Annotated in this window: 53 protein-coding genes and 1 pseudogene (1 of these 54 only partly in view); 36 read left to right on the forward strand and 18 right to left on the reverse strand. The window is 64.4% G+C overall.

Features of this window, described 5'->3' with window-relative positions:
- Positions 1–228 precede the first annotated feature (228 nt).
- Positions 229–552, forward strand: coding sequence for a 2Fe-2S iron-sulfur cluster-binding protein (locus NV1_RS30865; RefSeq protein ID WP_067899430.1), 324 nt, complete (start codon positions 229–231; stop codon positions 550–552).
- Here NV1_RS30865 and NV1_RS30870 read toward each other — a convergent pair.
- Both NV1_RS30870 and NV1_RS30875 read right to left on the reverse strand, forming a co-directional pair.
- Positions 518–1,402 (reverse strand): helix-turn-helix transcriptional regulator, encoded by an 885-nt coding sequence (locus NV1_RS30870; RefSeq protein ID WP_169813446.1) that lies wholly within the window; start codon positions 1,400–1,402, stop codon positions 518–520. The two genes, NV1_RS30865 and NV1_RS30870, sit on opposite strands and share 35 nt — an antisense overlap.
- 44 nt (positions 1,403–1,446) lie before the next feature.
- Positions 1,447–2,784, reverse strand: a complete 1,338-nt coding sequence (locus NV1_RS30875) for a LuxR C-terminal-related transcriptional regulator (protein ID WP_245714005.1) — start codon at positions 2,782–2,784, stop codon at positions 1,447–1,449.
- 48 nt (positions 2,785–2,832) lie between these two features.
- Between NV1_RS30875 and NV1_RS30880 the strand changes: the two genes are divergently transcribed.
- From NV1_RS30880 to NV1_RS30900, 5 genes are all read left to right on the forward strand, one after another.
- Positions 2,833–3,285 (forward strand): MaoC family dehydratase, encoded by a 453-nt coding sequence (locus NV1_RS30880; protein ID WP_067899434.1) that lies wholly within the window; start codon positions 2,833–2,835, stop codon positions 3,283–3,285.
- A complete protein-coding gene (locus NV1_RS30885) occupies positions 3,282–4,175 on the forward strand; it encodes an HpcH/HpaI aldolase/citrate lyase family protein (RefSeq protein ID WP_067899661.1) in 894 nt (297 codons plus the stop codon). The genes NV1_RS30880 and NV1_RS30885 overlap by 4 nt, the downstream gene beginning before the upstream one ends.
- A 386-nt stretch (positions 4,176–4,561) precedes the next feature.
- Positions 4,562–6,256 (forward strand): AMP-binding protein, encoded by a 1,695-nt coding sequence (locus tag NV1_RS30890; RefSeq protein WP_067899664.1) that lies wholly within the window; start codon positions 4,562–4,564, stop codon positions 6,254–6,256.
- An 11-nt stretch (positions 6,257–6,267) separates the two neighbouring features.
- Complete coding sequence (locus NV1_RS30895) at positions 6,268–7,056, forward strand: PaaI family thioesterase (RefSeq protein WP_307630556.1); 789 nt, start codon at positions 6,268–6,270, stop codon at positions 7,054–7,056.
- The gene (locus NV1_RS30900) at positions 7,053–8,030 is read left to right on the forward strand and encodes a zinc-binding dehydrogenase (RefSeq protein WP_067899438.1); all 978 of its coding nucleotides are present in this window, start codon (positions 7,053–7,055) and stop codon (positions 8,028–8,030) included. Before NV1_RS30895 ends, NV1_RS30900 begins: the two co-directional genes overlap by 4 nt.
- A 106-nt stretch (positions 8,031–8,136) precedes the next feature.
- Here NV1_RS30900 and NV1_RS30905 read toward each other — a convergent pair whose 3' ends face one another.
- Positions 8,137–8,553 carry a MaoC/PaaZ C-terminal domain-containing protein gene (locus NV1_RS30905; protein WP_067899439.1) on the reverse strand — a complete coding sequence of 139 codons (417 nt, stop codon included), beginning with the start codon at positions 8,551–8,553 and terminating at the stop codon, positions 8,137–8,139.
- Positions 8,553–9,014, reverse strand: a complete 462-nt coding sequence (locus NV1_RS30910; RefSeq protein ID WP_067899441.1) for an FAS1-like dehydratase domain-containing protein — start codon at positions 9,012–9,014, stop codon at positions 8,553–8,555. Before NV1_RS30910 ends, NV1_RS30905 begins: the two co-directional genes overlap by 1 nt.
- Positions 9,015–9,081: 67 nt before the next feature.
- Here NV1_RS30910 and NV1_RS30915 point away from each other — a divergent pair, with 67 nt between their 5' ends.
- The 10 genes from NV1_RS30915 (at position 9,082) to NV1_RS30960 (ending at position 20,482) form a co-directional block, all read left to right on the forward strand.
- Entirely contained in the window at positions 9,082–10,260 is a 1,179-nt protein-coding gene (locus tag NV1_RS30915) for an acyl-CoA dehydrogenase family protein (RefSeq protein ID WP_067899666.1), read from the forward strand.
- Between the two features lie 13 nt (positions 10,261–10,273).
- Positions 10,274–12,226: an AMP-binding protein gene (locus NV1_RS30920; RefSeq protein ID WP_067899443.1), complete on the forward strand. Its 1,953-nt coding sequence runs from the start codon at positions 10,274–10,276 to the stop codon at positions 12,224–12,226.
- Positions 12,227–12,235: 9 nt separating this feature from the next.
- Positions 12,236–13,303, forward strand: a complete 1,068-nt coding sequence (locus NV1_RS30925) for an acyl-CoA dehydrogenase family protein (RefSeq protein WP_067899445.1) — start codon at positions 12,236–12,238, stop codon at positions 13,301–13,303.
- A gap of 64 nt (positions 13,304–13,367) precedes the next feature.
- Positions 13,368–14,534, forward strand: coding sequence for an acyl-CoA dehydrogenase family protein (locus NV1_RS30930; protein ID WP_067899448.1), 1,167 nt, complete (start codon positions 13,368–13,370; stop codon positions 14,532–14,534).
- On the forward strand, positions 14,534–15,322 hold the full coding sequence (locus NV1_RS30935) for an SDR family NAD(P)-dependent oxidoreductase (protein ID WP_067899451.1): 789 nt from the start codon (positions 14,534–14,536) through the stop codon (positions 15,320–15,322). The genes NV1_RS30930 and NV1_RS30935 overlap by 1 nt, the downstream gene beginning before the upstream one ends.
- Entirely contained in the window at positions 15,322–16,521 is a 1,200-nt protein-coding gene (locus NV1_RS30940) for a thiolase family protein (RefSeq protein ID WP_067899453.1), read from the forward strand. Before NV1_RS30935 ends, NV1_RS30940 begins: the two co-directional genes overlap by 1 nt.
- Positions 16,521–17,750 (forward strand): acetyl-CoA hydrolase/transferase family protein, encoded by a 1,230-nt coding sequence (locus NV1_RS30945; protein WP_067899455.1) that lies wholly within the window; start codon positions 16,521–16,523, stop codon positions 17,748–17,750. The genes NV1_RS30940 and NV1_RS30945 overlap by 1 nt, the downstream gene beginning before the upstream one ends.
- Before the next feature lie 37 nt (positions 17,751–17,787).
- On the forward strand, positions 17,788–18,546 hold the full coding sequence (locus tag NV1_RS30950) for an SDR family NAD(P)-dependent oxidoreductase (protein ID WP_067899457.1): 759 nt from the start codon (positions 17,788–17,790) through the stop codon (positions 18,544–18,546).
- Between the two features lie 35 nt (positions 18,547–18,581).
- Positions 18,582–19,412 carry a 1,4-dihydroxy-2-naphthoyl-CoA synthase gene (gene menB, locus NV1_RS30955; protein WP_067899668.1) on the forward strand — a complete coding sequence of 277 codons (831 nt, stop codon included), beginning with the start codon at positions 18,582–18,584 and terminating at the stop codon, positions 19,410–19,412.
- Between the two features lie 20 nt (positions 19,413–19,432).
- Positions 19,433–20,482 carry an LLM class flavin-dependent oxidoreductase gene (locus NV1_RS30960; protein ID WP_067899460.1) on the forward strand — a complete coding sequence of 350 codons (1,050 nt, stop codon included), beginning with the start codon at positions 19,433–19,435 and terminating at the stop codon, positions 20,480–20,482.
- A 9-nt stretch (positions 20,483–20,491) separates the two neighbouring features.
- Here NV1_RS30960 and NV1_RS30965 read toward each other — a convergent pair whose 3' ends face one another.
- Positions 20,492–21,208 (reverse strand): FadR/GntR family transcriptional regulator, encoded by a 717-nt coding sequence (locus NV1_RS30965; RefSeq protein ID WP_067899462.1) that lies wholly within the window; start codon positions 21,206–21,208, stop codon positions 20,492–20,494.
- Positions 21,209–21,466: 258 nt separating this feature from the next.
- Between NV1_RS30965 and NV1_RS30970 the strand changes: the two genes are divergently transcribed.
- From NV1_RS30970 to NV1_RS30990, 5 genes are read left to right on the forward strand one after another with little or no spacing between them, the layout of a single operon-like run.
- Positions 21,467–22,249 carry an enoyl-CoA hydratase/isomerase family protein gene (locus NV1_RS30970; protein ID WP_067899465.1) on the forward strand — a complete coding sequence of 261 codons (783 nt, stop codon included), beginning with the start codon at positions 21,467–21,469 and terminating at the stop codon, positions 22,247–22,249.
- A gap of 45 nt (positions 22,250–22,294) precedes the next feature.
- Positions 22,295–23,104, forward strand: coding sequence for an enoyl-CoA hydratase/isomerase family protein (locus NV1_RS30975; protein WP_067899467.1), 810 nt, complete (start codon positions 22,295–22,297; stop codon positions 23,102–23,104).
- 37 nt (positions 23,105–23,141) lie between these two features.
- The gene (locus tag NV1_RS30980) at positions 23,142–23,954 is read left to right on the forward strand and encodes an enoyl-CoA hydratase/isomerase family protein (RefSeq protein ID WP_067899468.1); all 813 of its coding nucleotides are present in this window, start codon (positions 23,142–23,144) and stop codon (positions 23,952–23,954) included.
- 7 nt (positions 23,955–23,961) lie between these two features.
- Complete coding sequence (locus NV1_RS30985) at positions 23,962–25,005, forward strand: phosphotransferase family protein (RefSeq protein ID WP_067899470.1); 1,044 nt, start codon at positions 23,962–23,964, stop codon at positions 25,003–25,005.
- Between the two features lie 45 nt (positions 25,006–25,050).
- Positions 25,051–26,073 (forward strand): Rv3169 family protein, encoded by a 1,023-nt coding sequence (locus NV1_RS30990; RefSeq protein WP_067899473.1) that lies wholly within the window; start codon positions 25,051–25,053, stop codon positions 26,071–26,073.
- A gap of 121 nt (positions 26,074–26,194) precedes the next feature.
- Here the strand turns inward: NV1_RS30990 and NV1_RS30995 are convergent, their stop codons facing one another.
- From NV1_RS30995 to NV1_RS31010, 4 genes are all read right to left on the reverse strand, one after another.
- Complete coding sequence (locus tag NV1_RS30995; protein WP_067899475.1) at positions 26,195–27,091, reverse strand: SDR family oxidoreductase; 897 nt, start codon at positions 27,089–27,091, stop codon at positions 26,195–26,197.
- 40 nt (positions 27,092–27,131) lie between these two features.
- Complete coding sequence (locus NV1_RS31000; protein ID WP_067899477.1) at positions 27,132–28,268, reverse strand: acyl-CoA dehydrogenase family protein; 1,137 nt, start codon at positions 28,266–28,268, stop codon at positions 27,132–27,134.
- Position 28,269: 1 nt separating this feature from the next.
- On the reverse strand, positions 28,270–29,064 hold the full coding sequence (locus tag NV1_RS31005) for an enoyl-CoA hydratase-related protein (RefSeq protein WP_067899480.1): 795 nt from the start codon (positions 29,062–29,064) through the stop codon (positions 28,270–28,272).
- 335 nt (positions 29,065–29,399) lie between these two features.
- Positions 29,400–30,239: a PaaX family transcriptional regulator gene (locus tag NV1_RS31010; protein ID WP_067899483.1), complete on the reverse strand. Its 840-nt coding sequence runs from the start codon at positions 30,237–30,239 to the stop codon at positions 29,400–29,402.
- Between the two features lie 270 nt (positions 30,240–30,509).
- On the opposite strand from NV1_RS31010, the gene NV1_RS31015 reads away from it, so the two are divergent.
- The 5 genes from NV1_RS31015 to NV1_RS31035 all read left to right on the forward strand — a co-directional run bounded on the left by NV1_RS31015 (position 30,510) and on the right by NV1_RS31035 (position 35,423).
- Positions 30,510–31,682 (forward strand): 2-hydroxyacyl-CoA dehydratase subunit D, encoded by a 1,173-nt coding sequence (locus NV1_RS31015; RefSeq protein WP_067899486.1) that lies wholly within the window; start codon positions 30,510–30,512, stop codon positions 31,680–31,682.
- A 94-nt stretch (positions 31,683–31,776) separates the two neighbouring features.
- Positions 31,777–33,051: a 2-hydroxyacyl-CoA dehydratase subunit D gene (locus NV1_RS31020; RefSeq protein WP_245714014.1), complete on the forward strand. Its 1,275-nt coding sequence runs from the start codon at positions 31,777–31,779 to the stop codon at positions 33,049–33,051.
- A gap of 3 nt (positions 33,052–33,054) precedes the next feature.
- On the forward strand, positions 33,055–34,002 hold the full coding sequence (locus NV1_RS31025) for an acyl-CoA dehydratase activase (protein ID WP_067899491.1): 948 nt from the start codon (positions 33,055–33,057) through the stop codon (positions 34,000–34,002).
- A complete protein-coding gene (locus tag NV1_RS31030) occupies positions 33,999–34,796 on the forward strand; it encodes an SDR family NAD(P)-dependent oxidoreductase (RefSeq protein ID WP_067899494.1) in 798 nt (265 codons plus the stop codon). Before NV1_RS31025 ends, NV1_RS31030 begins: the two co-directional genes overlap by 4 nt.
- Before the next feature lie 201 nt (positions 34,797–34,997).
- Positions 34,998–35,423 carry a transposase family protein gene (locus tag NV1_RS31035; protein WP_157117475.1) on the forward strand — a complete coding sequence of 142 codons (426 nt, stop codon included), beginning with the start codon at positions 34,998–35,000 and terminating at the stop codon, positions 35,421–35,423.
- 159 nt (positions 35,424–35,582) lie between these two features.
- Here the strand turns inward: NV1_RS31035 and NV1_RS31040 are convergent, their stop codons facing one another.
- Together NV1_RS31040 and NV1_RS31045 are read right to left on the reverse strand one after the other, a co-directional pair.
- Positions 35,583–37,352 carry a 1-acyl-sn-glycerol-3-phosphate acyltransferase gene (locus tag NV1_RS31040; protein ID WP_067899500.1) on the reverse strand — a complete coding sequence of 590 codons (1,770 nt, stop codon included), beginning with the start codon at positions 37,350–37,352 and terminating at the stop codon, positions 35,583–35,585.
- Positions 37,349–38,815 (reverse strand): HAD-IB family hydrolase, encoded by a 1,467-nt coding sequence (locus NV1_RS31045; RefSeq protein WP_067899503.1) that lies wholly within the window; start codon positions 38,813–38,815, stop codon positions 37,349–37,351. Before NV1_RS31045 ends, NV1_RS31040 begins: the two co-directional genes overlap by 4 nt.
- Before the next feature lie 82 nt (positions 38,816–38,897).
- Here NV1_RS31045 and NV1_RS31050 point away from each other — a divergent pair, with 82 nt between their 5' ends.
- The 9 genes from NV1_RS31050 to NV1_RS46990 all read left to right on the forward strand — a co-directional run bounded on the left by NV1_RS31050 (position 38,898) and on the right by NV1_RS46990 (position 49,910).
- The gene (locus NV1_RS31050) at positions 38,898–40,325 is read left to right on the forward strand and encodes a wax ester/triacylglycerol synthase domain-containing protein (protein ID WP_084526019.1); all 1,428 of its coding nucleotides are present in this window, start codon (positions 38,898–38,900) and stop codon (positions 40,323–40,325) included.
- A gap of 143 nt (positions 40,326–40,468) precedes the next feature.
- Positions 40,469–41,284: an alpha/beta fold hydrolase gene (locus NV1_RS31055; protein ID WP_169813447.1), complete on the forward strand. Its 816-nt coding sequence runs from the start codon at positions 40,469–40,471 to the stop codon at positions 41,282–41,284.
- 279 nt (positions 41,285–41,563) lie between these two features.
- On the forward strand, positions 41,564–42,580 hold the full coding sequence (locus NV1_RS31060) for an NAD(P)H-dependent glycerol-3-phosphate dehydrogenase (protein ID WP_067899510.1): 1,017 nt from the start codon (positions 41,564–41,566) through the stop codon (positions 42,578–42,580).
- 167 nt (positions 42,581–42,747) lie between these two features.
- Complete coding sequence (locus NV1_RS31065) at positions 42,748–43,620, forward strand: alpha/beta fold hydrolase (protein WP_067899513.1); 873 nt, start codon at positions 42,748–42,750, stop codon at positions 43,618–43,620.
- A gap of 941 nt (positions 43,621–44,561) precedes the next feature.
- Entirely contained in the window at positions 44,562–46,130 is a 1,569-nt protein-coding gene (locus NV1_RS45230; protein ID WP_218027247.1) for a PucR family transcriptional regulator, read from the forward strand.
- Between the two features lie 73 nt (positions 46,131–46,203).
- On the forward strand, positions 46,204–47,319 hold the full coding sequence (locus NV1_RS31075) for a DUF7064 domain-containing protein (protein WP_245714006.1): 1,116 nt from the start codon (positions 46,204–46,206) through the stop codon (positions 47,317–47,319).
- Positions 47,316–48,548 (forward strand): phosphotransferase family protein, encoded by a 1,233-nt coding sequence (locus NV1_RS31080; RefSeq protein WP_067899525.1) that lies wholly within the window; start codon positions 47,316–47,318, stop codon positions 48,546–48,548. The genes NV1_RS31075 and NV1_RS31080 overlap by 4 nt, the downstream gene beginning before the upstream one ends.
- A 65-nt stretch (positions 48,549–48,613) precedes the next feature.
- Positions 48,614–49,090, forward strand: a complete 477-nt coding sequence (locus tag NV1_RS31085; protein WP_157117476.1) for a hypothetical protein — start codon at positions 48,614–48,616, stop codon at positions 49,088–49,090.
- Between the two features lie 34 nt (positions 49,091–49,124).
- Positions 49,125–49,910 carry a 5'/3'-nucleotidase SurE gene (locus NV1_RS46990; RefSeq protein ID WP_169813448.1) on the forward strand — a complete coding sequence of 262 codons (786 nt, stop codon included), beginning with the start codon at positions 49,125–49,127 and terminating at the stop codon, positions 49,908–49,910.
- On the opposite strand, the gene NV1_RS45235 is transcribed toward NV1_RS46990, so the two are convergent.
- The 6 genes and pseudogenes from NV1_RS45235 to NV1_RS31120 form a co-directional block, all read right to left on the reverse strand.
- Positions 49,849–50,895 carry a response regulator transcription factor gene (locus NV1_RS45235; RefSeq protein ID WP_067899532.1) on the reverse strand — a complete coding sequence of 349 codons (1,047 nt, stop codon included), beginning with the start codon at positions 50,893–50,895 and terminating at the stop codon, positions 49,849–49,851. The genes NV1_RS46990 and NV1_RS45235 overlap by 62 nt on opposite strands.
- Positions 50,892–51,926: a response regulator transcription factor gene (locus NV1_RS31100; protein WP_067899533.1), complete on the reverse strand. Its 1,035-nt coding sequence runs from the start codon at positions 51,924–51,926 to the stop codon at positions 50,892–50,894. The genes NV1_RS45235 and NV1_RS31100 overlap by 4 nt, the downstream gene beginning before the upstream one ends.
- Positions 51,927–52,070: 144 nt before the next feature.
- Positions 52,071–52,613, reverse strand: coding sequence for a hypothetical protein (locus NV1_RS31105; protein WP_067899535.1), 543 nt, complete (start codon positions 52,611–52,613; stop codon positions 52,071–52,073).
- Positions 52,613–53,854: a phosphotransferase family protein gene (locus tag NV1_RS31110; protein ID WP_067899537.1), complete on the reverse strand. Its 1,242-nt coding sequence runs from the start codon at positions 53,852–53,854 to the stop codon at positions 52,613–52,615. The genes NV1_RS31105 and NV1_RS31110 overlap by 1 nt, the downstream gene beginning before the upstream one ends.
- 1 nt (position 53,855) lies before the next feature.
- On the reverse strand, positions 53,856–54,848 hold the full coding sequence (locus NV1_RS31115) for a DUF7064 domain-containing protein (RefSeq protein ID WP_067899539.1): 993 nt from the start codon (positions 54,846–54,848) through the stop codon (positions 53,856–53,858).
- A gap of 246 nt (positions 54,849–55,094) precedes the next feature.
- A pseudogene (locus tag NV1_RS31120) lies at positions 55,095–56,085 on the reverse strand (IS481 family transposase).
- 48 nt (positions 56,086–56,133) lie between these two features.
- Between NV1_RS31120 and NV1_RS31125 the strand changes: the two are divergent.
- On the forward strand, positions 56,134–56,694 hold the full coding sequence (locus tag NV1_RS31125; RefSeq protein WP_067899542.1) for a TetR/AcrR family transcriptional regulator: 561 nt from the start codon (positions 56,134–56,136) through the stop codon (positions 56,692–56,694).
- Between the two features lie 48 nt (positions 56,695–56,742).
- Here NV1_RS31125 and NV1_RS31130 read toward each other — a convergent pair whose 3' ends face one another.
- A protein-coding gene (locus NV1_RS31130; RefSeq protein ID WP_067899671.1) for a class I SAM-dependent methyltransferase crosses the window boundary here: on the reverse strand, positions 56,743–57,168 show its final stretch. Its footprint extends 438 nt past the window's final position; only the last 426 of its 864 coding nucleotides appear in the window; the start codon falls outside the window, past its right edge; its stop codon occupies positions 56,743–56,745.

Consider the following 57,168-nt stretch of genomic DNA (forward strand, 5'->3'; position numbering starts at 1 on the left):
GGTCTTTTCCTCGTTCGACGATCGGGAAGTGGTTCCCAGCGTGTCAGCGCGGTGGGTGAGTCACATCACACCGGCGCCGGAAGAGTGTCGGCAGAAAGGGTGATTTGCCGGGTGGGGATCATCCTGATGACCGGTAGTAATCGGCCGTCGTGGGGACGTCGGGGCCCTCGGTGCTTCGCAGACTGGATTCGCTGTTAGTCAGCGCTTCATCTGTCGAAGGAGGAACCCATGCCCACCGTTGTTTATCGATTGCCCGATGGCTCGGCTAGTTCGGTCGATGTCCCGGCGGGGCAGACAGTGATGGACGGATCCGTACGCAACAACCTGCCCGGGATAGTCGCCGAGTGTGGTGGTAGCTGCTCGTGCGCTACCTGTCATGTGTATGTCGAAGCCGAATCCGCCGAGGCGTTCGACGAGGCGTCGATGGAGGAACAGGATCTGCTCGAATTCCTCGATGCAGCGCGGCCTTGCTCACGGTTGTCATGTCAGTTGGTGCTGCGGGCGGACATGGAGACAATCACGGTGACGGTGGCGGAAGCGAACGGTTTGTGAGAGCGGCATGGCGGGCGATCAACTCCCTTCGGTTCGTCGCCCCCAGCTTCCGTAGGATCCGTTTGACATGAGATTTCACTGTATCGACAGTGATGACCAGTTCGGTGGCGACGGCTGTGTTGGATGCGCCCTCGAGTATCAGGCGCAGAACCTCGCTCTCCCGCTCGGTCAGCGGTTCCCCCCACGGGGTAGGGGGAGCAGATTCCGTTTCGCTCTGTGAGACCTTGTTTTGATGTTCGCGTGCGATCCCACTGGAGCGCAATAATTCGAGCTGCCTTGCCCGGCGGGCCGACAAGCCCAGTCGACGCAGGCAGTTACCGAGCATCTCCAGCAACAGAGTAGCTGAATCATGCTGTGCAGCTGCGAGTTTCCCGGTTATGTGCACGAGAACCACCGGGATCTCGTCGACCGAAACGGCGATGACCGTGCAGCCCTGAGGAAACAGGTCCCTCAGCTCGGGTGCAGGTTGGTAGTCGAACGAGCTGTTTCCCGAAACAACCGCACGCGACTCCGCCGAATCCGGATGCCAACGATAGCTCGCCGGAATCGTGCTCGCGCCGCCGGATTCGTAGCTCGCGATGGGTCGTGCTCGACCGGATTCGATACTGGAGGCGAGAACGAGCCTCGCGGAGCAAATACCGGCCAGTGCCGCGCAGGTGCGGCGCAACAGTTCGGCACTGGAAGTGGCTGTCACGAGGTCTGTAACCGCTTGCTGCAGGCGTCCGACAGCGCAACGATGCACGTCGATCTCCCTTTCTCGCAGCGCTTGTTCGTGTTCGAGGAGATCGGCGAGTTGACGACCGAGCCCGGCCAGCCGGGGGCCGGAAGCGGTACGCATCGCGGCGATCACATCCTCGGTTGTCGGGTGATCGCAGTGGTCGCCCGGTGGCGAGCTCATGCCGAAGGATCCGGCTGCATTCGGCGGCCGGCGTACAGTGCCGCGGCTTCCGCCCTGGTCGCGACGCCGATCTTTCGGAATATGCGCTGCACATGTGATTTCACCGTGCCGTCGGAAATGCACAACCTGTGCGATATCGCCGCATTGGTGGCGCCGGTGGCGATCAGTGCCAGCACCTCCCTTTCGCGCGCCGTCAGCGACGTCACGTAATCCGTTGTGTGCGAGGTATATTCGCGATAGTCGGAAAGATCGGCGGTCGGCCCCCCCAGGTTGTCCAGGGTTACGTCGGTGTTTTCGAGTTCACGTAACGCGCGGCCGAGTTTGTCCAGCTCGGCGGCGGTGCGTCGATTCTGTTCAGCGATCGCCGTCCGCAATCGCGACGACTCCATCGATAACGCGCATGCCTGTGCCAGGCTGGTGATCAGGTGGAAGTCGGCCTCGTTCAGGTCGTTGTAGTGCCGGTCGACATGAACGATCGCGACCGCACGGTCCGCCACGACGATCGGTACGGCGAGATACCCCGCAGGGCGGCTCAGATCCAACAGTGGACGATAGGTGTGGCGGTTGATTTCGGAAGGTCCTACCGCGTAGGAGCGGCGGCGTCGAACCAGTTCCGCTTCCCGCGGCGCGTCGCGCAGGGGAATCGCCCTGCCGTCGACGGCGGCGACCAGAGGAGCGAAAGTGGCGCCGAGCTCGGGGTTTACCGAGACCGTCACCGGCGACCAGCACGATCCGGAGACCACCGAATACATGGCCTTGCCATAGCCGAGCGCGGTACACAGCTCGCGGGTCAACACCCGCGACAGCGTGGCTCCGGGTGCGTTGTCGATTTCGCGCACAACCCGCGCCAAGCCGCCGAACTGTTTGCTGTGCACGCGCATACGTCGCGCGATATCCGCCCGTATGGCCTGGTCGACGGTGGTGAGGATGGTCGCGACCTCCAGGGTGATCTCCCGCGACGGAAGTCCGGCGCGCAACGCGTTGCTGGCGTAGTCGCGTACCAGGGATAGGCTCGGGTTGAACTCCTGGAGTCGCAGCAGTTCCGGCTCCGGGCCGATCGCCTGCAGTAACTGTGCGAATGCTCGCTCTGCGACATTGGCGTCGTCCGCAGGGCGAATCGGCATCGTCGCTGATTGCACAGCCACTGTCCACTCCTCGAGCAAGTCGTCACCGACGCGCGGCGGTGGATCGTCGGCGACGACGTCATGTGACTCAACCCACACCTTATCAGGTATATGGTATGTCCATAAACACCCGATCGACATGCAGTCCTGCGGTGGCGATGGACCGCCGGCTCTGAGTCCGGCAGCGGCGGCATTGACCCTTCTGGTCAATTGGTCGTACCATATGACAATTAATTGGTCGACTTGGAGGTAGACAACGTGGCTGGTGTGTGGTTCGACGAGCTATCGGTCGGGCAGAGGTTCGAGCATGCGATTCGGCGTACGGTCACCGAGACGGACAACGTCCTCTTCACTGCGATGACGCACAATCCGGCGCTTCTGCATCTCGACGAGGAGTACATGAAGGGCACGCAGTTCGGGCAGCGAATTGTGAACAGTGCCTTCACGCTGGGGCTGATGGTGGGCATCTCGGTCGGTGACACCACGCTGGGAACGGCGGTAGCGAACCTCGGCTGGGATGAGGTGCGCTTTCCCAGGCCGCTGTTCCACGGCGACACCATCCATGTGGTGACCGAGGTCCTCGAATTGCGCGATTCCAAGTCGCGGCCGGACCAGGGCATCGTGGTGTTCCTGCACCAGGCGTTCAATCAGCACGACGTGCTGGTCGCCTCATGCAAGCGGTCTGGCCTGCAGCGGAGGAGGCCGCGATGACCGCCCCGATCCGCTCGTTTCTGTTCGTACCGGGCGACAGCGAGAAGAAGATCGCCAAGGTCCCCGACTCGTCGGCGGATGCGGTGATCTTGGATCTGGAAGATGCCGTGAGCGCCGGACGGAAATCCGTGGCGAGGCGCATGGTGTCGGACTTCATCGCCGCCGGTTCGGTCGCCGAGCGAGGTCCGCAACTGTGGGTGCGGATCAATCCGATCGAATCCGAGTACGCGTTATCGGATCTGGTTGCGGTGGTCGGTTCGCGACCGGCCGGCATCATGATTCCCAAGATCGACGAACCGGTCGACGTTCTGCGCGTGCACCACTATCTCGAGGCGCTGGAGTCCGCGCACGGTCTGCCCTTGGGGGGTATTCGAGTGCTGCCAGTGGCGACGGAGACGCCGATCGCGCCTTTCCGCCTCGGCGATTTCGCCGCTGCCGGGATTGCTCGTTTGTATGGAATGACTTGGGGTGCGGAAGATCTCAGTGCGGCCCTCGGTGCTTCGACGAATCTCGGGCCCGACGGCACCTGGGCCACCACTTATCGGCTGGTGCGATCGCTGCTGCTGATGGGTGCTCGGGCCGCGGGCGTCGAGGCCGTCGAGACGCTGTATGTGGACATCCGTGACAACGACGGCCTGGCCGAATCCTCTCGCCGTGCCCGCGCCGAGGGATTCAGCGGGCGAATCGCCATTCATCCCGGCCAGGTCGATACGATCAATACCGCCTTCACGCCTTCACTCGAGGAGGTCGAGTTCGCGCAGCGCGTCGTCGAAGCATTCTCGTCCGATGTGGGAACCATCGCACTCGATGGGAAGATGCTCGATCTGCCACATTTGAAGCAAGCGGAGCGGATCCTGGCTCTGGCGGGTCGTGTTACGGCTGGCCGGTAATCGATCGTCGTCCTATCGGGGTGCTGTATCGAGGTTGCTTGGAGCAAGTCGTATTGCGGCAGTTGTTCTCTTGCTGCCGGGCCCGGTTCGAATGCGCGCACTGCCGTCGTTCTCGGCAGGGTCCGGAGGGTGCGCCCGCACGTTCGGTGAGAGAGGCGTCACGCATATGTCGGCGAACTGAACGGTCTGTGATTTGACGAACCTTCCTGCCGAACTTGTGGCGACACTCGCGACAATCTTGCTTGAGTGCCTGTTCATGAGCCATTTCGGCGGTCGCGCGCATGTTCTGCGTCAGCGAGGTCGAGGCGACGAAGGGTTGCGAGTTTAGGTCTAACCATTCTAATCTTTGGGCATAGCGTGCGACGCACTGATAGAGGATGGGCACCATGAGCAGCGAGCGGAATCGCGGCAGATACACCTGGGCGCAGATCGATGAGTTCTATGCGAGCGGTCAGTGGGCCGACGTCAACTTCACCGAACTGTTGCGATCACAGGCCGAGGCCAAGCCGGACAAGGTGTTCGTGACCGACGGTACCTATGCTCTGACGTTCGCAGAGCTCTACGACTCTGCCGAACGGCTCGCGCTGGGGCTGCACCGGCGCGGGTTGCGTGCTGGCGATCGCGTGGCTGTGCAGTTGCCGAACTGGACCGCCTTCGTGGTGGCCGCGGCCGCGCTGGCGCGGATCGGTGCGGTGACCGTCCCGGTCATGCCGATTTATCGGAAAGACGAAGTGTCCCATGTAGTTTCGGACGCCTTGGTCCGAATGGCCATCGTTCCGTTCGAGTTCAAGGGCTTCGACTACCTGTCGATGTACGAGCGGATTCGTCAGGACAGCGACACCCTCGAGGCGATCGTGGCGGTGCGCGCATCGGACGATGCCCGTGAATCACTGGCCGAACGGCGGATCGAGGTACTCGAGGATCTCATCATCGGCGCCGTCGATCCCGCACAGGTCGAGGCCGAGCTCGATGTCCGGGCGCACCCGGACGACCCGTTCGTCATCGTCTACACGTCCGGAACGACGTCGCGTCCTAAAGGGTGTGTGCACACCTTCAACACCTATGCCTCGGGAGCGCGGGCGCTGGTGGAGGCTTTCGAGCACGGTGAGGCCGACGTCCAGTTCGGTCCCTCGCCGATCACGCATACGACCGGTCTGGTGACCAGCGTGCTGATTCCTTTGATCGCGGGTGCATCGACACACCTGATGGCGGAGTGGAATCCGGTGCGCGGCTTGGCCGAGATCCAGCGCTTCGGATGTACTGCCGCGGTCACGGCGACGACTTTTCTGCAGACTCTGGTAGTAGCCGCCGAGGAACATCCGGAGTTCGACCTGTCGACTCTTCGGGTTTGGGTCTGTGCGGGAGCGCCGATCCCGGCCGCGGTCGTGGAGCACGCGAAGGCCGAACTCCCCACTACCACTGTGCTGTCGCTCTATGGGCGCAGCGAAAATCTGTCGACAACCACCTGCCGCATCAACGGAGATCCGCGGCGCGCGATCACCTCCGACGGCGCCGCATTGCCGGGGGCCGAGGTCAAGATCGTCGGGTCGGAGGGTGCGGAGTTGCCCCGAGGCGCCGAGGGCGACATCGCCTACCGCGGGCCGTCGCACATGATCGAGTATCTGAATCGCCCCGAGGAGACCGCCGAACTGTTCACCCCGGACGGCTTCTCGCGTTCAGGTGATCTCGGCGTCATGGACGACACCGGATACGTGCGGGTCACCGGCCGCACCAAGGACATCGTGATCCGTGGCGGGATGAATATCAGTGTTCGCGAGGTCGAGGACAAACTGGCCGATCATCCGGATCTGGTCGCACTCGCCGTAGTAGGTATGCCCGATGCGAGGCTGGGAGAGAAAGTGTGCTGTTATGTGGTTGCGAAGGAGGGGCACACCGCGCCGACGGTGGAGGAACTGCGTGCATACCTGACGGATCGGGGTGTCGCCGTCCAGAAGACCCCGGAGCGTGTCATCGCAATCGATGAACTGCCGATGACTGCGACCGGGAAGATTCAGAAGCACCTGCTGCGCATGCGGATCGCAGCGGAACTCAACCAGCCCACAGCGGCGGGCGCTCGTTGAGCGTGACGCCCGTGCCCACTCCAGATTTTCTGGTCAGCGGAGCCGAGGCGCTGGTTCGCGTTGGTGCGGTGAGCCTGTCCCCACAGTGGGCGGAGCTGACCGTGGAATCGGGCCCGTGGTTGCTGGATCCGGTGGCGGGCTTCAGCCGGGGCGCTCTGGGAGTTCCGCTCGACGATGTCACCGGTTATATCGTCGCGGCCGGCTCGCCGCGGGACCGGTGGCCGGTCAGTCTCGGTATTCGGCTCGACTTCCTTGCGGATCCGCCGGTCGACGGATCACGGCTGGCCGTCACGGGTGAGCTGGTCGCCAGGAACGATCGGGGTGGCCTGACTCGCGGCGTGCTAGCCGACGCGACAGGCGCCGCCATCGCGTTGATCACCCAGCGATCGCATCTCGTATCGGTAAGCGGACCGCCGACTGCCCCCGCGGTGCCGTTCACCGCACCCCCGAACACCACGACAATCCGCGAATCCTTGGGCATTCGCGATGCCGGGCGCGGCGTCGTCGAGATGCCCGCTACGGCATTGGCGGCCAACGGAATCGGCAATGTGCACGGCGGAATCCTCATCTGCGCATCGGAATTCGCCGCTCTTTCGGTGCTCGGCGCGAAAGGCGACTACCGCAGCACGAGTATCGATATCGTCTTCGTGCGGCCGGGTCATGCCGAGGATGTGACGACATTCTGTGCCGAGGTCGTGCACAGCGCGCGTTCGCTCGCGGTGGTACGTGTCACCGCCTCGAACTCGTCGGACAAGGCGTGCGCCGTTGCGACCGTAACCGCGCAGCGGGTGAATCCATGAGAGCGATCGTCATGTCGGCGTTCGGCGGACCGGAAGTCCTGCGCTGCTGCTGGGCCGAAGAGCCGGCTCCCCGTCCCGGCTGGGTGACGGTCGAATTGCGAGCGAGTGCGTTGAACTGGCACGACGTCCTGGTGCGTCGTGGCCGATATCTGTCTCCGCTGCCACACACGCCCGGTGCGGACGGCGCGGGCGTGCGCACCGATACCGGTGAAGAGGTGGTGATTGCGCCCTCGCTGTTCTGGGGTGATCACATCGACGCTCCCGCAGCGAGTTTCGAGATACTGGGCGACCGGACGCCGGGGACCTATGCCGAGCGCATCGCCGTGCCGGAGGAATGCCTGGCGCCCAAGCCGGCCGCCTTTTCGTGGGAAGAGGCGGCGGCGCTACCACTGGTCGGTGTCACCTCTTATCGCGCGCTCGTGACTCGCGCTGGGCTCGGTGCGGGCGAATCACTGCTCATCATCGGTGCGGGCGGCGGTGTTTCCACCATGGCGTTGTCGCTCGCGACCGCCCTCGGAGCACAGACCTTCGTTACCGCATCGACGGAGGAGAAGCTGGCCAGGGCTCGCAACAGTGGTGCCGCCGGGGGCGTTCTGCATGTTCGCGACGACTGGCCGGCGCAGGCGAGAGCGTTGTCCCCGAACGGCGACGGTTTCGATGTGATCCTGGATCCGGTTGGACTGTGGGAACGGTCCATTCAGGCATTGCGGCCCGGCGGGCGCCTGGTCGTCCTGGGTGCCAATGTTGCCGAACAGGCCACTATGGACGTTCGCAGCTTCTTCTTCGGCCAGTACAGCTTGCTGGGTACCACGATGGGCGGTCCGGGCGATTTCCGTAGTCTGCTCAATCTCGTCTCGACTGGCGTGGTCGCCCCGCCGACCATCGCGGATGTCTATCCGCTCGGCGATGCCGCCGAGGCGCATCGCAGGCTGGAGGCCGGCGGCGAATTCGGCAAGATCGTTCTGGTTCCCTAGACAGCGCGACGCTCGAGCGGGTGATGGCAGGTCGCGCCGGGCGGCACAGCCTGCGGTCTTCCTGACATCACCCGCTTCGGCCGGCGGAACTCATCCGCCCGAAACGTCAGTCCGGCAGGGAAACTCGTACCTGCGCGGCACCGCTGATCACAACGCGATCGGCGGATTTCGCGTGCACGGACAACGTAGCGGTAGCGGTGACCGGGTCGACCGATTCGACCCGGCCGCCGAGTTCGAGTGTCTCGCCGATGCGCAGTGGTGAGGCGAAACGCACCGAGTACGAGACCATGTGTTCGACGTGAACCAGGTCGGCGACCCAGGCGGCGAGCATGCCGGCCTGCATCTGGCCCATCGAGATGACACCGGGTAGTCCGGCGCGGACAGCATAGTCGGCATCGTGATGCAGCGGATTGAAATCGCCACCCGCACCGGCGAATCGGACGATGTCGGTCTGGGTGACCGGCCCGATTCGTCGCGGCTCGAGCTCTTGTTCGGCTGTCAGTGTGACAGGGGTGCGAGACATCATGCGCCTCTCTCGATCAGGACTTCGCGTTGTGTCACAACCGTGTCACCCGCCTCGTCGATCCAGTCCGTCTCGAGGGTGACCAGGCGCATCACGCCGCCGCGCTTACCTGCCTTCGTGGTATCGCCGGCGACTCGCCGGGTTCCGGTGAGGCGGTCGCCAACGACCGGCGGGCGCGTGTAGTGCCACTCCATCGAGCCCAACACCACCCGCTCGATGGCCAATCCGAGTGCCTGCACGAACTGTTGCTGATTTCGATGATGGCCAGCGACCACCACATGGGTCGGGGTTGCCGGGATGCTCGCGAATCCCGCGGTCGTGGCGGCTTCTTCGCTGGTGTGTATCGCGTCGGCCGCGTGTGTTGCGGTGGTGAATTCTTGCACCTTACCGGCCTCCACCTCGAACGATACGACGTCGAGGACGGTGCCGGCGGGCAACGCCCGAGCCGGGGGGCTCGTCATGGGGTACCTCCCTGGATTTTTTGGTCTGACCTATTGTAACGTTGGTCCTTAGCATGTGGAGGTGCCGATGGAACTGAGCGATTCGCCGGAGGAAGCGCGATTCCGCTCGCGCATTCGTGACTGGCTGAGCGAGACCCTGCCGACGCTGCCGTGGCCGGAACCGGCGCGGCTCGAGGACAAGCGCGGTTTCTGGTCGGTGTGGCAGCGGAAACTGTTCGAGGCCGGCTTCGCCGGTCTGTCATGGCCCCCCGAATACGGTGGTGCCGGTGCCGACGCGAAGATCAAGGCCATCTTCAACGAGGAGATGGATCGCGCGGGCGCCCCGGAGCGGCTCAATATCATCGGCGAGGACTTCGCGGGACCCACGATCGTCGCCTTCGGCAATATCGAGCAGAAGCAGCGGTACCTGCAGCCGATCCTGGAGGGCAAGGAGATCTGGTGCCAGCTGTTCTCCGAACCGGAATCCGGGTCCGATCTCGCGTCGTTGCGGACTAAAGCGACCAGGGTCGACGATGGCTGGAAAATTCAGGGACAGAAGATCTGGACCTCCCGGGCGCAGGTTGCCGACAACGCGATCCTGCTGGCCCGCACCGGCGGCGGTGATCGCCACAGGGGCATCACATACTTCCTGCTGCCGATGTCGGCGGAAGGGGTGACTGTACGCCCGCTCGCGCACATGCTGGGCGAGGCGGAATTCAACGAGGTGTTCCTCGATGACGTCTTTCTGCCTGACGATGCCGTGGTGGGCGAGGTCGACGGCGGCTGGAAAGTCGCGATGGGGACCCTGGCCTTCGAACGCGTCGGGATCGCAACGGGGCGGGTCAACACCACCAGGGCGGTCGCCGATCTGATCGAACAGGTCAAACGCATGATCGACGACGACGGCAAACCTCTGAGCGCCACACCCGAGATCCGACACCGCATCGCCGACCTCTACGGTCGCGCGCTGATCCACTACCTCATCGGGCAGCGAGTCATTACAGGTGCGGCATCCGGGCAGCCGCCGGGCCCGGTCACCTCCATCGGCAAGTTGTATTTCTGTCCCTTGGTCGAGGACATCGCCGATTTCGGGCTCGAACTGACTGAATTCGGCGGACAGTTCGGTCTCGCCGAGGATGCCGACGCCGATCAGCAGCGCTGGCTGCGGCTCGCGTATCAGGCACGTGGAACCGCCATCGCCGGCGGGTCGACTTTCATTCAACGCAACATCGCTGCCGAGCGTGTGCTCGGAATGCCTCGCAGCTGAGAAAGGCGGCGTGATGAGCACCTACGTGTGGAATCCAACTCCTGAATACGTCGAGAACGCGAACGTGATGCGGCTGGCGCGAGCCCAGGGCATCGACTCGATCGACGAACTTCGTCGGCGGTCGACGGCGGATGTGTCCTGGTATTGGGATGCGGCCGTGACCGACCTGAGTATCCCGTTCGCGACACCGTACGAATCGGTCCTCGACCTCTCGGCGGGCGTCGAGTTCCCGGAGTGGTTCGTGGGCGGCACTTTCAATGCGGTCGACGCCTGCCTCATCCGCTGGCTCGAAACGGCTGCCGATCGTGCTGCGATCGTGCACGAGGCGGAGGACGGCTCGGTCCACACGCTTACCTACGGCGAACTCGCTGAGCAGGTCGGGCGGGTCGCCGCAGGGCTGGTCGAACTCGGGGTGGGTGAGGGCGACGCGGTGGCCATCTATTTGCCGATGATCCCCGAGGCGGTGATCGCCTGCTACGCCGCAGCGGGGATCGGCGCGATACTCGTGCCGTTGTTCTCCGGCTTCGCCGCTGCCGCCATCGCCTCCAGGCTCAACGACGCGCAGGTCAAGGCTGTCGTCGTCGCGGACGGGACGATTCGGCGCGGGCGCAAGGTCGGCATGGCGGGCGAGCTGGCCAAGGCGCTGGCGCAGACACCCTCGGTGCGCTCGGTTGTCGCTGTCGAAAATATCGGTGACCCGGTCGATTTCGCTGGCCTGAATGTCACCGTCACGGCGTGGGGATCCCTGGTCGACGAGGCCGTCGAACCCTACGCTTTCCGCCCCTTCCCGGCCATGCAGACATTGATGCTCGGCTACACCTCCGGCACGACCGGGAAACCGAAGGGCGCGGTCCACACCCACGCCGGTTTCACGATCAAGGTCGCGACCGAGGTCGCCTACTCCTTCGATATCAACGAGGACGACATCTTCTGCTGGATCACCGATATGGGCTGGGTCATGGGTCCGCTGTCGGCGTTCGGCACCCACGCCAACGGCGCCACCCTGCTGCTCTACGAAGGTTCTCCCGACGTTCCCGATACCTGTCGGCTGTGGGATCTGGTGCAGCGGCACGAGATCACCATGCTGGGTGTCTCCCCGACGCTCATCCGTGCGCTGAAGTCGACGCCCCTCGCCGACATCGCCGCGCGGGAGCTGGGTTCGGTGTATGTGCTCGGATCGACCGGTGAGCCGTGGGATCCCGATTCCTACGACTGGCTCGCGGAGCAGGTCCTCGGTGGCCGGGTTCCGGTGATCAACTTCTCCGGCGGTACCGAGGTAGGCGGCTCGTTCCTGGCGCCCTACCCCGTGGAACCGATTCCGAGCTGCTCACTGGGCGGACCGTCGCTGGGCATGGATGTCGACGTGGTCGACGATGCCGGAAAGTCGTTGCGCGGCAGTATCGGTGAGCTCGTCTGCCGCCAGCCCTGGCCGGCGATGACCCGAGGGGTCTGGCGAGACCGGGAGCGCTACCTCGAGTCCTACTGGTCCACCTTCCCCGGAATCTGGTGCCACGGTGATTACGCCCGCGTCGACGAGGACGGGCAGTGGTACATCCTGGGCCGGTCCGACGACGTCATGAATGTCGCGGGTAAACGTTTGGCGCCTGCCGAGGTCGAATCCGTTCTGACCACCCATCCGGCGGTCGCGGAAGCCGCCGCCGTCGGGGTGCCGGATCCGAAGAAGGGCGAAAGTGTCTGGGCCTTCTGGGTTCCGCGACCGGGAGCCGCGGTCGAGGGCGTCTCCGAGGAATTGCGCCGACTGGTGGCGACCGGTGTCGGAAAGCCGTTCGCACCGGCGAAGGTCTGGGTCGTGGAGGCACTGCCGAGGACGCGGTCCGCCAAAATTCTGCGGCGCGCGGTTCGCGCTGCCGCCATCGACGCTGATCCCGGCGATCTGTCGGGTGCGGAGAATCCCGAGGCCGTGGCCGCCATCCGAGATGTCGTGCATCGCACGAGTACGAGCTGAGGAGAAGCGATGCATTGGGAACTGTCCGAGGAGCAGGAACTGTTCGCCGCATCCCTGCGCGAGTGGATTGCCGCGAAATTCCCCACCGAGACCATCCGAAAGTTGCAGTCCGACGGCGAAACGAGCCGATTCACCGACGAGCTGATCAAGGACGGCTGGTGGGGTGTCGGCTATCCGGAGGAGAACTCCGGCGAGGGGGGTGGTGTGCTCGAATTGGCGCTGGCCGCACGGGAATTCGGGCGGTCCGGGGTGCCCGACTCGCGGTGGTTGGCGGCCGCGCTGGTCGCACCCCTGCTGACCGAGCGGGAACTGGGGGAGCAGCTTGCCGGCCACCGGCGATTCGTTGCGGCGATTCGTGCCGACCGGCACCCTGCGTGGGCGCCGCTGGTCACCGCGGACGATCGCCTGACCGGCACGGTCCCCCACGTTCTCGGTGCCGGCGAAGCGGATGTCTTCGTCGTTCCGGTGACCGGTCCTGACGGGCCGGGCCTGGCGCGAGTGTCGGCATCGGACGCCGTCGTCGGGCGCGACGATCTGCTCGACCGCTCGCGCGCCGCCGGGACCGTCGAGTTCGTGAAGGCTCCGATCATCGAGATCGTCGCGGATGACGAATCATTGCTGACTCGGACCGCGAACCGTGCGGCCGTACTGGTAGCCGCCGATGCGCTCGGTAGCGCCGAGCGCATGCTCGAACTCGCCGTCGATTACAGCAAGCAGCGCAAGCAATTCGGCCGGTTCATCGGGTCGTTTCAGGCGGTCAAGCACGCGGCCGCGCAGATGCTGGTGACGGTCGAGGCCTCCTATTCGACAGCGCTGTACGCCGCTGCCGCCATCGACGCCGAAGTCGACCAAGCCCCGACGATCGCGGCCGTCGCCAAGGCTCAAGTGACCAGCACGGTGGCCGAGCTTGCGGAATCTGCGCTAACCGTCCACGGCGCGATCGGCTACACGTGGGAACACGACCTGCACCGGTACTACAAGCGCGCCAAACTCGACCGCGTTCTCTACGGCGGGCCGCGAGCCTGGAACGAGCAGATCGCGGCCGCGCTGCTCGACAAGCCGGTTGCCGCGGGCTGACATCGTTGCAATATTTGGTCAGTCCATTGTTATAGTTGTCTTAGTTGATGGATGGAGTACGGGCGTGGATTTCCAACTGACAGAGGACCAGCTCACGATTCGTGACGCGGTCGCGGAGCTGGCCGCCAAATTCGACGATCGGTACTGGCAGGACAAGGACGAGAAGCACGAATTCCCGACGGAGTTCTACAACGCCTTCGCCCAGGGTGGGTGGCTGGGCATCACCACTCCAGAGGAGTACGGCGGGTACGGCTACGGGATAACCGAGGCATCGATCCTGCTCGAGCAGGTGGCGGCGTCCGGTGCCGGCATGAACGGCGCCAGCTCGATGCACCTGTCGATCTTCGGCATGCACCCGGTGATCGTGCACGGCAGTGAAGAACTCAAGCAGCGAACCCTGCCCCGCATCGTCAGCGGTGATCTGCACGTCTGCTTCGGTGTCACCGAGCCGGGCGCCGGTCTCGACACCACCAAGATCACCACCTTCGCCAAGCGCGAGGGGGACAAGTACATCGTCAACGGGCGCAAGGTCTGGATCTCCAAGGCGGTGGAGTCGGAGAAGATTCTGCTGCTGACCCGCACGCAGAAGTTCGAGGATTCCCCGCGCAAGACCGACGGTATGACATTGTTCCTCACCGATCTGGACCGCGACAAGGTCGACATCCGGCCCATCAAGAAGATGGGCCGCAACGCGGTGACCTCCAACGAGCTGTTCATCGACAACCTGGAGATTCCCGTCGAGGACCGGGTCGGCGAGGAGGGCAAGGGCTTCACCTACATCCTCGACGGCCTCAACCCCGAGCGGATGCTGGTGGCCGCCGAAGCGCTCGGAATCGGCCGCGCCGCCCTGCGTGCTGGTGTCCGGTACGGCAACGACCGCGAGGTGTTCGGTCGCCAGATCGGCAAGAACCAGGGCATTCAATTTCCCCTCGCGGATTCGCTGGCCCGTCTCGATGCCGCGGAACTGATGCTGCGCAAGGCCACCTGGCTTTACGACAACGGCAAACCCTGTGGGCGCGAGGCGAATACGGCCAAATATCTGTGCGCCGACGCCGGCTTCGAGGCCGCCGACCGCGCGCTGCAGACCCACGGCGGCATGGGCTACTCCGAGGAGTACAACGTGTCCCGATACTTCCGGGAAGCGCGCCTGACCCGCATCGCGCCGATCAGTCAGGAAATGATCCTGAACTATCTCGGCTCCCACGTACTCGGCCTCCCGAGGAGCTACTGATGACCGATCAGACAGCCAAGAGTCCCTCCGGCGTCGAAGCCTTCCGCCTGGACGGCCGGACCGCGTTGGTCACCGGCGCCGGTGGTGGCGTCGGCGCAGCGGTCGCGGAGGCTTTCGCCGCAGCCGGCGCGGCCGTGCTGGTAACCGACATCGACAAGGACGCGGCCGTGGCCGTCAGCCAGCGAATCACCGCAGCCGGCGGTGTCGCCGAACCGTTCACCCTCGATGTGTGCGAGGGCGACAACGCCCGCCACGCGGTTGCCGCCGCCGCCCGGCTCGGTGACGGAAAGCTCAACATCCTCGTGAACAACGCGGGTGTGATCGCTCCTGCGATGTTCCCGAAGATGGACGAGGCCAAATTCCGCAAGGTTCTCGACACTCATCTCATGGGCAGCTACCACTGCAGCCACGCCGCCCTGGACTACCTGCCCGCCGACGGAACCGGTCGCATCATCAACGTGACCTCCGCTGCCGGGCTTACCGGCACGATCGGCCAAGCCAATTACGGCGCAGCCAAGGCTGCGATCATCGGTTTGACCAAATCGCTCGCGCGTGAGCTGGCCAAGCAGTCGGTGACCGTGAACGCGGTAGCACCGCTGGCCGCCACCGCGATGACCGAGAACATTCGCAGCAACGAAAAGCTCGCGACGAAGACGCTGGCGCGAATCCCGTTGGGACGCTGGGCATATCCCGACGAGATCGCTCCCACCTTCGTGTTCTTGGCCTCTGCGGCCGCCGGCTACATCACCGGCCAGGTGCTGCCCGTCGACGGCGGGACGGTGATCTGATGAGCGCACAAGTGTCGGGCCCGTTCGCGACCGCCGGTCGCGAGGTCGTCATAGCCGAGGCGGTGCGCACCCCGATCGGCAAATCCCATCCCGAGAAGGGGTGGTTCCGCGACATCCATCCCAATGCGATGCTGGCGTCGTGCTACCAGGATCTGGTCGGGCGCACTGGAATCGACCCTGCCATGGTGGAGGACCTGATCATCGGGTGTACCGCACCCTTCGGTGAGCAATCGCGAAACATCGGGCGCAATGCCTGGCTGCAGGCCGGATATCCGGCGGAGGTTCCCGCGACGACGCTGGATCGCCGGTGCGGATCGGCGCAAACCGCGGTGAATTTTGCTGCCGCGCTGGTGGCTTCAGGTGTGCACGATGTCGTCATCGCTGGTGGCGTCGAGCATATGGGGCATGTGCCGATGAATTCTCCCGCCAAGATCAGCGAGCTCTACGGGGATCCGTGGCCCGCCGCTTTGCGCGAGCGGTACGACTTCGTCACTCAGGGTGAGAGCGCGGAACTGATCGCGGAGCGCTGGGATATTTCACGAACGGAGATGGACGAGTTCGCGGTGCGGTCGCATGCGCTCGCGACCGAGGCCATCGCCGCAGGCCGCTTCGACGCCGAGATGGTGAAGATGGAACTCGACGGCGAGACCCGTACCGGAGACCAAACGGTCCGGCCGGGCACCTCGCTCGAGACGCTGGCGAACCTCGCCCCCGTCTTCCGCCGCGAGAACGGCCGGATCACCGCGGGCACCTCGAGCCCGATCTGCGACAGCGCCGCGGCGGTACTGCTGTGCACACGTGCGGCTGCCGAACGCCACGGTCTGCGCATCCGCGCGCGAATCGCCGATCAGACCACTGTTGGTGTCGATCCGATCATCATGCTCACAGGACCGATCCCCGCCACACACAAATTGCTGGAGCGCAACGGTCTCGGCGTCGCCGACATCGACCTCTTCGAGGTCAACGAGGCGTTCTCGTCGGTTGTGCTCGCATGGCAGCGGGAGTTGAAGCCCGATATGGACCGAGTCAACGTGAACGGCGGTGCGATCGCACTCGGCCACGCCGTCGGCGCCACCGGCTCGCGGCTGATCGCGACGATCCTCGCCGAGTTGGAGCGGCGCGACAGCCACCTCGGCCTGGTGACCATGTGCTGCGGCGGCGGACTGGGCACCGGGACCCTTATCGAGCGGGTGGACTGATGCTCGACTTCGGCGAGTTGCTGCGGCCGGGAATGGGGGTCTGGTGGAGCCAGGCCGCCGCGGAGCCGCGCCCATTGGTCGATCGACTGCTCGAGCAGGCGTCCGAACTCGGTCCGCTGCGCCTGTTCACCGGCCTCAGCTGGAATGATCAACTGGCGCAATCGATGTCGCCCACCGACACGATGGTTTCCTACGGCGGCCTGGGCGCGTTGCGCGAGCTCGGCGCGACCGACCGGCTCGAGGTCGTCCCCTGCCATTACTCGGCGCTGCCGCGGATGTTCGCCGAGCACCGGCTGCCGTGCGACGCCGGTCTGCTCCAAGTGTCGCCGCCGGACCGGGACGGCACGTGCTCACTGGGGATCGGCGTCGACTACATGGCCGACGCCATTGCGCATACCTCGCTGTTGTTCGCCGAGATCAACAAGCAGATGCCCGCGGTCCCCGGATCACCGCGAATTCCGTTGCGCCGCTTCGCGGCCACCCTCGAGACCGATCGGCCGCTGCAACAGGAGGAGCGTCGGCCCACCGGCGATCTCGACCGGGTGATCGCGGGTCGTATCGCCGAACTGATCGACGACGGCGACACCCTGCAGGTCGGCATCGGCTCCATGGGGGCGGCGGTTTTCGCCGCGCTGGCCGGACACCGCGATCTCGGCGTGCATACCGGAATGATTACCGATGGAGTGCTCGCGCTCATCGACAAGGGCGTCATCACCGGTGACCGCAAACAGATTGACATCGGGCTCTCTGTCGCCGGGACGGCATTGGGATCGGCCGACATGTACTCCCGAATCGGCGACCTTCCGGTGCTGTTCCGACCTACCAGTTATACCCATGCGCCGCAAGTGCTTTCGACGCTCAGCTCGCTGGTCGCGGTCAATTTCGCGATCGAGGTGGACCTCACTGGGCAAGTCGGCGCGGAGATGAGCCGGGGCACCTATCTCGGCGCGGTCGGCGGCCAGGTGGACTTCGCCCGCGCCGCCGCGCTGACCGGCAAACGATCGATCATCGCGCTCCGGTCGACGATGCGTGGACGTTCGTCGATCAAGTTCGGCCTCGACGAAGGTGTGGTTACCACCGCGCGCGCCGACGTCGACTGCGTGGTCACCGAGCACGGTGTCGCGCACCTGCGCGGCCAACCGCTGGCGGAGCGCCGCCGCCGTCTGATCGACATCGCGGCGCCGGAATTCCGGGACGAACTAGCGAGCGCAGCCCGCCTCGCATCCTGAACCCATCGAACCACTGTCTCGAAAGGAATTGACACCCGTGAGTAATCGCGTAGCGCTCGTCACCGGCGGCGCACAGGGAATTGGCGAGGGCATCTCGCGCAGACTCGGCGCGGCCGGCTTCCGCGTCGCGGTCGCCGACCTGAATTACGAAGTGGCACAGCAGACGGCGAAGGAGATCGTCGCGGCCGGCGGTCAGGCGATCGCGGTGCCGATCGACGTCACCGACACCGCCTCGGTGCAGGAGGCCGTCCAGCAGGTCACCGAGACCCTCGGCCCGGTCGAAATCGCGGTCAACAACGCCGGCTGGGACGACTTCATGAAGTTCCTCGACACCGACGAAGCGTTCTGGGACAAGATCCTCGACATCAACTTCAAGGGCGCGCTGCGCGTCAACCACACGGTGGTGCCGGGCATGATCGAGCGCGGCTTCGGGCGCGTGATCAACATCGGCTCGGATGCGGGACGAGTCGGATCCTCGCTCGAGGCCGTGTACTCGGGTGCCAAGGGCGGCATTATCGCCTTCACCAAGACCCTCGCCCGCGAGGTTGCCACCAAGGGGGTCACCGTCAACACCGTATGCCCCGGCCCCACCGACACCCCTGCGCTGCGCAAGTTCGCTGACAACTCGGGTCAGGATGCCGACAAGGTGCTGGGCGGTATGACCCGCGCAGTACCGATGAAGCGGCTGGCGCTGCCGTCCGATATCGCCGCTGCCGTAGCGTTTTTCGCCTCCGACGAGACCGGCTACATCACCGGCCAGACACTGTCGGTCAGTGGCGGCCTGACCATGGCGTGAGCGCACCTGTGGGTGACGACACGGTGGGTGGCGGCATGGGGGAGTGGTCGACGGTCCGGCGCTACGAGGACGTCGACTACTCCCGCACAGCTGACGGCATTGCCAAGATCACAATCTGTAGACCCGAGGTCCACAATGCCTTCCGGCCGCAGACATTGGTGGAGATCTCCGATGCGCTCACTCATGCCCGGGAGGATCCATCGATCGGTGTGATCATCTTGACGGGCGAAGGTGACAAGGCGTTCTGCTCCGGAGGCGACCAGCGCGTCCGCGGCGACACCGGCTACCTCACCGATCCGGGAAATCCGGCTGCGGTCGGCCGCTTTCACGTCACGGACCTGCAGGTGCAGATCCGCCGGCTACCGAAGCCGGTCGTGGCGATGGTGGCCGGATACGCCGTCGGCGGCGGGCATGTGCTACAGATCGTTTGCGACCTAACCATCGCCGCCGACAACGCACGCCTGGGACAGGTGGGTCCCAAGGTCGGCTCGTTCGACGGCGGCTTCGGCGCCGGCCTGCTGGCCGATATGGTCGGCGTACGCAAGGCCAAGGAGATCTGGTTCCTCTGCCGGCAATACGATGCCGCCGAGGCCCTCGAGATGGGACTGGTCAACACCGTCGTGCCGCTCGCCGGCCTCGAGTCGGAAACGCTCACGTGGTGCCGCCGGATGATGGAATTGTCACCGATGGCGCTTCGGCTGATGAAGGCCAGCTTCCACGCGGCCGAGGACGGCCTGGCCGGAATTCAGCAGCTCGCGCACGATACGAATCTGCTGTTCTACGCGACCGAGGAGGCCAAAGAAGGTCGCGAGGCATTCAAAGCGAAACGACGACCGGAGTTCGACCGTTTTCCGCGGCGAGCCTGACACATCGGAGGATCACCGGGATGACGACATTCGGGGTCAACGCGTTCGGCGTCGGCCGCGGGCCGCGGCGGTTCGCGACCATGACCGAATTGGCGCGCGAGGCCGAGGAAATCGGGTGTGCTGCAGTGTGGACGAGCGAGCTCTACAGCCGCTCGGCTACCGTACCGATGGCGGCGCTCGCGGCCGGGACCAGCACGATCCGGATCGGATCGAATATCGCCTACGGCGTCGGTCGCAGCCCGTTGATGTGGGCGGCGGAAGCACGTGACCTCGACGAATTGTCCGGCGGCCGAATCATTCTCGGCATCGGCAACGGCACCCCGAAGATGATGGAGGCTTGGCACGGGGTGCCCGGCGAGGCACCGGCCGCGCGAATGGCCGAACTGCTCACCGTCCTCAAGGCGCTGTGGCGCCTGCACGAGGGGCCGGTTCATCACGACGGGCGCTTCTACCATGTGCACATCTCGCCCACGTCGGATGTACCGGAACCGATCCGGGCCGAGATCCCGATCTGGATAGCCGGCGTCAACAAGCTGATGCTGCGCACCGCCGGCGAACTCGCCGACGGGCTCGTTGGCCATCCGATGTTCACGACCGACTATGTTCGAGGGCCGGTCGCGGACGAAATCGCTGCCGGCGCAGCGATTTCGGGCCGCGATCCGGCCGAGGTGACGATCATGGGTATCCGGATGTGCGCGATCGACGACGATGTGGATCTGGCGCGGCGCCAAGCTGCTTATGCCATCGGGCAGTACGCTGCGTCCCGGGTCTACGATCGGCTGTTCGCCCTGCACGGATGGAGTGCGGAGCAGGAAAAGATCCGCCGGGCAGCCCGGGATCGCGACACCGAGGCGCTGATCGGAGCCGTCACCGACGACATGATCGACACCATTGCCATCGCCTGCCGCCCCGCGGAGTTCCCAGCGGCCCTCGCGCGAATTCCCGCGGGCTTCGACCACCTCGACCTGATTGCCCCGCCGTGGGGCTTGAGCGATCAGGAGACGCGTGCGATCAACTCCGAGATCCTCGCCGGTCTACGTGTCCACCTCGCGGATACGGTGCCGGTGTGAGTTGTGGCCTCAGGCATCGTGCAGTTCGATTTCGGTCCGTTCCTCGACCTGGACGACGGCCTCGGCATAGCCGTGGACGTGTTTGGTCATGCGTCGCGTCGCTGCGGTGGAGTCGCCCGCACGGATGGCGTCGGTGATCGTCTTGTGTGCCCGGCAGGTGGTCTGGCGCACCGCCTCGTCGACGAACGCGGTGTTCTCGGTCGAGCTGTAGATGGCTGTCGACAACGCGGTCATGAAGCCGGTCAGCAGTTCGTTGTGACTGGCGGTGGCCACCGCGAGGTGCCAGTCGACGTTCGCCTGCAAAAATTCCTCGAGCGGGATGGCGAGGTCGCCCAGCTTCTTGTTGGCCGCTTCCAGGGCGGCGATGTCGTCGTCGGTGCGATATTTGGCCGCCAGTGCCGCGCAGGCCGGTTCGATCGCCTCACGGGTTTCCAGCAGGTCGGACAATTTCAGTTGCTGTCCGCGGATGAGCAGGTTCACCGACGAGGCCACCGAGGCGCCCCCGGGCTGCTGGACGAAGGCGCCGCCGGACCGGCCGGTCTTGATGACGACCAGACCCTGTACTTCGAGGATGCGGAGAGCTTCGCGGACAGTTGTCCGACTCATCTGCGTCTGAGTGACCAATTCGCGTTCGGGCGGCAACGCGGTGCCCGATGGGAATTCCCCGCGCAGGATGCGCTCGCGAAGGTCGTTCGCCAGCACATCGGACGCTTTGGGCACCTGCATCGGCTGCAATTGAACCGGGTGTCGCGCAACCGTGCTCGACGAGGGCGACTCGGGCATCGTTACCTGCTTTCTATGTATTTGGTCGTACCTAATCTATCAGTAAAGAGTCTCGCCATGCGAGTTCGCCGGAGCCGGTAGCAATGCAGGTCTTTGGTCATACCAAAATAATGGTTGACTTATTGCTGTGGGCTGGATAGTTTCCAATGAGAGAAAGTCGGCCGCAGCGGTGTCGACGAGTTGCTGAATGCGAGGATCGACGTGGCAGAGCGGGCGCAGGATGTGGTCATCTGGAAATCGGTGGAGCCGGGCATCACGGAGGTGACGCTGCAGCGCCCGCCCGCCAACGCCCTGGGGCTTCCTCTGCTGGACGGCATGCACTTGGCGATGGACGCCGCGGAGAAGGCGGGCGACGTCAAGGTCATGGTGGTCCGCTCCGCGGTGCCGGGATTCTTCGCCGCGGGCGCCGACATCAAACACCTGTCGACGATCGACTCCGAGTCCTTCACGGCCTATGGCGACAAGATGCGTGCGGTCAACGATCGACTGGCCGCGGCGCCGTGGATCTCCATCGCCGCGATCGACGGGGTCGCGCTGGGTGGCGGACTCGAACTCGCGATGGCATGCACACTGCGAGTCGCGGGTCCCGCGGGCCGATTCGGACTGCCGGAGGTGAAACTCGGGTTGATCCCGGGTGCCGGAGGTACGCAGAGACTGCCGAAGCTGGTCGGACGGGGCCGAGCATTGGACATCATGCTCACCGCTCGCCAGGTGGACGCGGAGGAGGCCTACCGGATCGGCTTGGTGGACCGGCTCACCGACGCTGACGTCACCGAGGCCGCCGAGGCATTCGCGCACGAACTGCTCGGCCCCTCGTTGCCGGCCCAGCTCTCCGTAGTCCGCACGATCGACGTGGCTTTCGACCTGCCGCTCGAGGACGGGGCGCGCTACGAGGTCGAACAGATCCAAGCGCTGTTCGAGGACGGGGAGGCCGCCGAGGGCATCAGTGCTTTCGTCGAGAAGCGCCAGCCGCATTTCCGTTGAGCCTCGACCTCGCCGCTACCGGTCCGCTTTGTCTCAGGAGCCCGCATGAAAACGCTGGAAGAACCTTTCGAAACCCTGCTCGCCGAGGAGGCGAAGCCGGGCATCGTCGTGGTCACCTTGAACCGTCCCGACCGCTACAACGCGATGACGAACACCATGTTCGTCGAACTGGAGCGGCTGGCCTGGGGCCTGGAAACCGAGGACTCGTGCCGCGTGGTCGTCGTGACCGGCACAGGAAAGGCGTTCTGCTCGGGCTACGACCTCGCCGATGCCGACGACCTACCGAATCTGGGTGCGTTGGGGATGCTGGATCAACAGGAGCGCGCCGCGCGGGCCCTGACTGCCATCCGCTCGCTGCGTGTCCCCGTCATCGCCGCGGTGAACGGCCCCGCTGCGGGCGGCGGTCTGGCATTGGCGCTCGCCGCCGATATTCGCCTTGCGGGCCCGGCGGCGAAGTTCAACGCCGCATTCGTGCGCATCGGCTTATCCGCTGGCGATCTCGGGACGTCATGGCTGCTCACCCGCCTGATCGGACCAGCGAAGACGAGCGAAATCTGCTTCACCGGAAGGGTTGTCGACGCTACCGAGGCTGCGGAACTGGGGATCGTCAACTCGGTCGGCACGGGTGATGTGCTGGCGGATTCGCTCGCGCTGGCCGAACAGATCGTCGCGAACTCACCCGGCGGAGTGCAGCTGTCCAAGCGGGCCCTGCAGGCCAATCTCGAGGTCGGCTCCTATGCGGCTGCCATCGAGCTGGAAAACCGCGGGCAGGCCCTGCTGACCCGCAGTCCGGACATGTCCGAGGCGCTCAACGCCTTCAAGGAAAAGCGCACGCCCGTCTTTCAGGGCAAATAACACTGCCGACCGATACGAGGCGAGGCGAGGCCACGACATGACCATTGATTTTCCCGAGCTGCGGACTTTGACCTTCGAAGAATCCGAACCCGGAGTCGGCATTCTGAGAATGAACCGGCCCGACCGGATGAACTCGCAAACCGTCACCATGTTCCACGAGTACCTGTCGGCGGGACGAGCCCTGCGCGACAGCGGTTTACGTGCGCTGATCCTCACCGGCGCGGGTGATCGAGCCTTCTGCGCAGGATTCGACCTGAACGAGATCCACGTGATCACCGAGATGGGTGTGCGGGAGTTCCTGAAGTTCCAGGAAACCGCCACCGGCGGCATCCAATCCATCCGGCACCTGCCCTTCCCGGTGATCGCGGCCATCCACGGACCCGCGACCGGAGGCGGTCTGGCGCTTGCCCTGGCCGCCGACATCCGCCTGGCGGCACCGACGCTGAAGATGAGTGCGGCGTTCGTCAAGGTAGGACTGTCGATCGGTGAATTGGGGACATCATTCAACCTCACGCGCCTCGTCGGCCCGGCACGTGCCGCGGAGATCGGGTACACCGCACGTATCGTCGAGGCGGACGAGGCGTTGCGGATCGGCCTGGTCAACCGTGTGATCGCCTCGGAACGACTGCTCGACGAAGCACTCGCCCTGGCTCGGCTGATCGCGCAGAACTCGCCCGGCGGGGTACGGATGTCCAAGCGCGCGATCCAGCGCAATATTGAAATCGGTTCCTACGAGGCGGCTTTGGAGCTCGAGAACCGCGGTCAAGCCCTGCTCACCAGGACCGAGGACATGCCCGAAGCGCTGGCGGCCTTCCAAGAGAAGCGCGCGCCCCAGTTCACCGGTCGGTGAGGCCGAGATGACTTGGGACTGGACGCCGGAAACACGACATGCGCTGGGAGAGTTCCTGGGAAGCCGGGGGATACTCGCGGAGCCGGTAACCACCAGGGCCATCGGCGACGGGCACTCCAACCTGACCTATCTGGTCGGTGACGGCACCTCGAGTGTGGTCGTGCGGCGCCCGCCGCCACCGCCGATCCCCCCGGGAGCCAACGACATGCTCCGGGAAGCGAAGCTGCTGCGGGCGTTGTCCGCGACCGGTGTGCCGGTGCCCGAGGTCCTCGCCGTGGCAGAGGAGGGCGAGGTGCTCGACGTTCCCTTCTACGTGATGAGTTTCGCCGAGGGGCCCGTCGTGACGACCCGCACCCCCGCGCCGCTCGACACGCCCGATCAACGCCGCGCCGTCGGCTACAGCATGATCGACACGCTCGCCGAACTTCACGACGTGGATTGGCGGGCAGTCGGTCTCGGGCAGCTGGGACGCCCGGAGGGGTTCAACGCCCGGCACCTTCGGCGGATGCGCCGCCTCGTCGCTGACGATGCCGGAAATCCGCCGCCGGAGTTCGCCGACGTCGATGCCTGGCTCGAGGCGAACACACCCGCGGAATCCGGGGCGACGCTCATTCACTGCGATTTCCGGATCGGGAATGTCGTCCTCGAACCGACTACACCCGGACGTATCGCCGCAGTTCTGGATTGGGAACTCGCCACCATCGGCGATCCGTTGCTCGACGTCGGTTACCTCTTGGCGACGGTCCCCGAACCGGGCCGGGCGATGAATCCGACCGCCGCCCTGAGTGCCGCGATGCTCGAACCCGGATATCCGTCCACATCCGAACTCGCGCAGCGATACCGCGAGCGTACCGGGCGTAATCTGGACAATCTCGCCTGGTACACGACACTTGCGCTGTGGAAGCTCGCCGTTCTGTACGAGTACAGCCGCCGGCGTGTTCTCGATGGCATCGGCGATCCCTACTACTCCGATCCCACATTGGTGCTGAGCTTTCTCGACGACGCACGGCACGCGGCGGGCCTGGCGGGTGCCGGAGCGCGGGCCCTGTAGTCACGCACGACGGGGCGCAGCGCGCCTGAACCACAAGGAGTTTCGATGGCCGACACATCCGGCACCACCTTCCACGATCCGCTCGTCGGCACTGAAGTCACCGACCTCCCGGTCGGCTTCTTCGATCGGCTCATGTTCAATCTGCATCCGGTCGATGCCACCCCACCGTCGGTCATCATGGGCTTCGGGATCTACCCGCCCAAGGACACGGTCGACGGTTATGTGATCGTGAGTGATGAGCACGAGCAGCGCAATCTGCGCTTCTCGAGCCGACTCAGCGGCACCGACCGTGACGGTGCCGGCCCCTTCCGTTTCGAGTTGCTCGAGCCGAACGGGCGGTGGCGGCTTCGCCTGGGCCCCAACGAGATCGGCACCGAATTCGACCTGACCTGGCGGGCGCGAACATCCGCCTGGTTCGGGGAGATCGCGGTCACGAACGCATCCGCGCAGCGGACCTCGTTCGACCACCTCTTCCAGTCGGGCCGCTACCAGGGCACCCTGTCCATCGACGGCCGGACACAGTCGGTCGACGGATGGTACGGGCAGCGCGATCGGTCCCGCGGCGTGCGCACCATGGCCGGCGGACAAGGCCTGCACATCTGGTATCAAGCTCAGTTCCCCACGTTCTCGATCGGTTTCCTGTTGGTCGAAACCCGCTCGCACGAGCGGCTTCTTCTCGAGGGAGCGGTCATGCACGAGGACGGCCGCCTGGATCCGATTACGGACGTGCGGCATGCGCTGGTCATCACATCGGATCTGGATCTGGTCGAAGGGGAGGTCCAGGTCGAAACCGCAGCAGGGGAGAAGTACCTCGTTCGTGCCGACGCACGAGCCGGCGGTGGCTTCATGGCCGGTGCCGGTTACGGCGGCCATCATGGCGATTCGTCGGGGGCCGACCAGATCGAGTCGGATCGCTATCGACTCGACGGCTCGGTGACTCCGCGCTCCCTCGACTCGGCACTGACCGACCGGTTGTGTGCCTTCACTCTCGGCGACATCCGAGGGGCAGGCATCTTCGAATTCGCGTTGAGCCGTAGCAGCAAGTACGGCTATCGGCCCTCGTTGTAATCGGGCCGTCGCGGTGGAACGATTCGGTGCGATCGCGGCGATCGAATAATTCGGACCCAAGCGAACAGGGTGCGCATCTTTTGGACGCGCACCCTTTCTGTTGTCGTGGACTCGGATGGATTCACACGCTCCGTTGTGCCTTACTCGATTCCGAGGCCGCCTTGCTGGTTTCCTTGATCTGCTGCCAGTCGGCGTCGGAGAGGCTGGTCAAGCCGGCGAAGGTGCCCGGCCCGGCCAGCATCTGGCCGCCGTCCATCGCGATCGTCTGGCCGGTGAGGTAATCGCAGGCGTCCGAGAGCAGGAACATCGTCAGGTTGGCGAGTTCTTCGATGGTTCCGGTGCGCCCGGCCGGGATCTGGTCGGCCTGGGTGGCGCCGACCGACGATTTGTCGGTCGGATTCAGCATCTCCCATGCGTAGTCGGTTGGAATGGGTCCGGGGGCAAGGGCATTCACACGGATGCCGTACTTCGCCCATTCCACCGCGAGCGACATCGTCATCGAATGCACCGCGGCCTTCGCCATCGCCGACGGGACGACGAACGCGGACCCGGTCCATACCCAGGTGGTCAACGTGGACAGCACGCTGCCGCGCAGCCCTTCGGCGATCCACCGCCTACCGGCGGCATGGGTGGTGTGGAACGAACCATTCATCACCGTGCTCGTGATCGCCTGGAACGCACGCGGACTCAGGTCTTTGGTCTGTGCGATGAAGTTGGCGGCGGCGTTGTTGATCACCCCCGTGAGCGGGCCGTGGTCGGACCAGATCCGCTCCATCGTCGCGTCGACACTGTCGTAGTCGCGAACATCGACCGTCTGGTAGTGCACCGCTCCGGGGCGTGTGGCAGAAGCCTCCGCCGCGGCCTCGGCCAGCACTGCCTCACGCCGTCCCCAGAGGTGAACTTCGGCGCCGTGCTCGGCGAGATGCCGCGCCACACCGCGGCCCAGTCCGGTCCCGCCGCCGGTGATCAGGATTCTCTTCCCGGACAGCAGTGTCGGCGGGAAGGTCGTGTCCGTCATCAGTGCACCTCGTTATCGATGGTTCGAGCCGGCGGCCCGCTCACAGGCCGATATGTTTGGCGATGATCTCGCGCTGGATTTCGTTGGTGCCGCCGTAGATCGGCGGTGCGAGGGCGCGGCGAACCTGACCTTCCATGCCGTATTCGCGCGCATAGCCGTAACCGCCCATCATCTGCATTGCCTCGAGGGTGGCGTTCTTGGCGACCTCGGTGCACCGCATCTTCGCCATTGCGCTCTCGCGGGCCAGATCGTCCTCGAGTCCGGCGTCGATCTTGGTCGCGACGTCGTACACGAACGTGCGGGCGATCTCGATGTCCGTGGCGAGGTCGGCCATGCGATGCCGAAGAGCCTGGAATGTCGCGAGCGGACGGTCGAACTGTTCCCGTTCCCGCACGTAGGCGACCGCGTCGTCGAGAGCACGCCGAGCACCGCCGATACTCATAGCGGCGATGATCAGACGTTCGATGCTCAGCCCGCGCATGAGCTGCTTCCACGCATTGCGCGCTTCGCCCACCACGGCCGAAGCGGGCACCTCGACATCGCTGAAGAATACGTCGTTGCAGGTGTGCGCTTCCATTGTCTCGATGCCGCGGATGGTCAGGCCGGGCGCGTCGGTGGGCACCATCAGCAGGGTCATGCCCTGGTGTTTTCCGCCCGAGTTGTCCTCACGGGCCAAGACCAGGAGATGTTCGGAGACATGGGCCGCGGAGATCCAGGTTTTCTGACCGTTGATCAGATACCGGTCGCCGTCGCGGCGGGCGGTGACTCGCAGCCCGGCCAGATCGGACCCGGCGCCGGGCTCACTGAGCGCGATCGCCTCGAGGCGGCCCTCGGTGAGATTACCGACGATCGTCTTCTTCTGTTCGTTGTTGCCCCACCGCATATATGTCTGTGCCGCGGTGAGACCGGTTGAATACCCGGTGATCGGCGCGAGGCCCCGTGCCGATTCCTCCAAAAAGATACATTCATCGACGAAACCGGCTCCGCCACCACCGAATTCGGCGGGCAGCGACACACCGAGCCATCCGTTGCGGGCCATGTCGGCCAGTACCTGAGGGCTGTTCGACAGTTTTCCGCCGTCGGTGACCGCGTCCCGCTGTGCGACTGTCGCGAGCTGGCGGCGGCAGTACGCGGTGACTGCGGCTGCGAACTCACGCTGTTCGGTTGAGAACTGCAAATCACTTACCCCGGTACGGCGAGAAGTCGGGCTTGCGCTTCTCGTTGAATGCGGTGATACCTTCCTGGGCCTCCGGCGTTTCGCCGAACATCGCCAGCGTCGAGTAGGCCATGGTGCCGATGCTCACGAAGTGCTCGGTATCAGTGTTCATCGACTGCTTGAGCACCTTCAGTGCCGTCGGCGAGAAGTCGAGCATCTGATCGGCCCATGCACGCACCTCGGCCTCGAGGTCGGCGGCGGGCACCACCTTGTTGACCAGGCCCCACTCCAGAGCCTCCTGTGCCGATAGCCGGCGCAGCATGAACCAGATCTCCCGCGCCCGTTTCTCCCCGACGACACGGGCCAGATAGCCGGAACCGAGGCCGGCGTCGAAGGAACCCACCCGGGGGCCGTTCTGCCCGAACTGCGCGGTGTCGGCGGCGATCGTCAGGTCGCACAGCACGTGCAGCACGTGGCCGCCACCAATCGCGAGCCCGTTCACCGCCGCGATCACCGGCTTCGGAGCGTCGCGGATTACCCGGTGCAGCGCCTCGACCTCGAACAGTCCGCTCGCCGAAGGGCCGTAGTCGCCGGTCTCCATCCGCTGCTTCTGGTCACCTCCGGCACAGAACGCCTTGTCGCCGGCGCCGGTCAATGCGATGACTCCGACCTCGTTGCTCGCCCATGCGCGTTTGAATGCCATGACCAGTTCGTCGACCGTTTGCGCGCGGAAGGCGTTGTAGCGCTCCGGACGGTTGATGGTGATCCATGCCAGTCCGTTGTCGACCTCATAGGTGATGTCGGTGAATTCAGCCATCAGACTTCGACGTCCTTTCATGACGAGGAGAGGGTTGCGCTTTGTGGTCATTAGGACTGACCATTTGCATTACAGTAGCTTTTATCGAGCCTGGCGCGCAAGGGAGGATGTTGCTGCCTATCCGGAGGTGAGGCGGTTCTGGTCATGTGTCGCGACTACGACAGGATGGTCCCGATAGATTCGGTGGTAAGACCATTGCGGTTGCCGGGGTCTGCTCGGGGCAGTATGCCGAGGATGCCTGAGTCGACTGGGGGCGTTGTCCCGTCGAGCGCTCTTGTCCGCGCCGTGGCCAGGCCCGGCGTGGCCGGGGTGGCTGAATGCGCGGCCTGATTGCGTCAATCCAGCCGCGCGATGTGGCGCCAGTGTTCGTGGGCGGCGGGGGTCGATTCGGCGCGCAGATCGCGTAGCCGCTTGGCGGCGCGCTGCCCCCGCCAGTCGGGGAGCAGGACCTCGGGCAGTCGCGGATCCATGTAGGTCATGCGGCGCAATGCCTCGGCGAGTTCTACGTGGGCGAAAAGCAATTCGTCGGCGGAGTCGTAGTGGCGGCCGTCGAACCGATCCAGAAGTTCGTCGTAGGCGCGCTCGGCGGCGTTCAGATCCCAGGACCGGCGCACGAGCTCTTCTTCGGAAATGCCAGCGGCTGCGGTGGTTCCGATGAACGACACCGTGTTCGCGGTGAGCCCCAGGGAGTCGATCGCCCTCGCCGCTTCTGCTGCTCGTCCGGTGTGCGGGGTGACCCACACACCGGGTGTCGGATTGCCGAAGCTCGCCCAGCGGAGTGCCGCGTACAACTTCTTGCGCGTCGAGCGATGCGATTCCGGAATAGGGACGTTGACGACGAGCCACTGACCGTCCCACTGGGTGATATCCACATCGGTGGAAAACACCCGCACATCGCCCTCGGTGAAGAGGCGATGCGCCTTGTCGGTGAGGCTCCACACCGTTTCCCGTCCGTCACGCTGCGCGGCGATCAATCCTGCGGACCCGGTTCGGGCGACCGCCTGCCTGCCGGCATGCGCTCCGAAGCCCAATCCGTCGAGCACGTAGAGCAGCGCCGCGGTCCGCACCGGTTGCCCATACGGTTCGACCAGCTCGCCGAGAACGGTGATGAGCATGGAGCGGGCACTGCGGGGCGAGGCAGCGTCCCTGGTCGGCGTCGGCTCGGCGTCGGACATCCTCCCATCGTCGCGCACGACGGTGGTGCGTTGCCACTGTGCCCCGCCCTTCACCGCGTCCAGTCCGTCACATCGCGGGGCCCGGGGTCATCCCCCCGCGGCCAGTTCGAGTACCGCCGGCACCGGCTGCGACCGAATCCTCCTGGACCACTCTTTCAACATTTGACATATACGGCTACTATCTATCAAATAACGTATCATCTAATCGGGCCGCAGAGATGCCGATCGAGCGTCTGAGGTTGCGGCCGTGCTCGAGCCGAGGGGCTGGATATGAGCGAACTGGATCCGACGGTGATGTCGGCGCTGCGAGCGGTGGCCGACGATCCGGCGACGTATGCCCGGATGTGGAAGGCGAAATTCGCAGGGCGCGCGATCGCGTCGTTCCCGATGAACTTCCCCGCCGAGATCGTGCATGCCGCCGGGGCGCTGCCGGTGATCATTCAGGACAGTCCTACCCCGATCACCGAGGGGCGCAGCCTGCTCGCCGAGTTCTACTGCGGCTACACGCGCAGCGTCGCCGACCAGGCGGCGCTCGGTGTGCTCGACATCTTTGATGCCTTCGTCGCTGCGGATCACTGTGTGCAGTTGCTCGGCGCGGTCGATGTCATCCGCTGGACACGCCCGGGCAAACCGGTGCACTTCGCCCAATTCACCAGCGCGATGGACGACGCCTGGACCAAACCACGGGTGCATGGGCGAATCGAGGACTTGAAACGGGAGATCGAAACGATCCTCGGTGTGACGGTGACGCAGGACAAGCTGGCCGCCAGCATCCGGTTGTTCAATCGGAATCGCGGGTTGCTGCGACAGCTCTACGACCTGCGCCGCTCCGGTCGCGCCCGGATCAAAGCCGGCGAGATGCAAGTACTGGTGAAGTCCAGCATGGTGATGGATGTCGAAGAGCACACCACGCTGCTCGATCGGTTGCTCGCCCGGCTCGGTTCGGCCGCTGAACCCCGCGCCGATCTCGTGCGCCTGCATCTGTCCGGGCATTTCTGCCACGCCCCTCGCACCGAGATCCTGGACGTAATCGAGGAATCGGGCGCGCTCGTCGTCGACGACGACCTGTACACCGGCTTCCGCTACATCTCGACCGATGTGCCCGAATCCGGTGATCCGCTGGCCGCCCTGTCGCAGTGGTACCTCGATCGCAACCGCACCGCGCCGTGTCCTACCCGGGTGACCAGCGACGTCGACTGGGACACCTACCTGATCGACTCCCTCGAGCGAAGTCACTCCGACGGTGTCATCGTGCTGATGGCGAAGTTCTGCGAACCGCACATGCTCTACTACCCAGAATTGCGTAAGGCGCTGGAAGCCCGCGCCATTCCATTACTACTCGTGGAAACCGAACACGAGGGCAATCCGGTCGAGACCCTGCGCACCCGAGTGGAGACCTTCATCGAGCGCATTCGCCGCCAGCCCGCAGCTGCCCGGTCCTGAAAACCAGTTACGCACAAAGGAGTTCGCCGTGGCGATCCAGCACAAGAGTACCGAGAAAGCGAATCGTCTGGCCGCCACCCGAGTCGGTGGCCGCATGGTGGCCGAATACTGGGACAACATTTTCACCGCGAGGGAACGAGGTAAACATGTCGTCTGGTACAACGGCGCCGCGCTGAACCCGCTGTTCCAAGCGGCGGGACTCGAATGGTGTCACGGCGAGGCATTCGCCGCCCGGTTGGCCGCCCAGCATCTGGAAGAACCCGCCCAGGCGGCCGGCGCCGAATACGGTTACATCGGTGAGTTGTGCTCTTATGCGAGAACACATCTCGGATGCGCGGTACTAACCCACCAGAACGTCAACGAGCAGGCGACCGGGGTGGTGGGTATGGTCGATCAGCAGGAGCTGGCCGCCAAACTGCCCGCGCCCGACTTCTTCGTCAACGGTTACGCCGGCTGCAGCACCGGTCAGCAGTGGGACGCCATGACCTACCGAGTTTTCGATCGCAAACTCCCGCTGTTCAACGTCTCGATCCCGATGCTGTGGGGAAACAAGCCCGACGCCGGCTATATGCGAGGCGAAGAGTGGACCGAGGTGAGCAGGTATGTGGAGGGGCAGCTGCGGGAGCTGATCGGGTTCCTCGAACATCAGACCGGGCGGCCCTTCGACTGGGATGCGTTGAGCGAGAGCATGTTCTATATCAAACGTGCTTCCGAACTACGCCTCGAGGGGATGGAGCTGTGCCGACAGGCGCCGACTCCGGCCACGTACTGGGACTGGGTGGCGAGCATCGCCCCGATCAACTTCCTCCCGGGCACCCAGGACCTCGTCGACTATTTCGCCGGTGTGAAGACCGAAATCGAGCAGCGGGTCGCCGCCGGCGTGAGTGCAGTGCACAACGAGCGCTACCGGGTGTATTTCGACGGCATCATGAACTGGAACAAGCTCGGCTTCCTGACTCGGAAATTCGCCGGATACGATGTGGCCGTCGTGGCGGGGCGCTACACTCACGAATCCTTCTGGCAGGAGCCGCAACTCATCGATACCGACAATCCGCTGCTCGGCATGGCCCAGCACTATCTGCTGTGCCCGCTCAACCACGGGTTGAAGAATCTTCAGGAACTGTTGCTGCGGCGCCTGGACGAATATGCCATCGACGGCATCGCATTCCATTCGACACGCACCTGCCGGGCGATGACGAATCCGCAGGCGATGCTGGCCCGGACCGCGGAGAGTGAGCGCGGAGTGAAATCCTTCTTCTTCGAAGGCGACGTCGCGGATGCGTCGTTCTACAACGATGAGCTTTTCGACAGCCGACTCGAGGCCATGCTGGAAGCCATCGATGTCCAGCGCATGAAATCAGTGGTGTGAGCGATGGCCGGCAGTTGGTTCGTCATGGGCGTCGACCTCGGCTCGACCACGGCGAAGGCGGTCGTCGTCGATCAGGACGGCGGCCTGAGTGGAGCGGAGGTCGTGCAGATGGGCGCGGTGAGCCCGGCCGCGGTCGCGCGCGCGATCGACGGTGCTTTGCGCGCCGCCGGGGTCCCCGGTGGCGATATCCGCCGGACCGTCAGTACCGGCTACGGGCGCAAGTTGGTGCCGGGCGCCGACCGCAGCTTTACCGAGATCACCTGCCATGCCCGCGGCGCCGCGGCACTGTATCCGGGTGTGCGCCTGGTGATCGACATCGGAGGTCAGGACAGCAAGGCAATCATCGTCGACGACGACGGTCTGGTGGAGCGGTTCGCGATGAACGATCGATGTGCCAGCGGGACCGGGCGCTTCTTCGATGTGCTCGCTCGGGCGCTGGAAGTCGACATCGGCGAGGTGGGCGAGCTGGCATTGACCGGCTCCGATGCCCTCGAGGTCAGCAGCATGTGCGCGACTTTCGCGGAGACGGAGGTCATTTCGCTGCTTGCCCAGGGTCGCGCCAAGGCCGATATCGCCGCGTCGGTGCACAGGGCGGTGGCGGCGCGCACTCTCGGTCTGGTGGCGCAGGTGGGTAAAGTGTCGCCGGTCGTGATGACCGGCGGGGTGGCGAAGAACGTGGCCGCGCTGCACTATGTGTCGCGGGCCTTGGACCGACCGGTCGAACTACTCGATCAACCGCAGATCGCAGGTGCGTATGGGGCGGGGCTGCTCGCCCGCGACGAATACCTCGGTTCGTCCGAGGCGGCGGCGCACCGCGACACCATCTCCGAAACGCATTGGGCGGCAACGACATCAGCCGCGACACCGCATTGCCTCGAGTGTGACGGCACCTTCGAGCACGCATCGCGCACCGGCCCGATCGCGCTCGAATTGCGAAGGAGTAACCGATGAACGACAAGCCCGAGATCCGAGTGCCGACCCTGGCCGAATCGACCGTATACGTCGCGGGCGGCACGAGCGGAGTCGGATTGGAGGTCGCCCGCCGCTTCGTAGCGGCGGGAACGCAGCGTATCGGCCTGGTGGGTCGCAGCGCCGAACGCGGGGAGAAGGCGGCGAACCACATTCGGTCACTGGCGCCGGGGGTGTGGTGCCTGTTCGCCGCGGGGGATGCCAACGATCCGGCCGAAGCCGGGAGAGTGTGCGACGAACTGCGCAACGGTCTCGGACCCGCGGACATCCTGGTCAACAGCATGGCGGCGGCGTACTCGCCGCGGTTGTTCCATGACATCCGCCCCGAGGACGTGCCTACCATCCTGCTGCAACAGGCGCTCGGCCCGATGAACGTGTGCCGCGCGGTGCTCCCCGATATGCGTGCGCAACGCGGCGGAGCGGTGGTCAACATCGCTTCCGATGCCGCCAAGTGGCCGACGCCGGGAGAGACCGTCCTCGGTGCGGCGATGGCGGCCATCGTGACCTTCAGCAAGACCTTGGCGATGGAAGCCAAACGCGACGGCGTCCGGGTCAACGCCGTCACCCCGTCGCTCATCCGCGACACCGGAGCGCACGACCGCGTCATGGCTGAGCCGTTCAGCGCCAGACTGTTCGAGAAAGCCGCGCGTGCGGCATCGCTCGGTGTCGCAGAGCCGGTCGACGTCGCGGACCTGATCGTCTTTCTCTGCAGTCCCCAGGCGCGCCGGATCACTGGTCAGGCGGTGAGCCCCAACGGCGGCATATCCGCCGGATAACCGGAGGTCCGAAAGCACGCCACCGCCGGTTCGACCGGACGGCCGGTGGCGTACCTACCTGCGGCCCTAGGGCTCCGGCAAAGTCGTGAATTGAGTAGCTGACCTGCAGATTCGGGTGTGTCGCTGGCGCGGGCACGGTATCGGCCCGGTGATGATCGTGGTTCCTACACCTGATCGTCGAAAGCCGTTGCCGTACCCGCGTTGTCATCATCGTCTGCTGTTGTCGCCCGTGCCGAACCGGACATCGATCCGGCCGGGATGCCGACAGGCGACGGCGCCGCCGCGATGATGCCGGAATGTTTGCTGGAGGTGCTGGTCCGAGTACCGGATCCACGCAAACGCCGAGGCCGGCGATTCCCGCTGGCGGTGATCCTGCTGCTCGCGTTGACGGCCACCGCGACAGGAGCCCGGTCGTTCACCGCGATCGGCGAGTGGACCGCCGACGCCCCGGCCGCCGTGCTGGCTCGCCTCGGCATCACCGGGTCGGCGCCGAGCCAGAAGACAATCCGCCGCGTGCTGCAGCGCCTGGACGCTGACGGGCTCGACTCAATCCTCGGCGCATGGATATGGTTGCGCGCCAAACGATCAGCGGGCTCACAGTCATCTCGTTCGACGGCAAGACCTTGAAAGGCGCCCGCGACGCTGCCGGTCATCTCACACATCTGCTGTCGGGGATCTGCCAGGCCACCGGCGTGATCGTGACCCAGATCAATTATACGCGCGCTGTGCGGGTAGCCGTCCGTTCACGCCGGACGCCGGTATGGTCTGCACGCCGCGCCCGACATGTCAATGAAGACCGCGGGGTACCGGCGTCCGCCGCGCCAGGCACTCGATTCGGGCCTGAATCGATTGGATCTCGCTTCTGAACGCCACACGGCTTGAACCCAAATCAGGCCGGTCGTTCAGGAGTCCGAGGTGGCGGACGAGCCGGAGAGCGGTGTCGAACATTTCCGTGGAAGTGGACTCCGCACTGGCATTGCGCCGCTGAAGCGCCCACTGATTCCCCACCGCGAGGCAGCGTTGGATGAACCACGGCTCATCGAACTCGGTCGAATCGCCGAGGTCAGCCAGTTGGTAGGCGACCACGGCATAGGCGTCGATGAAGGGCCTGAGCATCAGCGGTGCGACGAAGAGGCCGACTCGATCCAAGCATGTCGAAGCAGTCGGGGCGTCGATGGAAGTCAGACTGATCCCGTTGCCGCCGGTGATCAAGTCGAGCTCCGATTGCAGGGCTGCCGCGAATTCGCTCCGGCCGGCGAAGAAGAACTCGAACTTGAGCAGGTCTCGCAGCCGCAGCGCGTCGTCGAGTGCCGTTGCCTGTGTCCGCTCCGTCGATGACACGATTTCCAGGGCGACCTCGACGATCGCACGCTCGATAAGGGCATGGATGGCGCTGTTGCGGTAAACCGCCGCGATGAGGTGTTGGCTCCGCTGGATGCCCCATACGGTCGTATCACCACGAAAGCTGCTCAGAACGCCGGTCCGCTCCAGATCTTGCAGTGCCCGTCGGATGGTGGCCTTGTCGGTCAGGTTCGCCGCGCCCGCGGTGTGCCAGTTCCGCGCCCGCAGATAGTCGGCGAGCGGTTCTACCGTTTCGAGTACCGACTCGAGCGTCAGCGCCCGGTCGGCCGCGAGCAAGGCGATACAGACCACCGCGGTCGGCGTTACGGGTGTGGCGCGATTGATCCGATGCGAAACCTCCACGGCGATCCGCTCGATCGCGGTGGTCTCTGCGGCATCATCCTGTTTGAGCTCGTGGAGTCGGGAACGAAGCTCGATCGGGTCACCGAAATCGACGTATACGCGGCCCAGGCGGCGCCGCAGGCCACGAAGGTAGCCGAAGAACCACCGCACATTCTCCGGCGTCTTGTGTTGTCCCCGCGCCTCCGCCGTCATCTTCTCGACCTCATGGGTAGGCAGTTGGTCGTACAGGATGGAAACCGGCACCAGCAGTACGTCCGAACTTTCCTCTTCTTCGACCGCGTCGGTGACGTATCGCAGCAGGCCCAACCGTGGCGGGCGAAGCTTGCCCGTCCTCGAACGGCCGCCTTCGATCGACCAGATCAAATTTGCTCGATCGGCGATGAGCCGGCGTATGAAGGTTCGAAGCGCCAGCTTGTATACCGGGATGTCGCCCGTCGCGCGGCGGATGTGGACGATGCCGGTCCGCCTGGCGATAGTTCCGAGCGGAAAAAAGTCGAGGTTTGCGCCGGCGAAACCGAAGGGCGCGCGCAGTCCTAGTTCCACCAATGCGGTGGGAAACACCCATTCGTCGAGATACGACCTGTGCGAGATGAGGAAAACCAGCGAATGACCTCGATCGAGTGTGTGCAGGCTGGCCAGTCCTTCCTCGTCGACCAGACGATCGTATCCGCGCAGCATCCAGCGTCCGAGAGCATGCCATTGTGCTAGCACGTTCGGATTGTGGGTCGCCGACATCTCTCGCAGGTGCGATCGGATTTCAGCGACGACATCGTCGACCGGCCTGTCGAGGCGTTTCGCCAGATCCGCCGCGTCGTTGGCATAGTCGTCGAAATCAGGTGCGTTGCCGGTCATTTCTGGGTCTCCGGCTCTGTAGATCCCGCTGGGTCGGGCCAGTGAGCGAGGGTGTCGGAATACAACTGCCGCACATGGTCTACCGCTTGGTCCAGGTCTGCTTTCGTCCAGCCAGTCGTGGGTATCGGTTTGTGGACGACGACTTCCACCGTGCCCGATCGAACGGTTTTAGCGTTGCGCCACATCAGTTCTCCGGCATTGCGAATGACGATCGGAACGATCGGGACCTCCGCCTGCATCGCCAAGTGGAAGGCGCCCTTCTTGAACCGGCCCACCCGTGGCGTGAGCGACCGCGTCCCTTCGGGCGAGATGACGATGGAAATCCCCGCGGCCAGCCGCTGTTTCGCCTCCGCCAGTCCGCTTCGTGCTTGTTCGGGGTCGGCACGGTCGATGAAAGCGAAATCGGCCATCGAGAGTAGCTGCCCGACGACGGGGATGCCGGCCGCTTCCTTCTTCGCGACGGCAGTGAAGCCACCTCGCAGGATGGACGTCGTCACAAGCAGATCGACCAGAGAGCTCTGATGGTTGATCAAGAACACCGCCGGCCGCTGTACCCATAGGTTGGCCTCGCCGATGACCCGGACATCGACGTCGCCGAATGCGGATCCGAGATGAGCGAAAAGGCTTGTCGCCAAATCTATGCCACGGCGTCTGCTGCCGGTGAGTGCGCCGATGGCGATACCGGCGACGCCCGATCCGGCGAGAGCGCCGTACATCGCCGCAGTGCGCAGAGCAGGTTTCGGGTCGAGTCGAGCCGGGCCGCGTCGCAACTGCAATTCCGGCCAGTCGTTGCGCCACGCGTGCTCGGACAACTCGTGCTGTGGGTTGACCACGCACGGGTTGCCCACGCATGCGAGAAACGGTACGTCCTCATTTCCGTTCGCATAGGCGAATGAATCCGGAAGCCGGATGCCGACGGCATCGGCGAAAGTCGTTATCGCTGCGGCCTTTCCGGTACCCCACGGCGGCCGACCGATGACCCTCCCGGTCAGCAGTCCGTCGACCTCCTCCAGTTCGGAGCAAAGAATATGGTCTACTTCCAGTTCGCGGGCCAGTGGCGCGACCTGGAATCGGATTGCCGACGTAGCGATCGCCACGGTATGTCCCTGTTGCTGATGGGCCTTGACGAGACTCCACATCTCATGAAAAAGCGAACCCGCGATGCTTCCGCTGAACAGTCGCGAGCCGAGTTCCTCGAGGTCGGTGACGGGACGTCCAGACCATCCTGCGACGCCGTGCGCGAGAAGTTCACCGAACTTCTCCTCGGTCAATGTCGGTCCGGTCATGGACCGGAAGGTTCTCACCAGCTCCTCCAGGCCGATCTCGAAATGCCGCAGCCGATGTGAGTACAGCGCTTCGGCGGAGTAACCGTCGATCAAGGTCCCGTCGAAGTCGAAGAAGGCGGCGACGGCGGGTCCTCGGGGGGCGCGCCGGATTGCCTCGGTAGCCGCAGTGAGTGACATGGGCGGGACCTCCTCGCCGTTGTACAGCCAGACAAAAGCGATTTTCGGTAGTATGGTAATACCATACTACCTTGGAGGCTATATGGAGCATCGGACATCGTCGGATGACGCGGCCGACTGGGGTGGGCCGCGCGAGATGTCGGCGTGGGAAGGTCTCATGTGGCGCGCCGAACGGGATCCGCGCACTCGCTCGACCGGAATCTTGCTCGAGCTTCTCGATCGGGAGCCTGATTGGGAGCGGCTCGTCGCAGCATTCGAGCGAACGACCCGGCGAATTCCGCGTCTGCGCGAACGCGTGGTGGAGCCACCGTTTCCGCTGGTTCAGCCGGTGTGGTCACCCGACCCCGAATTCGAGGTTCGCGATCACATTCGCCGGGTGGCACTCGGGCCGGCCGCCGGGATCCGAGATCTTCTGGCACAGTGCGAAGTGGAATGGTCCGTTCAACTCGACCGCACCCGGCCGCCGTGGGAAGCGATTCTTTTCAGCGGATTACAGGACGGCCGAGCCGCACTGGCCTTTCGCGTCCACCACAGCCTCGCCGATGGGACGGGACTGGTGCAGTTACTGGAGTTGGCACACGAGGGTAGCTCGGATCCGAACTCGAACGCCTCGCGGTCCCGGCCTATGTCGACCCCGCTCGGGATGCTCGTCGATACGACACTTTCGGCTTTCGATACCGGGCGGCTGTTACGGATGGCGCGTGGTGGTGTCGATCGCTCGTTGCGCCGGTTGGCCGACCCTCGCGCGTCGGTTACCGATGCCACCCGCTACGCGTTGTCGCTGTCGCGCATGCTGGCGGTTCCCGCAGCGAAGCGATCGCCGTTGCTCGCTGAACGTGGCGACGGCACTCGACTGGCCATACTCGATGTACCGTTGCGCGGTCTGAAGTCCGCGGGAGCAGCTGCCGGCGGCTCGGTCAACGACGCCTTCGTCGCGGCGATCCTCGGCGGCGTCAGGCGGTATCACGACCGTCAGGGTGCTTCGGTCGATGACGTCGTCGTGGGGATGCCGGTAAGCCTGCGCAACGAGAACGATCCACTGGGAGGTAACCGATTCGCCGGGATTCGCTTCGCTGGGCCGGCGGGGGAGCTCGATCCGGCGAAGCGAATTCGGGCGATCCGCAGACGGGTGAGCACCGCGAGGAACGAACCGGCGATCGGCTTTCTCGATTTCCTGTCGCCGATGCTGACCAGGCTTCCTACGCGCGCCATCATCGAGTTGTCGGCGAACTTCACCACCAGCTCGGATATTCAGATCTCCAACATCCGCGGAATCGACCGGCCGGTACGGCTGGCGGGGGCCGAGGTGACGGGCGTCTATCCACTCGGCCCCCGTCCGGGGGTCGCGGCCATGATCGCGATGATCAGTTACAACGGCGTGTGTTGCCTCGGCCTGACATTCGATCCACACGCGTTCGTCGACAGAGAAGCGTTGCGGGAGTCGATGCGCGAGGGATTCACCGAAGTGCTGGAGCTCGCATCGCGGGATGATGGGCAGGGCCACGCATGAGACGTCATCTCCGGTCCTTTCGGGATGACCTCGATGCCCGGATTCGCGCAGCTGAGGCCGACGCGTACGCCGCCTACGATGTGGTTGGATCCGAGCGCGTAATCGACGTCGATTCCGGCTTCGGTGCGGTTCGTGTTCGCGTGATGGAGTTCGGCACGTCCGACGAACGGTCCCCGATAATCATGCTGCACGGAATAGCCTCCGCCACCGTGCTTGCCGCACCGCTGCTGCCGTATTTGAGTAACCGCCGAGTGGTCGCAGTGGACTGGCCGGGACACGGGCTGTCGGACGAATGTGTACTACCGTCCGGCGTCGATCTGCGAGCTCACAGTTCGGCGGTGCTGGGTTCGCTGCTGCACGTCATCGGCGCCCCGGAGGTGGATATGGTCGCCCACTCGATGGGTGCGCAGTTCGCGCTGTATGCCGCATCCGATCTCGGAAAGCGGATCAGGCGAGTCACGCTGCTCGGTGCGCCTGGGGCAGCGATTCAGGGAGTCAGGCCGATCCCGGCGATGTGGATGATCGCGCTACCGAAGGCAGGGCCGTTGTTGCTGTCGCTACCGATGTCCGAGCGGGCGTTCGACCGCGCCAACGATCGCACACTCGGACGGGAGGCGCTGCTCGGCGCGCCTGCGGAACTGGCGCTGGCGCTGCGGTTGATCGGCAGCCGGACTCGCAACGCCGCCAGTATCGCTAGTTTCTTTCGGGCGCTCGTCAGGAGGGCGTCGGTGCGTCCGCAGGTCGTGCTGGCGGACGATGCGCTCGCGCGACTCGGGCAACCGGTGCAGTTCGTCTGGGGCGATGGCGATGTCTTCCTGAGCCCGCTCGCCGCTGCTCGCTCGATCGTGGCGGTGCGCAACGTCAGCTTGCTGCGAGTGCCCGGTGCGGGGCATGCGCCCTGGCTTCAGGCGCGCGAACGGACGGGACGTGCGGTAGCTGAGCACCTTCTGGTCCGATAGCGCACTTGGAATGAGCGAGGTGAGATGTCCCTCCGGAGGATGGTGCCGGTAAGCCTCCGGGGGGTCTTTACCGTTCTCCTGCTCATCGGACCGATCGTCGGGCAACGATGAGGCTGTCCAAGGACGTGACTCCATTTGCGCTTTCAGGGAAGGGTGAGCGATGAAACCTATCGACCCCATCGGACCGTGTGTCGTTGAGGGGAAAACGAATTCGTCCGCCAGGAGTGTGGTCGCCGAGATTGTTCGGGCCAGGCGAACTGTCGCCCCTCGGCGGGCGTCATGACCCGCCGGCAGCCCACCATCGCTGTTCTCGGGGCGGGTTCGTGGGGTACCGCGGTCGCGTCGATCATCGCGCGCAGCGTGCAGGCAGTGGTGTGGGCACGGTCCACCGACGTCGCGGCGGAAATCAACCAGTACTCGCAAAACCGGAGATACACCGGCGCTTGTCTGCTACCGCCGAGCCTCAGGGCCACTTCGTGCCTCGAGGAGGCGGTAACCGGTGCGGACGCGATCGTCATCGGTGTTCCGTCACACGGATTGCGAGAAGTAATCGCAGGCGCAGCAGCGTTCGTCCGGCCATCCGTGCCGATTGTCAGCCTGGTCAAGGGATTGGAGCAAGGCTCCGATCTGCGTATGACCGAGGTCGTCTCCGAGCTGATGCCCGGGCATCCGGTCGGCGTGCTCGCGGGCCCGAACATTGCCCAGGAGGTCGTCGAGGGTTACGCGGCAGCTGCCACGCTGGCGATGCCCTATCAGGATTGCGCGGATCGGCTGGCAAATCTGTTCCGGACACCCCGGTACCGGGTGTATTCCACCACCGATGTAGTCGGAGTGGAGATGTGCGGTGCCCTGAAGAACGTGTTCGCGATCGCGGCGGGTATGGCGGACGGCGCCGGCGCGGGCTACAACACCAAGGCCATGGTCATCACTCGTTCGCTGCGGGAGATGACACGTCTCGGTTCGGCGATGGGTGGTGATCCGGCGACATTCAACGGTCTCGCGGGTAACGGCGATCTCATTGTGACCTGCACGAGTCCGCGGAGCAGAAACCGCAAACTGGGCGAAGCGCTCGGCCGCGGCATGACCATCGGAGAGGCGCTCGCGACGGTTTCGCAGGTAGCCGAGGGGGCGCGCTCCGCGAGCGTTGCGAAGCGCCTCGCTGATCACCTCGGAGTCGAAGCACCGATTGTCCGTGAGGTGGATGCTGTCGTCAACCGCGGTGCGACAGCGTTGGAGGCGTATCGCGGACTGCTGCGGGATGCCCCGGGCCATGAAACGCGCGGTAGCGGGTGGTGAGGTGGATCCGGACGCATCGGAAATGCGACAGCTGCCAAAAGTGGCCACGTTTGGACTGACCTTAATTAAGATCTGATGGTAGCAGTTTGCCGCAGCGTCCGAACCCGGCCGAGCAGGTCCGGACTCGACCCGATGCGACACATTCGACGATCAGATGGAGGGGCTCGATGAGCGCCAGGACCGAGTTCCGATTCGAAGGCAGCGACGGTCGGCAGATCGTGGGATATCGCTGGAAACCCGATAGTGCGCCGCGTGCGATCGTGCAGGTGATCCACGGTGTCGGCGAACATCTGCGCCGCTATGAGCATTTCGCGCAGACGCTCACCGCGGCCGGGTTCTTCGTGCATGGGTACGACAGCCGCGGCCATGGCCGGAGTATGGCGTCGAGCGCGGAACCCGGTGTTATCGGCGCCCGGGGGTGGACGCAATCGATCGAGGATATCGACGTGCTCGTCGAACGCGGACGGGCGGAGTTTCCGGATCTGCCGCTGGTGGTTTTCGCGCACAGCATGGGATCGTTCGCCACCCAGCAATACCTGCTGCAGCACAGTGATCGCGTGGACGCGGTGGCCCTGTCCGGTACCACCGCCCTCGACCTCATCGAGCCTGCTCTCGATCTCGAAGCCGGGGTCGGACTCGACGGTTTCAATGCCCCGTTCGAACCGGGTCGCACCGGCTTCGAATGGTTGTCTCGCGACGCACACCAGGTGGACCTGTATGTGCAGGACCCGTTGTGCGGCTTTGCCTACGACACCGAAGGCATGAAGGCGGTGTTCGCGGGCGCCCGGCGGGCGGCAGAACCCGAACGTCTGGCCGCCATCCGCTCCGACCTCCCGATCTACATCGCCGTCGGCGACCAAGATCCCGTCAACGGGCAGCTCACCCTCGTCGATGCCTTGGTCGATCGGTACCGTGCGGCCGGGTTGACCGATGTCGAGTTGCGTACATACCCGGGTGCTCGCCACGAGATCTTGAACGAGACGAATCGCGATGAGGTCGAGAGAGATCTGGTCGCCTGGTTCGACCGCGTCACCGCTTGACTCGCGGGAGGTGTCGACCGGCGCCTCCACGCGACCCGACCGTCGATGTTTGGAGAGTCCGCCCCACTTTCGGCGATCTCCCCGCCGGATACACCAGGACCCTGCTCGCTCGCCGATCCCTCGACAACCCAGCCGATATCGCCTACTACCTGTGCTTCCACCCCGCCGCCATCGAGCGGGAACAGGTCGTGGCCGTCGTTGGCGCCAGGTGGGCGGTCGAGGAGTGCTTGTGCGCCACGAGGGCGCTCCGTCATATCCCCGGTTCAGCCGGGAGGAACTGGAAGGAGGGATTCCTGGGTCTGATGGCTTACCCCGCACCGAAAGGTTAAGGGGGACAAGAGCATGCCATGTAAAACCAGCGGCCGGGTCCAGGCGTCCGGGACGGTGCGCTGGGAGACCTGCGCGACATGGTGAAGGCTGGATTGCGTGAGGCCCAATCTCCAGCGATGGAACTTCGCATCCTCCGGAAGCGACGTCTGAAACCGGTGCCCGTGTCCTGGCCTGGTGATGAACACAGCCGGGCCATCCTTCCGGATGCTGGGGCGATGCCCAATGAGGGCATTGAAGGAGATGAGTGGGCCGCCTACCTCGCGCTGTCACGTATGGCGGAGACGAACGTGGGATCGCCTACGGGACGCGAGTCCTGGGACGACGGAGGCTTCATAGTAGTCGCCGGAGTCACGCCCGGCCAGGGAGGGTGGGAAAACCGTCCACAGGGCGAAGGGCCAGGTGATTCGAACACTCGATGATCGGGAGGTATGCGAAATGCAGTACGCCGAAACGGTTCTGGGTGTTCTTCGTGAACGCGGCAGAAGGACGCTGCCATGCACGCAACTGTATCGGCAACTGTTCAACCCGCGGTTGTATCTGCTGGCTTACGGCCGCATCTACTCCAACAAGGGGGAGATGACGCCGGGGGCACGCATGAAACCGTGGACGGCATGTCGACGGCCGAGATCGATCGCATCATCGACGCGATGCGTCATGAGCGCTATCGGTTCGCGCCGGTGCGGCGGACGCTGATTCCGAAGAAGAACGGGAAGACGCGTCCGCTCGGTCTGCCGACTTGGTCGGACAAGCTGGTCGGCGTGGTCGCCCGTTGTTGGAGGCGTATTACGTGCCGCAGGGCCGAATCGCCCGCTGCCTATTTGGTCATTCCATTGACAGACGTACCCGTTCTTTCTAGTCTGTCTGCAGTGATGTCGTCTGCTACGCCCGAGCCCGATGATGGGAAAAAGCTGTCTGTGCTGTCCTGGCGGCTGCGATTGGAAACCGCGTTGAGCGGGCATCATGCGGAAATCGGTACGCTGTCCGGTTTGGTCGCCGCTCTGGCGACTTCGCTCGTGTCCACGGTGTTCCTGCTCGGGCCGGCAGGGCGAGTTATCAGTGGACACAATCCACCGAACATGCCGGCGTCGATCCCGAGTCTCGAGCGCCTGAAGGCTGGGGCCGGTGTGGTGGGGGAGGGCGGCCCGGCCGCAATTTCCCGGATCGGCGGACCGGCGGGCGCCGGAACCTACGTAATAGCTTCGATCGTTGAGGGTGACCATCTGTTCGGCTGGGTCGTTGCCCTGATCGGCGATGCCGACAGTGATCAGTTCTGCTGGGCCGTCGACCGGGCGGTCGTACATTTCCGGATGGAGTTCGTCGCGCAGCGGCGTCTTGCGCGGGTCGCGGGCACCGCGCGTGCGAACCTGGCGCGGCACATGGTGCGCTCGTCGACCTACGATTCCGACTTGCGAGCGTGTGCGGAGTACCTCGGCGTCGATCTGGCGGCGGAGCGGGTCGTCGTGTTCGTTCTGGAACGTGGGCGGCCTTCGGATGCCGCTGTCGATGGTGACCGACTCGGAAGTCTCGTCGCCAACGAGCTCGCTGTCGATGTATTGGGTTTTGGTGGCACCGAGGGCATCACACTTCTGATCGCCGCGCCGCCCGGTGCCGACAAGGCGGCCTTCGTCGCGCGCTGCAAATCCGCTGTGACAATGGGACTGGGCCGGATGGGCGACCGTTTTGCCGTCGCCGGTGTTTCCTCGGTGACTCGGCCCGGGCAATTGCGGCGCGCCTATCGGGAAGCCTTCGAGGCCGCGCGATGTCTCGACCGGTACCCATCGGACTCGACGAGCGTGATCGCTTGTGACGAGCTGGGCCCGGCCCGGCTGCTGGTGGCCAACAGCAACGAGCAATCGGTGCGCACGTATGTCTACGATGTTCTGGGCGCTCTTATCTCCGGTGGCACGATCAACAACGACCTCCTGCGTACGCTCCAGGCGTTTTTCGAAAGTGGCCGAAATGTACGAGAAACCGCGGCGCGCCTCGGAATTCACGAAAATACCGTCCGGCACAGGCTCGCCCGTGTGCACGACCTGACCGGACTCGACGTGGCGAGCGAATCGAATGATCAGCTCAGCGTGCAGACGGCGCTGTTGATTCTCCGACTGCAGGGGCACCATGCGGTTCCGGGCTTCGACGCCTATGTCGTGACACCGGGAGCTCCCTCGGCTCGAAACTGAGCCGCAAACGATGTAGCTCGGCCGGGAACAAAACAACTCGGATGCGATCGACGCCGCCTACCCTGGCGGGGTTGTGGACTTCTCCAATATGGTTGCGGCCGGGGCCGGAGTATTTCTTGACATGTCTGGCGGCACGGGAATCTACTGTTGCGCAACGTCTTACAGGATTGTTCACAGGAGGAGAAGTCCGATGATCACCGATGCCGATTCAGAATTCCACTCGCGGGATCTGGATGACCGGACCTGGACAGAAACGATGTTCTTGCCCTTCGTGATTCCAGAAGAGGGGATCTTCGGAAACGTGTATGTTCTGGCGCGCCCAAACCTCGGAACGGCCACATCGTCGATTCTCATCGGGCAGGGATTTTGCACCCAACCCTACGAGATCGATTTCACGGATACACAGGTACATCTGCCTTGTCCGGAGTCATTTTCGAAGTTCACTCTGGGCAATGGCCTGGCGGTGCAGGCCCCCACGCCGAAGGAATACGACTTCAGTTACGAGAATGTGCTCGGCGCGTGCTCGTTCGACTTGTCGTTCCGTGCGTCGCACGAGCCGTTCGATCCGGGCGATCCCGAGCAGAACCCACTCCTGGAAGCAGACCGCGGCAGCTCGGACAGTCGGCATGGTGATGCCTGGGAGAACGGGCATTTCGAGGTCAAGGGCCATATCGTCGGCGAACTGGAATTGCGCGGCAAGCGTTATCGAATCGACTGCTATGACGGAATGGACCACAGCTGGGGGCCGCGTACGGAGGTAGGGACCCGCTCGGTTGCGTGGGTCTCGGTGAACTTCGGTCCGGAGTTGTCCGCGCACCTCGCCGTGCTGATCGATCTGCGCGACGGCAAGGTCGTGTACGAGCGGCTGCGTTTCGGCTTCATCGTCGAGAACGGTGTGGTCCATCCGGTGCTGGAGGCCTCGATCCGAGCCGACCACACACACCTCCTGGCCATGAACAATCACATTCGGATACGCGATGTTCGTGGGAAGGAATTCGAATTCTTCGGCACAGCGATCTCGAGCCATCCCTGGTACAGCTTCAATCCCTGTCATGTCAGCTATCAAGGCGTCTTCCGGTACCACTGGGGTGATCGAGTCGGGTACGGCGAGATGGCCGACATTTATGGGCTGGATTATCTGGCACAGCGGATGTCTCGTCACGGACGTTCGCAGCGGAGTCTCCGATGAGCGGATACGACCTCACCTGGAGCCTGGATTTCGATCAACGTGACGCTCCGACGGCCGAATTCATCGAGGCTGTCCGGCGGGCACATCCGACCGAACTCGAGGTCGACGCGATGCTCACCCGCAAGATGAACCGCCGCGGCAATCCGCCGTATTGCCGGCCGCAGCTCGATGATCTGGCGAAGCTGCTCGAGCCTTTCCTGGCACACGAATTGGCGTCGTCCGACTTCGCGATCAAAGACCTGCACTGGTTTACCGGCGGGGTGTCCAAGATTCAGATCGGATTCACGCTCGACCAGCCTGGCAGCGGCGGCACCTGCCGATCAGATCAGCTGGTATTGCGGATGGATCCCAGCGAGGGGTCGAATGCCACCAGTCGCGCACGCGAGTACGAGCTGCTGACCCTCATGAATGGGGTCGTTCCGGTGCCTCAGCCGTACTTTCTCGATGCGGACGGTGACTGGTTCCCGGAACCCGCCCTGATCTACTCCTTCGTCGAAGGGGTGACCAAACCACGCGACACCGGCACCGGGCGGATCAGCGGTCTCGGTACCGAATTCGGGCCACGTCACCGCGAAGTGCTCGCGCCGCAGTATCTCGACCATCTGGCCCGCATTCACAACACCGACGTTTCGAGCCATTCCTTCGAATATCTGCAGGTGCCGCGGACCGGCACCAGCGAGTCGGCCGAGTGGCTGGTGAACCACGCGTTGCGCTGCTGGGAAGAGGACCGTGGTGAGGACTCCCCCCTCATGGAGATCGCGGCGAACTGGCTCGTGAACAATCTTCCGCAGTTGGACGTGGCCACAGTGGTACACGGCGACTTCCGCAGTGGCAACTTCCTTTTCGATGAGCACACGGGACTGATCCGGGCATGGCTCGATTGGGAACGTGGAGTGATCGGCGACCGCCATCGGGATCTGGCCTGGATCACCCTGCCGACGATGGGGCACTACGACGCGGACGGCCGATACTTCGTTTGTGGCCTGATCCCGCTGGAAGAATTCTTCACCCGATATACCGAGGTTTCGGGGCTCGAAGTTGATCCGGACCGGTTGCGCTTCTACCGAATCCTGAACTGCTTCACGATCATCGTGTCGGCGATGGCGTCCGCCTACCGCATTGTGCGACTCGGGAAATCCCACCAAGACATCCTGCTCGCGCGGGTCGCGGCATTGGTTCCGGTCATCTCCCGCCAGCTCGTCGCGCTTCTGAAGGGAGAGAACCGATGATGGACCACAGTGAGAACACTCTGCGCGCGGCGATCAAATCGCTGCGTGACACGGTTGCGCCGGCCGTGGACGCGGCGGATCCGCAAGCGGTCGAGCAGCTTCGCCTGACGATCGACTTCCTCGAGTTTCTGCGGACGCGGATCTACGACATCCACGCGCGGCAGCGATACGAGCTCGGGCGTCAGCTGGACCTCGCTCGGGCGCTTCTCGACGACGCCGCGCTGATAACGGCAAATATTGATGAGCACCTCGAAGGTGCATGGTCGCGAGCTAACGCCGTCTATATCGATGCGAGCGCACACACCGAGGATCTGCGTGCCGCGTCGCAGCACCTGTGGGCCGCCGTACGCGGCGTGATCAGAACCGCTCGGCACGCGCCCGAAGAGATCCGCAATTACATTGGTGCGCAGATAATTTCGGGAATGGAACCGTTGGTGGAAGTCGACAGCGCATGGTATCTGCCGTTCGGATCGGAACCCGAACCGGCCAGAGTTCCTGGGCTCGATGATCTGCTCGGCAGAGCGTCTACGGGTATGCGGTGAGACTGTCGACGGGTGTCGGATCCGAGCCGATGTCATGAGAATTCTTGTCTCGAATGATGACGGCATCGGCGCTGCGGGGCTGAGTTCCCTGGCGGGTGCGGTCGTGAACAGCGGTCATGAGGTTGTGATCGTGGCGCCCAATGGGGAATTCAGCGGGAGTGCGGCGAGTCTCGGGGTGGTGCGAGACGAGACCGCAGTCGGGGTAACGGCCGGCCCGTTCGAGCATCTGGCGGGTGTCGAGGCGTACGCGGTCGATGCGCCGCCCGGGTTGGGAGTTCGGGCCGCTTGCCTGGGAATGTTCGGTCCGTGTCCGGAACTTGTTGTCTCCGGAATTAACCCGGGTTATAACTCCGGTCGGCTGGTGCTGCACTCCGGCACGGTCGGTGCTGCGCTGACAGCTGCCTCGATGGATGTGTGCGGTGTGGCGTTCAGCACCGGTTCCGCCTCGATGATCGGCCTGAGAGCCGCTGCCCGGGTTGTCGAATGTGTAATTCCTGCACTGATCGATATCGGGCTGCCGCCGGTTGTGGTAAATGTCAATGTTCCCGCGCTGCCCATCGATGAGATCGTCGGCGTTGCTTACGGGCAACCTGGTGCGGTGGGTGCCGATGATCTCGGATTCGAGTTCCATGGACCGAGCCTGCATCTGCGGCGGCGGTTCAACCCCCCGCCGTACGATCCCGGATCGGATACCGATCTGTTGTCGCGTGGCCTGGTTGCCGTGTCCGTTCTGGGTCTTCCATGGATTACCCCGGACGTCACCGAACAGATCGCTGCTGCGGTCGAGTCTCAGTGGAAGCTGCTGGAACGAGTGCGATGAGTTCCGAGCGATTGGCGGCACCGTACTTGCGGAGGAGACTCTTGAGATGCGATTTGACGGTCTCCACGGAGACGAACAGTATCGCGGCGATCTCTGGGTTCGACCGGCCTCGTAACACCAGTTGCAGGACCTCGTCCTCGCGGCGGGTCAGTCGAACCGATATCGGCGCTGCCGTGATCTCGCCGTCGCAAATATCTGTGCTGGAACAGAACTCGTCATGTACGAGTCTTGTTACGGCATGTAGTGCACGTTTGTCGACATCGGTGGCCCACGCCGTACCGACGATGCTCGCCAGCAAGGAGAGGTAGGCGTAGGCGGTGTCGGCCACCGGGTCGGCGACGACACAGTGGATGAGTCCGGCAGCGGCTTCCGGTGTCGACACCGGCACCACGACGTAGGCCGCGGCGCCGAGCAGCCGTCGAACGATAGCCGTCGGGGTTGTCGTCTCGGACACCAGCTGTCCCAGTTCCACCGCGCGGTACTCCGCGGAGCCCGGAGCCAGAGGTATGCCCTGATCCGGGACCGATGCGGCCGTATCGGCGGTGGCGACGATTCGCCAATCATCGTCGCCGACGGTCGAGAACAGCACAGGCCCCGCTGTAACCTCGCTGAGTTGGCCGCACGCGAAGGTGACACCGTCGGCGAATCGCGGCGTGCGCTTGAATTCTCGCGCCACCAGTGACAGCGATTGGTACAGCGCCGAATCGGTCTCGGCCAGGCTCGCTGACAGCGCCTGGTGTAATCGTGCCGAGCGGACGAGAAGCGTCGCGACGGCGGGGCCTTCCTCGGCGGGCAGCGTGCACGATCGCGCGAGAACAGTCGCGATCGCCGGGTACAGCTGATCGGCGATGCGCCCGATCCGCGACCGCGCGTCGAGAATCCCGGCATCGGTGTGTCGTGACCTGGTCAGTTCGGCCTGGCCAACGTCGAAGAGCTGCCGTAAGACCCGGATATTGCGATCTGCTCGGGATGGTGTCCGGTTCATTGCGGCCGATCCCGGTTCAGGTCGGCCCGGTAACGCGCCGTAGCCTCCGCCCTGCTGCGTACTCCGAGTTTGCGAAAGATCTGCTTGATATGCGACTTGACGGTGGCTTCGGAAATATCCAGTTCTGAGGCGATCTGCGCGTTCGACAGCCCCGCCGCGAGATCGCTGAGCACTGCGTGCTGGCGCCGAGTGAGCAGATTGCGCTGGTCGGCGACGGGGTTGGCGGCCCGCGGGCTGAACGGATCCGCGCGAACGCGGCCGGTGATGAGCTCCTCCGAATATCGGACGATATTCGCGAGGCGTTCCCGCAGTGCCGCCAACTGGTGTTGGCGTTGGACGCGTTCGGCCACGACGCCGACCATCTCCGACAGGAAAACCACTCGGCCGAGATCCTCACCGGTGGTGACCTGGTCGAATTGATCGCCATGGACCATACCGATGACCTGAGATCCCGATATGAGTGGAGCGACCGCGAAGCCGTGCGATGCCGAGATCCGCATCAGCGGTTTGTAGGTCAGTTGGTGAGTATGCGGTGAGACGACCAGATGTGTTGTGCGCCTGCGGATGACGTCGGCTTCGAGCGGGGCCGCGGTCAGGTCGATCATATTCGACAGGTATTGCCGCAGCCGGGTGTGGTCGCTGAGCGTGATGTCGACATAGAGGTATTCGGGCTGCCAGGTTCCGCGGTGGACGGTGGACAGCAGTGCCCTGCGAAAGCCGAGAGCCGCGCAGGCGTGAGCGAAGTCCGATTCGGCGAGCGTCGCCGCCGAGGTAAGGTCGCTCGGCGTCCTGAGCAGTTCGCACATCCGGGATGCCGCTTCGTCGAAGTGGCCCGCTCGCATGTTCGTACCCCACTGGTAGGGGGCGAACATCCGGCTCAGCTGGGGACCGAGGCCGGCGACCTCTTCGGGGCCCACTAGTCCCTCGTCGAGGGCTTGGGTTATATCTGCGCGCAGGCGCGCGAATACATCACCGGTCGCGCAGATATTTTCGCGGATTCGGTCCGGCTGGTGTGCGGTTCGTTTCGGCACCGTTCACCTTCTCCCGACATGGGCGCCGGTCGGACTTCGCGTGCGGAAGGCACGCGTCGAGGCGCTGAAAGTTGGCCCCATACTATATATGGTTAGACCAAACATGCAAGGGTTCGGAACGGGCCGAGCGAACCGCTGACCAGCTCAGTCGGTGACCGGGGCAAGGCTCCTGTCGGTTGACATGATCTCCTCGAGAGGCCGCGCCGAATGCGGTGCCGGATCGAATCCCATCGGCAAATACCAGGACCGTTCGAAATCGACCCGCTCGGGTATGGCCGCCATGACCGCGCGTTCGACTTCGCTGCGCAGTTCCGGTTCCACGTCTGCCCGCAGGACCGTGCGCAGGGCTGCGGCGATCGCGGCCGTGGCCTCTCGGAGGGCGGCGGTGTCACCGCCGGCATCGCGCACGGCTTGTTCGCCTGCTCGTGCGGACCCGCGCAATGCGGCGGCGATTTCGGTGTCGCCCACTATGTCGAGAACCGATCCGGCGATGCGTCGGTGGTGCTCCAGTTCGAACATTGCGCGGCTGTGCATGTGTGCAAGCCGTTCGCGCAGGAATTCGAGGTATGCGATCGACAGCGTGAGCTGTTCGGTCGCCAACGGGTCGGCGGGGTCTACGGCGGGACCGACGATATCGCGCAATGATTTGATCACCGCGCGCAACGAATTCTCGGAATGATCGGCCATCAGATCTTCTCCTCGAGCAGGACCATCAGCTGGCCGGAGAGTGTGGGAACCATGCCCTTGACCCAGGACAGCAGCACGTCCTGGTGGGTTTTTCCGAGCCGGGCCACTCGGTAGGCGGTCGCCAGCGTCGTGATGATCAGTTGATAGGTGTTCGCGATCTTGTAGTACGCGAGTCGTTGCGGATCGACGGGCAGGCCAGAAGCCTCCTGGTAGCGGTCGAGGAATTCGGATTCGGTGAACAAGCCGCAGACCAGGTAATCGCCCGAATCCGGGTCGACATGGCCGAAGGTCGAGTCGGTGGCCCAAGCGAGGTCTCGGTGGCGGTCTCCGAGGTGGCAGTACTCCCAGTCGAGCCACGCCGTGATCTCGTGGGTGTTCTCGTCGAAAAGGAAGTTTCCGCTTCGGAAGTCACCGTGGACGATGCCGATCCGGTCGGTCGTCGGAAGGTTGCGCCTGAGCCAGTTGGCGGTTACCTCGACGAGTGGATGATCCTCGCCACGATCCTCCTCCCAGACGCGCTCGTACTGGTTCAGTTTCCACTCGGCGGCTTCGGTGGTGCCTGGGGCGGGCCGGTCGAAGCTGGCGAGGGTGAGACCGGAGATATCGGTGGTGTGCAGTGCGGCGAGATGATCGACGAACTGGGTTCCCAGCGACCGCCGCAGGGCGGGCCCGAACATCGTGCCGAGCCCGCTCACCGCACCGGTGCCGGTGGTGGAGGGTTTGGTCGTACCCGGCGCGAACGAGTACACCAGGGTCGGCTCCGGAAACCAGGTGGCGTCCTCGTCGAGCCAGAACACGCGCGGCACCGGCAGCGTGTCGCGGACGGCCTCGAGGATCTCGGCTTCCTGTCGACGGCTGGTCGCGTTGAGCGACTCGGACGGATCCATGCGTGCTACCAGGCGATCGGTGACCGGCCCGCGGTCGGGGTCGGTCCACCGAAGATCGAAGCGCACCTGCATTTTCGACGCTCCGCCCGACATCCACCGGGCGCTGGAGATTTCGTAGTCGCCATCGATCTTCGTGCGGAGCAGTCCGTCGAGACAGGCGGCGAACTCGTCGAGTCCGAGGCGCTGGAACGGGAGATTTGCCCGGCGCTCGAGTTTGCGCACCAACATTCGATCGATTTCGCTGTCGACGCGATAGCGGCGTCGCATCTCATCGATGAATTCGCGTGGTGGATCATCGCGCAGATCGAAATCCGAATCGATGAATTCTTGTGAAAAATGTTTCTCAGCAGTCATTTCAGCGCTTCCGTCCGTGCTTCGACATGCGCTCGGCGAGGTAGTCGAGGCCGAAGATATCGGCCATCTCCCCGTAGCCGATACGGCCGTTGTGCTCGTACCGATGCAGGCTCTGATAGGCGACATCGCGTGGATTGAACGCCTGCCACGGGTGTGCGGCGACGGCGCTACCGAAGAACTCCCATTCCCGGCCACGGTCGTCGCGGACCTTGATTCGGTTTGAAACGGTAAGCATTTGCACGCGAGCCGCCTCGACCTCGGCCCAGACCAGGCTGTGAGTGCTGCCGCCCTCGGCGACGAATCCGAACCGCAGGTCGCCGTAGCGCACCTGTCCGCCCACGACCTCCATCTCGACAGCCAAATGCATGGCCAGTTCCGGGCCGAAGTTCACCGAAATCCAGGACACCGCCCACGTCCCGAGGTCGCGCCGGGGGCCCCAGCTGTGATCCATTCCCTCGTAGCAGTCGACCCGGTACCGCGTGCCACGCAACTCGAGCTCGCCGGTGATGTGCCCTTTCGTCTCGAAATGTCCTGTCGCCCAGCCGTCTCCCTTCTCGTCGAGGGTAGCTTCGGAGTCCGCGCGCGACAGCAACGCGTTCTCTGCCGGGTCGTGCATGTCGAACGGGTGGTGAATCGCGTCGAACTTCAGGTCGAAAGAGCAGTTGCCCAGCGCGTGCTCATAGCGGAAATGGTAGTCGCGCGGCGCATTCGACGTCTTGACAGTCAATCCGTTCGGCAGGGTGTAGTCGGTGAAGGACTCCGGGCACGGCAGGTGGACCTGACAGTCGTTGAGATCGATATCCTCCACGTCCGGGCAGAACCCCTGAACCAGGCAGATCGACGACAGCGCGACACCGAGGTTGGGGCGGGCCAGTACGTACGCGTTTCCGAGGATGCCGGCCTCCGGGATGCTGAAGATGAGCGCGGTGGTCTCGGTCCACGTCCAGTCGTCGGCGTCGCGGCTGTGGAAGTCGCAATCTAGGGCATTGATCATCGGTTTCGGCTCCTGACAGATCGTGAGGTGGCGTGTGACGCACGACACTTATGCCCATCCTGCGGGCGCTCGGCGGTCGTGGATAGCGCGTAGGGCGCATATCCCTCGAAAATTCCCCCGACTCCCCCCATCGGATGGCGGTTCGAGCGAAATCTGCCTGGGGAAGGATCTGATTCGGGTGGAGATGACTGCCCCGGAGTCTGCCTCGTTGCCGAATCGGACGCTTGACGAATGTGTTATCGGTCACTAGCGGTATGAGGCCACGACGTTCGTGACACGCTGGTCGAGCATGGCGGCAGGCGGCCGTCCGCCAGCCGCACTGTGAGGGCGGTGATAGTTGTAGTGCGCGTTCCACACACCGAGCGCGTTCGAGTCCAGGTTCGGACGTAGAGGAACTCTTCGGCGAGAATTCGGTTATAGCGCTCTACTTTCCCGTTGTGCTGGGGCGTGTACGGCTTGGTCCGCTTATGTCTTGCTCCGAGCAGGGAGCGGGTGAACGCGTCAGCGCGATAGCACGCGCCATTGTCGGTGACGACTTGCTCAATGTGGGTGATTCCGTGCGCGGCGAACCAGGCTCTCGCGCGGTGCAGGAAGCCGATCGCGGTAGTGGCTTTCTCGTCAGCGAGTGGTTCGGTGTAGGCGAGGCGGGTGTGGCCGTCGATGGCGGAGTGCAGGTACACGTATCCGCGTCTCCCGGTTGCGGTTTTCGATCGTGCTGCCGCGCGGGCTTGATCGGAGTCGCGGCCGTGGACACGCCACCCACCGCCGTCGGGATCCGTCCGACCTTCTTCACGTCCATATGCACCATGTGGCCTGGCCGTTTCGCGACGATGGGACGAGGTTGTCGGTTGGTGCCGCCATTGGGGTCGATGAATCTTCGCCGATTCAGCCCGAGATGGCCGATGATCCGGGTAACTGTGCGACGGCTGATCTGGATTCTGTTGTCATTGAGTTCGAACGTGGTTCGAGAGGCTGACCACTTGCGCTGACGGCGCCAGGTCTCGATCAGTTCGACGACCTCCGGTGGTGTCGCGGCCGGCTGCTGGCGCGGCACAGACGACCGGTCCAGCAGGCCGACGTCGCCGTACCTACGCCACCGGTTGACCCACTTCGAGGCGCACGCCCGCGAGATTCCCATCTCGGCGGCCACATGCGCGATCGGCCTGGTTCGGCAACGGTCGACCAGACGGCGGCGTCCCTCGATGGATAACGGGGCGTTGCGGTGCGTCGATGTCACGCTTGTTTGGTAGTTAGTCACTGGTAACTTGTCAAAATGGGTGAACGGATGAGCGGAGCCGCACGACGTGCTCAAGTGCTGGACATCGCAGGTCGGGAGTTCGCAGCACACGGTCTGCACGGAGCTTCGACCGAGGCGATAGCGAGAGAAGCGGGGATAACACAAGCATATGTCTTTCGGATGTTCGGAACGAAGAAGGCTCTGTTCCTCGAATTGGTCCGAGAGGCGTTCGAGCGTCTCAGCGACGCGATGCGAGTCGCGGGGGAAGGCAAGACCGGCCTGGATGCGCTCTCGGCGATGGGGGCCCAGTACTTCGACCTGCTCTCCGACCAGACCGGGCTGTTGCTGCAGCTTCAGGGCTTCGCCGCGTGCGGGGATCCGGAAGTCAGGGATGTGGTGCGGGCGTGCTTCGCGCGGCTGTGGGACACGACCCAGGTCGGCACCGGGCTCGAGCCGCTGACCGTCAAGGCGTTCCTGGCCTTCGGAACTCTGTTGAACGCCGGGGCCGCGATGGATATCGAAGACGTCGACGCAGACTGGGCACACGGCGTCCGTACCCGGGTCCAGCCCGGGTTGTTCGCACACCTCACCTCCGAGGCAAACCGCTGACCGCCGGTTCAACCCGGTTGCTCCGCGCAGGTTGGCGTGCGCGACCGTTCAGTGGCCAGCGCGAAGGATGCGGCTTGCGCGTAGCGCGTGGGGGGTCCGGTTCTGGAACTCTCCCGGTCCATCGATGTAGCTGTCGATGAGTTGCGCTGCGGAGTAGTCCTCGATCGCCGTAAACCCGAGAAGGCGCAGTTGGGCGGCAATGTCGGCGGGCGTGAAGTAGCTGAACCAGGGCTCACCAGCGGCGGCCACGCGAGTTTCACGTTCTTGTAGCTGCTGTCGATCCTCATCGGTGTCGGCCGGTTGCAGGTAGTCGAAGATAACCTCGCTCGGCTGAGCCTGGCCGGCGATGTAGGTCAATGTTTTTTGCACGGCAGCCGGGGTCAGATAGAACACCACTCCGAGCCAGACGAACACCGCCGGATCAGTGCGACTGAATCCCGCAGACGCCAGACCCGTTGCCAGCAAGTCGGTTTC

The sequence above is a fragment of the Nocardia vaccinii NBRC 15922 genome (assembly GCF_001613305.1).
In the GTDB taxonomy this organism is placed as follows: Bacteria; Actinomycetota; Actinomycetes; order Mycobacteriales; family Mycobacteriaceae; genus Nocardia; species Nocardia vaccinii.

What these genes read in the sequence shown, in the direction of transcription:
- NV1_RS30865 (WP_067899430.1), top strand. Translation starts at nt 229, where the DNA reads ATGCCCACCGTTGTTTATCGATTGCCCGATGGCTCGGCTAGTTCGGTC.
- NV1_RS30885 (WP_067899661.1), top strand. Translation starts at nt 3,282, where the DNA reads ATGACCGCCCCGATCCGCTCGTTTCTGTTCGTACCGGGCGACAGCGAG.
- NV1_RS30890 (WP_067899664.1), top strand. Translation starts at nt 4,562, where the DNA reads ATGAGCAGCGAGCGGAATCGCGGCAGATACACCTGGGCGCAGATCGAT.
- NV1_RS30900 (WP_067899438.1), top strand. Translation starts at nt 7,053, where the DNA reads ATGAGAGCGATCGTCATGTCGGCGTTCGGCGGACCGGAAGTCCTGCGC.
- NV1_RS30905 (WP_067899439.1), bottom strand. Translation starts at nt 8,553, where the DNA reads ATGTCTCGCACCCCTGTCACACTGACAGCCGAACAAGAGCTCGAGCCG.
- NV1_RS30910 (WP_067899441.1), bottom strand. Translation starts at nt 9,014, where the DNA reads ATGACGAGCCCCCCGGCTCGGGCGTTGCCCGCCGGCACCGTCCTCGAC.
- NV1_RS30915 (WP_067899666.1), top strand. Translation starts at nt 9,082, where the DNA reads ATGGAACTGAGCGATTCGCCGGAGGAAGCGCGATTCCGCTCGCGCATT.
- NV1_RS30920 (WP_067899443.1), top strand. Translation starts at nt 10,274, where the DNA reads ATGAGCACCTACGTGTGGAATCCAACTCCTGAATACGTCGAGAACGCG.
- NV1_RS30925 (WP_067899445.1), top strand. Translation starts at nt 12,236, where the DNA reads ATGCATTGGGAACTGTCCGAGGAGCAGGAACTGTTCGCCGCATCCCTG.
- NV1_RS30935 (WP_067899451.1), top strand. Translation starts at nt 14,534, where the DNA reads ATGACCGATCAGACAGCCAAGAGTCCCTCCGGCGTCGAAGCCTTCCGC.
- NV1_RS30940 (WP_067899453.1), top strand. Translation starts at nt 15,322, where the DNA reads ATGAGCGCACAAGTGTCGGGCCCGTTCGCGACCGCCGGTCGCGAGGTC.
- NV1_RS30945 (WP_067899455.1), top strand. Translation starts at nt 16,521, where the DNA reads ATGCTCGACTTCGGCGAGTTGCTGCGGCCGGGAATGGGGGTCTGGTGG.
- menB (WP_067899668.1), top strand. Translation starts at nt 18,582, where the DNA reads ATGGGGGAGTGGTCGACGGTCCGGCGCTACGAGGACGTCGACTACTCC.
- NV1_RS30960 (WP_067899460.1), top strand. Translation starts at nt 19,433, where the DNA reads ATGACGACATTCGGGGTCAACGCGTTCGGCGTCGGCCGCGGGCCGCGG.
- NV1_RS30965 (WP_067899462.1), bottom strand. Translation starts at nt 21,208, where the DNA reads ATGCAGGTGCCCAAAGCGTCCGATGTGCTGGCGAACGACCTTCGCGAG.
- NV1_RS30975 (WP_067899467.1), top strand. Translation starts at nt 22,295, where the DNA reads ATGAAAACGCTGGAAGAACCTTTCGAAACCCTGCTCGCCGAGGAGGCG.
- NV1_RS30980 (WP_067899468.1), top strand. Translation starts at nt 23,142, where the DNA reads ATGACCATTGATTTTCCCGAGCTGCGGACTTTGACCTTCGAAGAATCC.
- NV1_RS30985 (WP_067899470.1), top strand. Translation starts at nt 23,962, where the DNA reads ATGACTTGGGACTGGACGCCGGAAACACGACATGCGCTGGGAGAGTTC.
- NV1_RS30990 (WP_067899473.1), top strand. Translation starts at nt 25,051, where the DNA reads ATGGCCGACACATCCGGCACCACCTTCCACGATCCGCTCGTCGGCACT.
- NV1_RS30995 (WP_067899475.1), bottom strand. Translation starts at nt 27,091, where the DNA reads ATGACGGACACGACCTTCCCGCCGACACTGCTGTCCGGGAAGAGAATC.
- NV1_RS31005 (WP_067899480.1), bottom strand. Translation starts at nt 29,064, where the DNA reads ATGGCTGAATTCACCGACATCACCTATGAGGTCGACAACGGACTGGCA.
- NV1_RS31010 (WP_067899483.1), bottom strand. Translation starts at nt 30,239, where the DNA reads ATGTCCGACGCCGAGCCGACGCCGACCAGGGACGCTGCCTCGCCCCGC.
- NV1_RS31015 (WP_067899486.1), top strand. Translation starts at nt 30,510, where the DNA reads ATGAGCGAACTGGATCCGACGGTGATGTCGGCGCTGCGAGCGGTGGCC.
- NV1_RS31020 (WP_245714014.1), top strand. Translation starts at nt 31,777, where the DNA reads ATGGTGGCCGAATACTGGGACAACATTTTCACCGCGAGGGAACGAGGT.
- NV1_RS31025 (WP_067899491.1), top strand. Translation starts at nt 33,055, where the DNA reads ATGGCCGGCAGTTGGTTCGTCATGGGCGTCGACCTCGGCTCGACCACG.
- NV1_RS31030 (WP_067899494.1), top strand. Translation starts at nt 33,999, where the DNA reads ATGAACGACAAGCCCGAGATCCGAGTGCCGACCCTGGCCGAATCGACC.
- NV1_RS31040 (WP_067899500.1), bottom strand. Translation starts at nt 37,352, where the DNA reads ATGACCGGCAACGCACCTGATTTCGACGACTATGCCAACGACGCGGCG.
- NV1_RS31045 (WP_067899503.1), bottom strand. Translation starts at nt 38,815, where the DNA reads ATGTCACTCACTGCGGCTACCGAGGCAATCCGGCGCGCCCCCCGAGGA.
- NV1_RS31050 (WP_084526019.1), top strand. Translation starts at nt 38,898, where the DNA reads ATGGAGCATCGGACATCGTCGGATGACGCGGCCGACTGGGGTGGGCCG.
- NV1_RS31055 (WP_169813447.1), top strand. Translation starts at nt 40,469, where the DNA reads ATGGAGTTCGGCACGTCCGACGAACGGTCCCCGATAATCATGCTGCAC.
- NV1_RS31060 (WP_067899510.1), top strand. Translation starts at nt 41,564, where the DNA reads ATGACCCGCCGGCAGCCCACCATCGCTGTTCTCGGGGCGGGTTCGTGG.
- NV1_RS31065 (WP_067899513.1), top strand. Translation starts at nt 42,748, where the DNA reads ATGAGCGCCAGGACCGAGTTCCGATTCGAAGGCAGCGACGGTCGGCAG.
- NV1_RS45230 (WP_218027247.1), top strand. Translation starts at nt 44,562, where the DNA reads ATGTCGACGGCCGAGATCGATCGCATCATCGACGCGATGCGTCATGAG.
- NV1_RS31080 (WP_067899525.1), top strand. Translation starts at nt 47,316, where the DNA reads ATGAGCGGATACGACCTCACCTGGAGCCTGGATTTCGATCAACGTGAC.
- NV1_RS46990 (WP_169813448.1), top strand. Translation starts at nt 49,125, where the DNA reads ATGAGAATTCTTGTCTCGAATGATGACGGCATCGGCGCTGCGGGGCTG.
- NV1_RS45235 (WP_067899532.1), bottom strand. Translation starts at nt 50,895, where the DNA reads ATGAACCGGACACCATCCCGAGCAGATCGCAATATCCGGGTCTTACGG.
- NV1_RS31105 (WP_067899535.1), bottom strand. Translation starts at nt 52,613, where the DNA reads ATGGCCGATCATTCCGAGAATTCGTTGCGCGCGGTGATCAAATCATTG.
- NV1_RS31110 (WP_067899537.1), bottom strand. Translation starts at nt 53,854, where the DNA reads ATGACTGCTGAGAAACATTTTTCACAAGAATTCATCGATTCGGATTTC.
- NV1_RS31115 (WP_067899539.1), bottom strand. Translation starts at nt 54,848, where the DNA reads ATGATCAATGCCCTAGATTGCGACTTCCACAGCCGCGACGCCGACGAC.
- NV1_RS31125 (WP_067899542.1), top strand. Translation starts at nt 56,134, where the DNA reads ATGAGCGGAGCCGCACGACGTGCTCAAGTGCTGGACATCGCAGGTCGG.